49 protein-coding genes and 1 riboswitch (1 of these 50 cut by a window edge) are annotated in these 57,671 nt (G+C 44.2%); of the genes, 10 read left to right on the forward strand and 39 right to left on the reverse strand.

What is annotated here, in order from left to right:
* Positions 1–35 precede the first annotated feature (35 nt).
* Positions 36–860, forward strand: a complete 825-nt coding sequence (nei, locus tag RSX31_RS19380) for an endonuclease VIII (RefSeq protein ID WP_148994468.1) — start codon at positions 36–38, stop codon at positions 858–860.
* A 72-nt stretch (positions 861–932) separates the two neighbouring features.
* Here nei and RSX31_RS19385 read toward each other — a convergent pair whose 3' ends face one another.
* From RSX31_RS19385 to RSX31_RS19420, 8 genes are all read right to left on the reverse strand, one after another.
* Positions 933–3,149 carry an ABC transporter permease gene (locus RSX31_RS19385; RefSeq protein ID WP_148994469.1) on the reverse strand — a complete coding sequence of 739 codons (2,217 nt, stop codon included), beginning with the start codon at positions 3,147–3,149 and terminating at the stop codon, positions 933–935.
* The gene (locus RSX31_RS19390; RefSeq protein ID WP_148994470.1) at positions 3,149–3,850 is read right to left on the reverse strand and encodes an ABC transporter ATP-binding protein; all 702 of its coding nucleotides are present in this window, start codon (positions 3,848–3,850) and stop codon (positions 3,149–3,151) included. The genes RSX31_RS19385 and RSX31_RS19390 overlap by 1 nt, the downstream gene beginning before the upstream one ends.
* 2 nt (positions 3,851–3,852) lie before the next feature.
* Positions 3,853–4,476, reverse strand: coding sequence for a TetR/AcrR family transcriptional regulator (locus tag RSX31_RS19395; protein WP_315635719.1), 624 nt, complete (start codon positions 4,474–4,476; stop codon positions 3,853–3,855).
* A 139-nt stretch (positions 4,477–4,615) separates the two neighbouring features.
* Positions 4,616–5,272, reverse strand: coding sequence for a thiamine phosphate synthase (gene thiE, locus RSX31_RS19400; protein WP_397541177.1), 657 nt, complete (start codon positions 5,270–5,272; stop codon positions 4,616–4,618).
* A complete protein-coding gene (gene thiD / locus RSX31_RS19405) occupies positions 5,269–6,081 on the reverse strand; it encodes a bifunctional hydroxymethylpyrimidine kinase/phosphomethylpyrimidine kinase (protein ID WP_315635720.1) in 813 nt (270 codons plus the stop codon). Before thiD ends, thiE begins: the two co-directional genes overlap by 4 nt.
* 19 nt (positions 6,082–6,100) lie before the next feature.
* Positions 6,101–6,889 carry a hydroxyethylthiazole kinase gene (gene thiM, locus RSX31_RS19410; RefSeq protein WP_397548111.1) on the reverse strand — a complete coding sequence of 263 codons (789 nt, stop codon included), beginning with the start codon at positions 6,887–6,889 and terminating at the stop codon, positions 6,101–6,103.
* A 167-nt stretch (positions 6,890–7,056) separates the two neighbouring features.
* Entirely contained in the window at positions 7,057–7,629 is a 573-nt protein-coding gene (locus RSX31_RS19415; RefSeq protein WP_148994474.1) for a cysteine hydrolase family protein, read from the reverse strand.
* Between the two features lie 128 nt (positions 7,630–7,757).
* The gene (locus tag RSX31_RS19420; RefSeq protein ID WP_148994475.1) at positions 7,758–9,209 is read right to left on the reverse strand and encodes a protein adenylyltransferase SelO; all 1,452 of its coding nucleotides are present in this window, start codon (positions 9,207–9,209) and stop codon (positions 7,758–7,760) included.
* A gap of 264 nt (positions 9,210–9,473) precedes the next feature.
* Between RSX31_RS19420 and RSX31_RS19425 the strand changes: the two genes are divergently transcribed.
* The 3 genes from RSX31_RS19425 to RSX31_RS19435 are packed head-to-tail and all read left to right on the forward strand — an operon-like array spanning position 9,474 to position 11,991.
* Positions 9,474–10,379 (forward strand): ABC transporter permease subunit, encoded by a 906-nt coding sequence (locus RSX31_RS19425; protein ID WP_148994476.1) that lies wholly within the window; start codon positions 9,474–9,476, stop codon positions 10,377–10,379.
* Entirely contained in the window at positions 10,376–11,401 is a 1,026-nt protein-coding gene (locus RSX31_RS19430) for an ABC transporter permease subunit (RefSeq protein ID WP_187443552.1), read from the forward strand. Before RSX31_RS19425 ends, RSX31_RS19430 begins: the two co-directional genes overlap by 4 nt.
* On the forward strand, positions 11,398–11,991 hold the full coding sequence (locus tag RSX31_RS19435; RefSeq protein WP_148994478.1) for a hypothetical protein: 594 nt from the start codon (positions 11,398–11,400) through the stop codon (positions 11,989–11,991). Before RSX31_RS19430 ends, RSX31_RS19435 begins: the two co-directional genes overlap by 4 nt.
* Before the next feature lie 144 nt (positions 11,992–12,135).
* Here RSX31_RS19435 and rlmD read toward each other — a convergent pair whose 3' ends face one another.
* The 3 genes from rlmD to htpX all read right to left on the reverse strand — a co-directional run bounded on the left by rlmD (position 12,136) and on the right by htpX (position 15,999).
* Positions 12,136–13,500: a 23S rRNA (uracil(1939)-C(5))-methyltransferase RlmD gene (rlmD, locus tag RSX31_RS19440; RefSeq protein ID WP_397548115.1), complete on the reverse strand. Its 1,365-nt coding sequence runs from the start codon at positions 13,498–13,500 to the stop codon at positions 12,136–12,138.
* 190 nt (positions 13,501–13,690) lie between these two features.
* Positions 13,691–14,839, reverse strand: coding sequence for an N-acetylmuramoyl-L-alanine amidase family protein (locus RSX31_RS19445; protein ID WP_148994480.1), 1,149 nt, complete (start codon positions 14,837–14,839; stop codon positions 13,691–13,693).
* A 278-nt stretch (positions 14,840–15,117) separates the two neighbouring features.
* A complete protein-coding gene (gene htpX / locus RSX31_RS19450) occupies positions 15,118–15,999 on the reverse strand; it encodes a protease HtpX (RefSeq protein ID WP_148994481.1) in 882 nt (293 codons plus the stop codon).
* Positions 16,000–16,156: 157 nt separating this feature from the next.
* Between htpX and RSX31_RS19455 the strand changes: the two genes are divergently transcribed.
* Positions 16,157–16,864, forward strand: coding sequence for a DUF1836 domain-containing protein (locus RSX31_RS19455; RefSeq protein WP_148995133.1), 708 nt, complete (start codon positions 16,157–16,159; stop codon positions 16,862–16,864).
* A gap of 85 nt (positions 16,865–16,949) precedes the next feature.
* Here RSX31_RS19455 and RSX31_RS19460 read toward each other — a convergent pair whose 3' ends face one another.
* The 3 genes from RSX31_RS19460 to RSX31_RS19470 form a co-directional block, all read right to left on the reverse strand.
* On the reverse strand, positions 16,950–17,201 hold the full coding sequence (locus RSX31_RS19460) for a hypothetical protein (protein ID WP_148994482.1): 252 nt from the start codon (positions 17,199–17,201) through the stop codon (positions 16,950–16,952).
* A complete protein-coding gene (locus RSX31_RS19465; protein WP_187443553.1) occupies positions 17,202–17,360 on the reverse strand; it encodes a hypothetical protein in 159 nt (52 codons plus the stop codon).
* A 220-nt stretch (positions 17,361–17,580) separates the two neighbouring features.
* Positions 17,581–21,306 carry a S8 family peptidase gene (locus RSX31_RS19470; RefSeq protein ID WP_148994483.1) on the reverse strand — a complete coding sequence of 1,242 codons (3,726 nt, stop codon included), beginning with the start codon at positions 21,304–21,306 and terminating at the stop codon, positions 17,581–17,583.
* Positions 21,307–21,767: 461 nt separating this feature from the next.
* On the opposite strand from RSX31_RS19470, the gene RSX31_RS19475 reads away from it, so the two are divergent.
* Positions 21,768–22,427, forward strand: coding sequence for a GTP pyrophosphokinase (locus tag RSX31_RS19475; RefSeq protein WP_262371850.1), 660 nt, complete (start codon positions 21,768–21,770; stop codon positions 22,425–22,427).
* Positions 22,428–22,701: 274 nt separating this feature from the next.
* Here RSX31_RS19475 and lysA read toward each other — a convergent pair whose 3' ends face one another.
* The 4 genes from lysA to RSX31_RS19495 form a co-directional block, all read right to left on the reverse strand.
* On the reverse strand, positions 22,702–23,988 hold the full coding sequence (gene lysA / locus RSX31_RS19480) for a diaminopimelate decarboxylase (RefSeq protein ID WP_315635723.1): 1,287 nt from the start codon (positions 23,986–23,988) through the stop codon (positions 22,702–22,704).
* Between the two features lie 115 nt (positions 23,989–24,103).
* Positions 24,104–24,280, reverse strand: a riboswitch (Lysine riboswitch).
* Between the two features lie 120 nt (positions 24,281–24,400).
* Positions 24,401–25,801: a DUF4179 domain-containing protein gene (locus RSX31_RS19485; RefSeq protein ID WP_315635724.1), complete on the reverse strand. Its 1,401-nt coding sequence runs from the start codon at positions 25,799–25,801 to the stop codon at positions 24,401–24,403.
* Positions 25,782–26,318 carry a sigma-70 family RNA polymerase sigma factor gene (locus RSX31_RS19490; protein WP_148994488.1) on the reverse strand — a complete coding sequence of 179 codons (537 nt, stop codon included), beginning with the start codon at positions 26,316–26,318 and terminating at the stop codon, positions 25,782–25,784. Before RSX31_RS19490 ends, RSX31_RS19485 begins: the two co-directional genes overlap by 20 nt.
* A gap of 353 nt (positions 26,319–26,671) precedes the next feature.
* Positions 26,672–27,262, reverse strand: a complete 591-nt coding sequence (locus RSX31_RS19495) for a helix-turn-helix domain-containing protein (RefSeq protein ID WP_315635725.1) — start codon at positions 27,260–27,262, stop codon at positions 26,672–26,674.
* Between the two features lie 92 nt (positions 27,263–27,354).
* Between RSX31_RS19495 and RSX31_RS19500 the strand changes: the two genes are divergently transcribed.
* On the forward strand, positions 27,355–28,314 hold the full coding sequence (locus RSX31_RS19500) for a DMT family transporter (protein ID WP_315635833.1): 960 nt from the start codon (positions 27,355–27,357) through the stop codon (positions 28,312–28,314).
* A 34-nt stretch (positions 28,315–28,348) separates the two neighbouring features.
* Here RSX31_RS19500 and RSX31_RS19505 read toward each other — a convergent pair whose 3' ends face one another.
* The 14 genes from RSX31_RS19505 to RSX31_RS19570 all read right to left on the reverse strand — a co-directional run bounded on the left by RSX31_RS19505 (position 28,349) and on the right by RSX31_RS19570 (position 44,817).
* On the reverse strand, positions 28,349–28,999 hold the full coding sequence (locus RSX31_RS19505; protein WP_148968201.1) for a 2OG-Fe(II) oxygenase: 651 nt from the start codon (positions 28,997–28,999) through the stop codon (positions 28,349–28,351).
* A gap of 342 nt (positions 29,000–29,341) precedes the next feature.
* Positions 29,342–30,481: a mannitol-1-phosphate 5-dehydrogenase gene (locus RSX31_RS19510; protein ID WP_397548112.1), complete on the reverse strand. Its 1,140-nt coding sequence runs from the start codon at positions 30,479–30,481 to the stop codon at positions 29,342–29,344.
* A gap of 5 nt (positions 30,482–30,486) precedes the next feature.
* Entirely contained in the window at positions 30,487–32,556 is a 2,070-nt protein-coding gene (locus tag RSX31_RS19515; RefSeq protein ID WP_315635727.1) for a BglG family transcription antiterminator, read from the reverse strand.
* Positions 32,557–32,640: 84 nt separating this feature from the next.
* Positions 32,641–34,548 carry a PTS mannitol transporter subunit IICBA gene (locus tag RSX31_RS19520; protein ID WP_315635728.1) on the reverse strand — a complete coding sequence of 636 codons (1,908 nt, stop codon included), beginning with the start codon at positions 34,546–34,548 and terminating at the stop codon, positions 32,641–32,643.
* A gap of 206 nt (positions 34,549–34,754) precedes the next feature.
* Positions 34,755–36,818, reverse strand: coding sequence for a DUF4179 domain-containing protein (locus tag RSX31_RS19525; RefSeq protein WP_315635729.1), 2,064 nt, complete (start codon positions 36,816–36,818; stop codon positions 34,755–34,757).
* A gap of 292 nt (positions 36,819–37,110) precedes the next feature.
* A complete protein-coding gene (locus tag RSX31_RS19530) occupies positions 37,111–37,572 on the reverse strand; it encodes a hypothetical protein (RefSeq protein WP_148994494.1) in 462 nt (153 codons plus the stop codon).
* Positions 37,569–38,366 (reverse strand): hypothetical protein, encoded by a 798-nt coding sequence (locus RSX31_RS19535; RefSeq protein WP_148994495.1) that lies wholly within the window; start codon positions 38,364–38,366, stop codon positions 37,569–37,571. The genes RSX31_RS19530 and RSX31_RS19535 overlap by 4 nt, the downstream gene beginning before the upstream one ends.
* 161 nt (positions 38,367–38,527) lie before the next feature.
* The gene (locus RSX31_RS19540; protein ID WP_315635730.1) at positions 38,528–38,860 is read right to left on the reverse strand and encodes a hypothetical protein; all 333 of its coding nucleotides are present in this window, start codon (positions 38,858–38,860) and stop codon (positions 38,528–38,530) included.
* Between the two features lie 122 nt (positions 38,861–38,982).
* A complete protein-coding gene (locus tag RSX31_RS19545; RefSeq protein WP_315635731.1) occupies positions 38,983–39,537 on the reverse strand; it encodes a hypothetical protein in 555 nt (184 codons plus the stop codon).
* 161 nt (positions 39,538–39,698) lie between these two features.
* Positions 39,699–40,532, reverse strand: a complete 834-nt coding sequence (locus tag RSX31_RS19550; RefSeq protein ID WP_315635732.1) for an STAS domain-containing protein — start codon at positions 40,530–40,532, stop codon at positions 39,699–39,701.
* Between the two features lie 346 nt (positions 40,533–40,878).
* Positions 40,879–41,325 (reverse strand): hypothetical protein, encoded by a 447-nt coding sequence (locus RSX31_RS19555; RefSeq protein WP_148967922.1) that lies wholly within the window; start codon positions 41,323–41,325, stop codon positions 40,879–40,881.
* 73 nt (positions 41,326–41,398) lie between these two features.
* Positions 41,399–42,451 carry a Ger(x)C family spore germination protein gene (locus tag RSX31_RS19560; protein WP_315635733.1) on the reverse strand — a complete coding sequence of 351 codons (1,053 nt, stop codon included), beginning with the start codon at positions 42,449–42,451 and terminating at the stop codon, positions 41,399–41,401.
* Positions 42,452–42,455: 4 nt separating this feature from the next.
* Complete coding sequence (locus tag RSX31_RS19565; protein WP_315635734.1) at positions 42,456–43,535, reverse strand: GerAB/ArcD/ProY family transporter; 1,080 nt, start codon at positions 43,533–43,535, stop codon at positions 42,456–42,458.
* Complete coding sequence (locus RSX31_RS19570; protein WP_315635735.1) at positions 43,528–44,817, reverse strand: spore germination protein; 1,290 nt, start codon at positions 44,815–44,817, stop codon at positions 43,528–43,530. The genes RSX31_RS19565 and RSX31_RS19570 overlap by 8 nt, the downstream gene beginning before the upstream one ends.
* Positions 44,818–45,060: 243 nt before the next feature.
* On the opposite strand from RSX31_RS19570, the gene nagZ reads away from it, so the two are divergent.
* Entirely contained in the window at positions 45,061–46,740 is a 1,680-nt protein-coding gene (nagZ, locus tag RSX31_RS19575) for a beta-N-acetylhexosaminidase (RefSeq protein ID WP_315635736.1), read from the forward strand.
* A gap of 170 nt (positions 46,741–46,910) precedes the next feature.
* Here the strand turns inward: nagZ and RSX31_RS19580 are convergent, their stop codons facing one another.
* The 5 genes from RSX31_RS19580 to RSX31_RS19600 all read right to left on the reverse strand — a co-directional run bounded on the left by RSX31_RS19580 (position 46,911) and on the right by RSX31_RS19600 (position 52,912).
* Positions 46,911–48,380 carry a sodium:solute symporter family protein gene (locus tag RSX31_RS19580; protein ID WP_148994501.1) on the reverse strand — a complete coding sequence of 490 codons (1,470 nt, stop codon included), beginning with the start codon at positions 48,378–48,380 and terminating at the stop codon, positions 46,911–46,913.
* Positions 48,380–48,601, reverse strand: coding sequence for a DUF3311 domain-containing protein (locus tag RSX31_RS19585; protein WP_315635737.1), 222 nt, complete (start codon positions 48,599–48,601; stop codon positions 48,380–48,382). The genes RSX31_RS19580 and RSX31_RS19585 overlap by 1 nt, the downstream gene beginning before the upstream one ends.
* Positions 48,598–50,208 carry an amidohydrolase gene (locus RSX31_RS19590; protein WP_315635738.1) on the reverse strand — a complete coding sequence of 537 codons (1,611 nt, stop codon included), beginning with the start codon at positions 50,206–50,208 and terminating at the stop codon, positions 48,598–48,600. Before RSX31_RS19590 ends, RSX31_RS19585 begins: the two co-directional genes overlap by 4 nt.
* Positions 50,209–50,261: 53 nt before the next feature.
* Positions 50,262–51,551, reverse strand: coding sequence for a Zn-dependent hydrolase (locus RSX31_RS19595; RefSeq protein WP_315635739.1), 1,290 nt, complete (start codon positions 51,549–51,551; stop codon positions 50,262–50,264).
* 512 nt (positions 51,552–52,063) lie between these two features.
* A complete protein-coding gene (locus RSX31_RS19600; RefSeq protein WP_315635740.1) occupies positions 52,064–52,912 on the reverse strand; it encodes a sulfite exporter TauE/SafE family protein in 849 nt (282 codons plus the stop codon).
* Positions 52,913–53,015: 103 nt separating this feature from the next.
* On the opposite strand from RSX31_RS19600, the gene RSX31_RS19605 reads away from it, so the two are divergent.
* Together RSX31_RS19605 and RSX31_RS19610 are read left to right on the forward strand one after the other, a co-directional pair.
* The gene (locus tag RSX31_RS19605) at positions 53,016–53,855 is read left to right on the forward strand and encodes a LysR family transcriptional regulator (RefSeq protein WP_148967915.1); all 840 of its coding nucleotides are present in this window, start codon (positions 53,016–53,018) and stop codon (positions 53,853–53,855) included.
* Positions 53,856–54,034: 179 nt separating this feature from the next.
* On the forward strand, positions 54,035–54,955 hold the full coding sequence (locus RSX31_RS19610) for a helix-turn-helix domain-containing protein (RefSeq protein ID WP_315635834.1): 921 nt from the start codon (positions 54,035–54,037) through the stop codon (positions 54,953–54,955).
* Between the two features lie 61 nt (positions 54,956–55,016).
* Here RSX31_RS19610 and abc-f read toward each other — a convergent pair whose 3' ends face one another.
* Positions 55,017–56,942 carry a ribosomal protection-like ABC-F family protein gene (abc-f, locus tag RSX31_RS19615; protein ID WP_315635741.1) on the reverse strand — a complete coding sequence of 642 codons (1,926 nt, stop codon included), beginning with the start codon at positions 56,940–56,942 and terminating at the stop codon, positions 55,017–55,019.
* Positions 56,943–57,416: 474 nt separating this feature from the next.
* Positions 57,417–57,671, reverse strand: partial view of an SDR family NAD(P)-dependent oxidoreductase gene (locus tag RSX31_RS19620; protein WP_315635742.1) — the 3' end only. 678 nt of this gene lie beyond the right edge of the window; 255 of the gene's 933 nt are visible here — the last part of the coding sequence; its start codon lies beyond the right edge, outside the window; its stop codon occupies positions 57,417–57,419.

Consider the following 57,671-nt stretch of genomic DNA (forward strand, 5'->3'; position numbering starts at 1 on the left):
AAGGGAACAACTATACTAAAAAAGGAGAAACTGCCATGCCAGAAGGTCCGGAAATCAGAAGAGCTGCAGATGAAGTAGAGCGTGCTCTAAAAAATAAAACCGTGGAAGATATTTATTTTGCCTTCCTTCATTTAGAAGACTACGGGGATCTGCTAATGGGGTCGATCGTGACAAGGGTCGATACGAAGGGAAAAGCCATGCTCATCCGCTTTGACAATGGGTACACCATCTACTCCCACAATCAGCTTTACGGGAAATGGTATATCAGAAACACATATAACTACCCGAAAACAAACCGCCAGCTCCGATTGGCCATACATAATGAGAATAAATCGGCACTTCTCTATAGTGCATCTGATATAGAGGTTCTTCGTGACGAAGAAGTGCCCGGGCACCCATTCGTCTCAAAAGTAGGACCTGATCTTTTAAGCGAAGAGGTATCAGTAGATGAGCTGATGGAACGGATGAAGGACAAACGATTCCGAAACCGCAAATGGTCGATTCTATTGCTGGATCAAGGTTTCGTAGCCGGAATCGGAAATTATTTGCGATCTGAAATCATGTTTTTCGCTGGCATACATCCTTCTCTCAGGCCAGTCGACTGCACAGAGAAGCAATTGAAGAAAGCTGCACATAGCATCAAGGATTTAGTGAGACAATCGTATGAGACTGGTGGGATCACCAATGATCTCGACCTAGCACAGAAAATGAAAGGCCAAGGAGTGAAGCGTTCACGTTATCGTCACTGGGTCTTTAACCGGGAAGGTGGATCTTGCTTCAATTGTGGAAGTGAAATCGAGAAGACGGTGGCGGCTTCAAGAAGGCTGTACTATTGTCCGGTTTGTCAGGGAATCGAATGATAACGATAAAAGGGTACGTGGCATTCTTAATGCCTGGTACCCTTTTATCGGTTTAACGTCAAACTACAGTTTCTATTCCGAACTCCGGTTAATCGCTTCGTTCATAGAAATCCCTTTCAACTTCCGATGATTCAGCCATAGGGATACATGATATGATGCGATGATGATGATAAAACTGATGAGGACACTCATCCAATCCAACTTTACGGGAATCGTCACATTCATCTCTGAGGTGATTGAATTCATAAAGGCTGAAATTGATAGGAGCGTTACGGGTATTCCTATTACAAATCCAAGGATGATAAACCAAATATTGTAGCCGATCATCATGTTCATGATTGATTTCTCCCGATAACCGATGACTTTCATGAGTGAAATTTTAAATGAATTTTCCTCAATTAATAATGAAATCAGTATATAGATGATGATGACAGCAATGATGGCAGCAACAAAGGCAATCGCTGCTACCCCATAGTTCAACGGCTTGATCATTTCATTGAATCCGTCAATCGTATCGGATGTTTTGGTTGTCGAAACGATCTTTTCTTTCGGTAGCGTGAGTTCTTTGTTTGAATAAATCTCTGTATAACTTCCTGAAGGATAGTCATTTAATTGGTTGAATTCCTCTAGAGGCATATAGATCATACTTCCGAGATACGATACTGCGATGTGATCAATGGTGAGGGTAAAGGATTTATCCGTCAGTTCATTTGTCACATGAATCGAATCACCTTCTTGAATCCCTAATTTATCTGAGAGGGACTTATTCATGATGACTGAATTGAACTTGAGCTTTTCACCGCTAGAGTCCTCTAATCGAATGGCTGTATTATCCGGTTTCAGGCCTGTAATCGACAAACTCTCCTTATCTGTGGTAAATGGGGCCACAGCTCCGATCTGTCCCGATTCAGGATGGTCAGTCTGTGGAGCTTTGAATAGATAGCTATACTCATAGTCGTACACTTGTTGAAAATTATCGGTCACCAGGTACTCCATCGAATTCTTGGTGACGAAGCCGAACAACAATAATAACGAGGCAAACATTACACCGATGATCAAAAAGAGCGCTCTTGGAAGGTTGCGCATGATTTCCCGAATCACGAACTTCCGGCGGAACGGCAGCTTCTTCAGTTTAAATAACCGCTCCAACCTGCTTACTTTCACCTTTCTTTCTCCACCTTTTATTAAACTTACGGGTGGGATCATCAAGACACGTTGAACCAAATAATAGGTTAACGGGATGAACAGAACAAGTGGTAACAATAAGCTCGTAAGCAAATAACCCACATGTGGTTTCACTTCCAATACAGGCAGATTATAATAAGCCGCAAAAGTTGATAGCAATGGATGCAAGCATACCCAGCCAAGGATCGTACCCACGACACTTCCTGATATGGCAAGAATCCCGGCATAGGAGAGATAATGAAGGATAATTTCCCTTTTCCTGTAGCCAAGGGCATACAATGTACCGATTTGAACATATTCCTTTTTCATTAAACGCCATAATAATATGAGAATGATCACCATACTAATGAACAAAATGCCTATCGGAAGAAATTGTCCCATCTTCTTGACACCGGCAATATCCCCTTTGATGAAGGAAATGCGATTATTATCTTTTTTATCTGTCCATTTAATGATCTGATTCGTTTGATTGACTTGCTTCTTCAGCTCTTCTGGGGAGGCATCTGAAAGGTGGACACTATAGTAAACCTGATGGTCTTCCCATTTTGATAGAACAGATTGTTTCACGACCGCGACACCGAATGCATCAGGATTTTTCAGGAAGCCCGATTCTTCCTTTAATGGATAGATGTAATCAGGGATCGCCATGTATCCTGCAACTCGGAACGTTTCCCCTTCCAGTTCAACCTCGTGCCCAATCGAAATGTCATGTGCGTTGGCAAAACCTTTATCCACTAATATATCCCGCTCCGAGGACAGGTTTTCACCTTCAACGACAGAATGGAGATTAACATCGTCAGTGGCATCCAACATCCTGAGTGTCGTATCTTTACTGTATGGAACATCTGCTACATACCTCTCCTCAATTTCTGCCCCATTCTGTTTTTCAATCCCTTTGATATCTTTCAAAGGCTCTTGTGTAATGAATTGAGCATCTTCAACCTTATTCTCCTTAAAAAACATCTGTAAATTATCAATGAGATTCGCTCCAGCTGCGGTAAACGAGTAAAATACAATGGAGCTGATCACAATCAGAAACCACGCAGAAAAAAACTGCGCCTTTTTTTCCATAATGGTCCGAAAGAGTTTTTTTCGAAGAGGCATCACCACTCAACCCCTTCAGCAGAGGTTGGATGTTCATTGACAAAGTCGGATTCGATTTTACCATCCTTAAGTGTGATGACCCGGTTCGCCATGCTTTTAATCGCCTGATTATGTGTAATGATGAGGACTGTCGTGTTAAACTCTTTATTCACTTTCTCAATCAGATGCAAAATTTCTTTCGATGTACCGGAATCCAAAGCCCCCGTCGGTTCGTCACATAATAATAGTTTCGGAGCTTTAACGACAGCACGTGCAATCGATACACGCTGCTGCTGTCCGCCGCTTAATTCCCGTGGAAAGCGATCCTCCATCCCCGACAATCCAACGGCATCAATCACCTCTGGAATAGACAATGCCTCCCGACTGATATTCGCCGTCAATTCGATATTTTCATAGACCGTTAAATTAGGGATCAGATTATACATTTGAAAGACAAATCCAACGTCTTCCCTTCTATAATCCACGAGATGACGATCATTTAACTTGGTGATATCCTTCTCATTGATCTTGATACTCCCGGAATCAATCCCATCAATGCCGCCAATGGCATTCAACAAGGTGGATTTCCCCGAACCGGAAGGACCGAGAATGACGACAATTTCCCCTTTCTCCACTTGTATGTGAATATCCGTCAGGGCTTGAAAGGTGGTTTGGCCGCTCTGAAAGGTTTTATGGACTCCATTGATTCTCAAGATACTCATCTTCATTCCTTCTTTCCCGATTTTATTTTCCCTTCAAATAAAAATCGTATATGCCTCGATAGTTGTTCCTTGTACTCTTCGTGATTCATGGATTCGTTATACATGTAAAACATCGTATCCGACATGGCTGCACTATAGATGGCATAGGCCGCTTCCTGTGGGTCAACCTTGACGAGAAAACAACCAGAATGGCTTTCGATCATAAACATGATCCATTTCATCATCTCTTCATCGATGCCGAATAACCCCTGCCTCAGTCGAATACTTTCCTCCACTTCCTCCGTCATCACGTGAAAAAGCTCACGCCAAAACGCTTTCGGATAGTGCTGGAAAAACTCCGCAAACCCGTGCATGGCTCCAATCACACTCTGCACTAAATCACCTTCATCCTCGTATGGATCATCGAGTGCCCCCTTCATCTCCTCGGCTTTTTCTGAAAAAATGCGGAGCAGCAATGATCCCTTAGAAGGAAAATAATTATAAATGGTTCCGGTTCCTACCCCTGCATCCTTTGCAATTTCAGCCATCGATGCCTGTTTGTATCCCTTCTCAGAAAAAATATGTTTCGCCGCTTCCATAATGTTCTGCTGTGTTTGCCGTTTTTTATCTTCTCGTAATCCTGCCATATTGTTGTTCCTCCCAAAAAGTGAACGAATTCATTTATGAATCTATTCATATTTTAATTGGTATTTTATTGAATGTCAAATAAGGCCTGCCCCAACACGTTCACTGAGCTAACGCGTTGGGGCAGACCTGGTTTCATATTTATCTGGCGGGACGAACGGCTCTCTTCAATTCTCTCGCCGCTTCTGTGATGTTTTCAGCACCTGATATGGCTGAGATCACCGATATTCCGTCCGCACCAGCATCAATGACTTCTTTGGCATTCATTGAACTGATGCCTCCAATCCCTACAATCGGGATAGGAATATCGTTTATTCGAAAGCTTTTAATGATGTCCAAGCCGTGAATTTTGACTGTATCGTCTTTTGAAAGGGTGGGATAGATGGGACCAAGTCCTAAGTAATCCGCCCCATCGGCAATCGCCTGCTGCGCTTCGGCAAGTGTATGAGTGGAAACCCCAAGCCATTTATGACCGATTTTTTCCCGTACTATACTTGCCCTTTCATCTTCCTGACCGATATGAACCCCATCAGCCTCAATGGCTAAAGCTAATTCCACATCGTCATTGATGATAAAAGGGATCCCGGCGTCCTTACATACCTTCTGCAGTTTTTCAGCAAGTTTCATCTTTCCCTGTCCTTCTAAGGCACCCAAGCCTTTTTCCCGGAATTGAAAGAGGGTTATCCCACCTTCTATTGCCTTTTCTAACACACGGACCGGATCTTTCAGACAGTTTGTACTCCCCATAATAAAATAAAGAGTAAGAAAATCCACTAATTGTTCTCGTTTATACATCATTTACTTTCACCTATTGTCCTCTTATTGTATGCCCAATGATTCGTCGGACCATGACCATTTCCAATACCGAGCGGGTTTTCAATGGCTGCCCGGATAAACGCTTTAGCCGTCTTGACCGCTTCCCGGATGTCCATTCCATTAGCCAATTGAGCAGTGATCGCAGCGGAGAAGGTGCATCCTGTACCATGGGTATGAGATGTCTCGATTCTTGGTGAGACCATTTCCTCTAACGTAGTTCCATCATAAAAGAGGTCTATCACCTGCTCGCCATCGGCATGTCCACCTTTTATGACGACTGATTTGGCACCCATTTCAATCAGCATCTTTGAGGCATCTTTTCGATCGTCCAGTGTTTCAATCTTTATCCCTGTGATGACTTCTGCTTCAGGTAAATTAGGAGTAATGACAGCAGAAAGCGGTATTAATTGTTCCTTTAATGCCCGAATGGCTTCATCTTGTAAAAGTTCAGCTCCACCTTTTGCAATCATGACAGGATCCAGCACAACATTCTCCCAGCCATAATGAATGATTCGTTCACTTACCGCCTCAATGACTTCTCCGGAATGCAGCATGCCCGTTTTTGACGCATGGGGTCCAAGGTCTTGACCAATCGCATCCAATTGCTGAACGATTCCTTCCATGGAAACTGGATACACGCCTTGCACGCCTAATGTGTTTTGGGCGGTTACGGCAGTGATGACCGACATCCCATACGAACCAAGCTCCTGGAATGTTTTTATATCTGCCTGAATGCCGGCTCCTCCGCCGCTATCTGAACCCGCTATCGTCAATGCCTTATATACAGTCATGATACAAACACCCTTCCCCTTAGATTCTCTCTACTTTTGCATGTGCAGCATCTTCTTCACGAATGGAGGAAAGTTGATCGATGAATTCAATTTGAAAACTTCCCGGACCTTTTTCAGAAGTAACACGTGCTGCTTTTTCTGCAGCTATTCCATAAATGGCGACTGCCGTTACAGCAGCTTTTAATGGATCTTTCTCAATGGCTGCAAACGCACCGATGACCGAAGATAATAAACAGCCCGTCCCGGTGACCTTCGTTAAGATCGGATGACCATTCGCTACTGAATAGGTCCCTTGCAGGTTTGAGATGATATCTGTTTTCCCGGTTATGACAACGGTACAATCCAATTGTGCCGCCACCTTCTGGGCTAATTCCACCGTGTCTCCCCCATCCGAACCGGCGTCTACACCTTTGATTGACCATTGTTCTCCTGCAACATGAGCCACTTCGGCTGCATTCCCTCTTAAGATGGAGACGTTTACTTCATGTAGGATTTTCCTTGCCATCTCGGTGCGGAATAAAGTTGCCCCTGCCCCAACCGGGTCCAAAATAACAGGTATCCCTTTTTGATTTGCCGCTTTTCCAGCGATGATCATGCTATCGATGATGTCTGTCGATAAGGTCCCAATGTTAAGGACAAGGGCCCCTGCCAACTTCGCCATATCCCCTACTTCTTCTTTCGCATAGGCCATCACCGGGGATGCCCCGATAGCCAGCAAACCATTGGCCTTAAAATTCGTGACCACTACGTTCGTTATATTATGTACTAATGGATTTTCTTCTCGTACTTTCTGAACTAAATCATACATTCTCATTGTTCCTCCTTTGTCATTATGAAAGAAAGACGGGACCTGCCCTGATATGCTACAACTATAGCATATCAGGGTTGAATCCAAATGAGAAAAACGCTTCAATTCGGGAACAAAAAAAGCCCATTCCATCTGCTTTCTGCCAGACAAAATGGGCTTTTCTTATTCTACATTCCGTATTTCTCCCGATAAAAATCATGCTTAGGCTGAAACACCTCTTCATCAGATTGTCTGACGTCGGAGAAATGATCCACATTATAATGACCATTCAAAGCCTTGTTGTGATGCTTGATAATCTGTTCAGCCTTTAACACGGGTGAATCCTTTGTCGAGTGACCATCTGCTACCAGGGTTACGTCAAATCCATTAACCGTTGCATACCGAACAGCGGTGTCGATACAATATTCCGTTTGACATCCCATGATTACGACATGTTCGACCTTTTTGTCTTTTAAAAAGCTTAGTAATGGCGTACCATAAAACGAATTGGTTGCTAATTTATCATACACAGCGCTATTGTCCGGAACATGGATATCCCTGTGAACCTGAAATCCATCACCTTCCCCGCCACTGACATCCTTATCCCGTATAAAGACGAGATGAGCACCTGCTTCGGTTGCCTTTTGGATGACCCGATTAATGTTTTCAATAAGCCCCTCCTTTTGGAATACAGCTTGTTCACCTTCATTTCCTTCGATTAATTCCTGCTGGGCATCAATTACGAGCAATGCTTGGTTCAATAGAAAAACCCCTTTATCCCCATTTTCTCCTCATCTATCTTTAAATAGGTTCGACTTATCAGTGAGAAACTCCTCTTATACTCAAAAAAAACAGGAAACCGTTTGGCTTCCTGTTACAGGTTCATTCTTCATGTACCGCAATACGTTCGGTAAGGACGAGCAGATGGTTCCGGGAGTTTCGTGTACTCGCACTGTTCTGTCGATAATTGGTAAGGTTTTTCCAGAACCTCAAGTAAACGCTCCATAACCTTGTAATCATTGCTTTCCACTGCAGCTTCCAACGCTTCCTCCACACGGTGATTCCGGGGAATCACCGCTGGATTGTGCTTTCGCATTAACTGATGAGTTGCTTCTTTCGATTCTTCTTGCCTGTTAAGTCTTTCTTCCCAGCGTTCTTTCCATTGAACAAATTCCGGATTTTTAAACAGATCGATCTCTTCTTCATTTGTTAATGAACGGAATGTATTTGTATAGTCCGTACGATTCTTTTTCATTAAACTTAAGAGATCTTGTGCAAGGGATTCGTCCCCATCTTCTTCATTGAAAATACCTAGCTTCCCTCTCATTCCGTCGAGCCAGTGAGCTTCATACAGCTTAGGAAATTCCATTACAGCATCCTGGGCAAGCTTCAGCGACTCTTCTTGTTCATTGTGAAGAATAGGCAAAAGGCTTTCAGCAAATCGGGCAAGGTTCCAACCGGCAATTTGAGGCTGATTTCCGTAGGCGTAACGCCCCCCGGTATCAATGGAGCTGAATACCGTTGCCGGGTCATACGTATCCATAAAAGCACATGGTCCATAATCAATGGTTTCTCCGCTGATCGTCATGTTATCTGTGTTCATCACGCCATGAATGAACCCAACCATTTGCCACTTGGCAATGAGTGCAGCCTGACGCTTGATGACTTCTTCTAACAGGTAAAGATAACGGTTCGGTGCTTTCATACCTTCGGAGTAGTGACGCTCCACTGCATAATCAGCCAGTGAGCGGAGATCTTCAACCGTTCCAAATTTGGAAGCGAACTGAAAAGTACCGACGCGAAGATGACTAGCCGCTACGCGGGTCAGGATCGCACCCTGCTGTTCCGTTTCCCGGTAAATCGGCTCTCCCGTTGTCACCACTGCCAAGCTTCGGGTAGTCGGTATCCTAAGTCCGTGCATAGCTTCACTGATGATATGCTCCCTGAGCATCGGTCCAAGTCCTGCGCGACCGTCCCCACCTCGGGAATAAGGGGTTCTCCCTCCCCCTTTGAGCTGGATATCAAAACGCTCACCTGATGGGGTGATCTGTTCACCGATCAGGACTGCACGACCGTCTCCCAGCATATTAAAATAGCCAAACTGATGCCCGGCATAGCTTTGAGCAAGGGGTTCGGCACCTTCCGGGATTTCGTTGCCCGCTAAGACCTCTTCCCCAAGTTTCTCCGCGTCCAGCCCCAGCGACTCAGCCACTCGTTCATTCATTACGATCAACTTTGGTGCTTGAACAGGAGTCGGATCCTGTCTAGTAAAAAAAGAACTTGGAAGTGTTGTATAGCTGTTCTCGAGATTCCAACCTGCTTGATTTCCCATTTTCGTCATCTCCTCCTTTTCATAAATATAACAAAAAACCATAGACCGTCTATGATTTTTGTGTAGTTCCCTTTTATGTCACCATCATTATAACGTTCTTCTCGGCTAATGTCCTTTATGGCACCTGCGTATGTATCACTACTGATAGGATTTTCATCGGCATGAATTCCTATACTAAGAATAATATCCAGCAAATTAACATTATTGTAAAAATTAAAATTATTTTGAAATTTTTGTAATCTAAAGATATAATGTTTCTAAAAGACTTAGGGGGTGTTTTTACTGAGAAAGTTCAATATCATCGGTCTTCCCATTCAATTCTTGCTCACATGTATCGGATTATTCCTTTTCAGCGGTGCCGGTTCTCTGCTTGCGTATGATACGGAATTGGTCATCATGCTGGGGAAATATCTTCAAACATTGCAGGAGATGGGACGTGAAATGCTTCAACCAGGCTCCATCATCATCAAAATCGGGGATCCAATGGACTACAAAAGCTACCCGATTTATCCGTTGTTTTTTCAGCTGTTCGGCTATTCGTTCTCGCTCTTGCTCCTGGCCTTTTTTCTCGCTGCCGCCACGTCTTCCCTTGTTAGCTACTTATTTATGTTTCTGCCTAAGAAAATATATCAGATCTGCTTCCGCTTGCTGGATTCACTGGATTCCCTTCCGGATGTTCTGATTATCGTATTTATCCAACTTTTCATTGTCTGGTTTTTCAAAAAAACGGATATTTTGCTGTTTGACATCTACACCCTTGGGGATGAAAAAATCTATCTGCTCCCGATCATTTGTCTTGCGATCATGCCGATTGCTTTTTTAACGAAGCATTTCTTGTTCCAGCTTCGGGAAGAAGAGGAAAAACCATATGTCGAATATTCCTATTCGAAGGGTTTCTCAAAAGCCTATACAGTATGGGTTCACCTATTCCGAAATGTGTGGATTCACTTTTACTACCATATCAAACCGATTTTTCTGCTTATGCTTTCAAACCTGTTGATCATTGAGATTCTTTTTAATATCAACGGATTTATGAATGTGCTCCTCGATGTGTCCAGCAATACGCCAAGTGCCTTTTTCATCGGGATGCTGATGATTTACATACCATTCTTCATCGTGTTTACATTAGGTGCTATTTCACTTAAAAAATGGCTGTCCGGAGAGGAGGTCAGTTCATGAGGATTCTGAAATCATTCCGGTTCTGGCTGCCCGTTGGTTTTCTCTTTGTCATGCTTTCAGCGAGCTTCATCATACCGGCCATATATCCAGAGCTGCTTGAACCTGGGCCGCCGTATTTAAAGGATGATTCTGGAAGAGTAATCGCGGATCCTCCATATACAATGGAGGAAATGCCCCCTTTGGGCAGTGATAAACTTGGACGGAATTTATTCTATTTGCTCCTTTCCGGTGCGAAATATACGCTGTTATCGGCTATCGTCATTGCGCTGCTCCGCATGGTCGGCGGGTTCGCGTTCGGTATTGTGTATGCTTTTCTTCCTGATTGGGCGAGACAGATGATCAAGGGGGTCGGGGATACGTTCAACTTCATCCCACTTGCAATCATTGCCTTTGTTCTTCTCACCCCACTCCAGCTTGCCTTCGAGGCAGGGGCGATGTATTCATTTCGATTTCTGATGATCGAAATAGTGGTGATCGCCATCATTGTGATTCCCTCACTTGGGATGTATATCGGGGAAGAGATGAAGGAGTATCTAAAAAATGATTTCGTTACCGTATCCAAACAAATCGGGGCAACCAGATTTTATATCATCAAACGCCATTTACGCCCCCAGTTCAGCCGCCATGCCCTTGTCATGTTTTCTGAGCAAATCTCCCAGACCCTGTACCTTCTCATTCAACTTGGGGTTCTCCATATCTGTTTGGGGGGTCTGAAAACAGAGGAGTTCGGGATCATGGAGCACATACCTGAATATTTTTCCTATACCAATGAATGGGCGGCCACGATGAGCATCAATATTCAAATGGTCTTTCTGCATACGTGGCTGGTACTGACACCACTTGCTTTTTTTGCGATTTCGATCTTTTGCATCAATGAGATAAGCAGGTTTTTAAAAGAGGTTCTTCTTGAGGATACGCTTCCTGTCGGGAAAGACGAGACCCCTTCCAACAAGCCGGTACCCTCGTCACGACTGGAAGATCCCTTTACGTTCAAAAACCGCTCAAAGGAGGAATTCCATTGAGGAATTGGCTGAAGTATATTCTGGCTGTCAGTCTGTTTTTACTGACAGGATGCAGGGTTGAAATGGCAACCGAACTTCCTCAAAAGCAGGCGGCACCGTCCGGAGTCAGAATCGATATAACCGGAACGGTCCTGCTTCAAGGAAAAGAACTCATTGTAGAAGGCCAATCCAACCTTCCTGAGGATAGCATCATGTTTGCCGGGCTCAAGGATTACGGTGAGTTCGAATCCTACGCAAGGGTCATAAACTGGCAGGGAGAAGAAAGTGAGGAATACGTCACGGAAAGTACCGGGGTGGTGGACGAAGACGGGAATTTCCAGATCAAGGTGGAACGGGTCAATCCGGAATCGCGCTACAAGCTGGAGGTCATCTTTAACCCTGCCATCCAAAAACCCAAGGTTCAGGAAATCTATGGGCTCCAGGGGGAGGACATAGCCCCGAACATCGGCTACTTCGATTTCGAGTACAACGAAAACACCATCTCCGGGATGATCAAAGTCGCCCCGATCGTGAGCATCTCTGACCCAAACGGAGATGCCGCTAAATGGAACCTGACGAACATTCCAAAAAAATCCAGGGTAGTGAAATGAGGGACGGACCTCTATTCCTCAATTGAATTTTGCGTAGTGAGGCTGAGGAGAGGTCCGTCCCTCTTAATCATAAACGAAAAAATACCTGACCCTCATCAAGGTCAGGTATTTCCTTTCTTACGGACAAGAATTTCTCCGTCACGATTATGAATTCAATGTCAGTGTCGCGACACATTCCACATGCACCGTTTGAGGGAATAAGTCAACAGGTTGAACACCATCCAGAGTGTATCCGAATGGTTCAAGCTCCTTGATATCCGTAGCGAATGTATCCGGATTGCATGATACGTACACAATACGTTCCGGTTTGGCGCGTCCGATTCGTCTCATGACTTTCCCGCCTGCACCAGAGCGTGGAGGGTCTAACATCAATAGCTGTGGATGACCGAAGCTCTCCAGCATTTGGTCAATTCCTTTTCGAGCATCCTTGGCAAGGAATGTCGTGTTCGAGATGCCATTATCTTCAGCATTACGTTTCGCCGACTCAATCGAACTTTCTACGATTTCAATGCCGGCAAGTTCTCCGACTCTGCTTGCAAATGGAAGAGAAAATGTCCCTACTCCACAGAAAAGGTCTATCATCTTCTCTGTTTTCTTCGGTTGTCCCATTTCAATTGCCAGATCTACTAGCTTTTGAGCTTGTGTCGGATTTGTCTGGAAAAACGTATCGAACCAAAGACGGAAACGGTATCCATCCATTTCATCATAAATAAAGTCACGACCAGCTAATAGATGAATTTCTTCTGCTTGCGTCCGATCCGCCCATGCTGTATTTTCAAGCCATAATAGGCTTTTGACTTTAGGGAATTTTTCACCTACACGGGCAACTAAGTCGTCCACTGCCTCCTGATGATTTTCAGGCGCCTCCGTTGCAAACAGACCAAGCATCAGTTCACCCGTTACAAACGATTGACGGACCATTAAGTGACGAAGTAACCCTTCGTGCTCGTCCTTGTTATATCCTTTTAATCCATGGTCCTTCACCCAATCGGCGACTTCCATCGTCGCTTCCACCATTTCTTCACTTGCGATCAAACAGGTTTCAAGGGAAATGACCTTACGGAAATTCCCTTGCTCATGCAGTCCAAGGGCACCTTCAGGAGAAAACGTAAATTCCATTTTATTGCGGTAACGCCACGGATTATTCATCCCCATCGTATCCCGTACCAGGTCAGGATTAAAGCCTTGCTCTTCCAAAGCATGCTTCACATGATCCGTCTTCTGCTTTAACTGACCGTCATAATCCCAATGCTGCCACACACATCCGCCGCAGCGTTCAAAGTGCGGACAAGGTGCAGGGATTCTCTCAGAGTGGGCTTCGAGGATTTCATCCGGCATTGCTTTTCGTCTACGGCGATCGGGCTGATCCACCGTCACCTCCACCTTTTCCCCAGGCAGGGTCTGAGGAATCGTCAGCCTTAACTTCTTCGGATTGCCGAGCTCATTCTCCCGCCAGACCACAGCCTGTCCTGAACCCTTTTGATCCAAATCTTCTATTGTAACAACCATGGTTTCTGGTTTAATATTCGTCAATTTCTGGTCCTCCTTGAAAACTTGTGTCTAACTTTATACTTTATTAAAAAAAGTGTAGGAATGCAACAGGGATATGGGCTCCTCACCTGACTTCCCATCGTCAAATAAAGGTCCGTCCCCGAACGCGTTAACGCTCTAAAGGACGGACCTCATTATCGCAGACATATTAATATGCTTTATAACGTCCGAATTCTCCGGTTATATAAGCTCTCCTGCCGTTGTAGATAACTTCCCAGTAGCCGGAGCCGCTATTTCTCCCTTTAAGGGATCCTGTGACTGGAATCGTCCTGCCCTTTGCGATGGTACCTAAGTCCTTTGATGTCAACCGGTCAGGGCGGTCCTGGATGATGGCGGCATTCGCCACCCCCACGACTGTGATTTCCCCGATGGCGACAGGTCCTGATGAAGTTGGCGGTGGTGATCCTCCGGTAGATTGAGCGATCCCTTCCACCTTCACAAACTTCGGGGCTGCTGTTACATAATACACGTGTCCCCTTGAGTTTTTGACCTCATACATATAAGCACCTACCACCTTAAGCTTCCGTATAATCTCTGGAAACCCATATCCGTACTTCAGAGTGCCTGCACGGTAGCTATCCCGGAAGGTTGGCTTACTGTAAAAGTCCAGTCCTTCAACACCTCTATATATGCTCTCTACCCGTTTCCCGATAACATCCTTGCTTGTCCCAGCTTCAGGAGGTACAACAACGTTTCCTGCAGCCACGTATGGAACGCCGAAAAAATCACATATCCCACGAGCCTGCTCCCTTGCCGATTCCCTTTGAAATCCTTCATTGATCATGAGCAAGGCTTCTCTCTCATTGTCCATAAATCCGTTCTCCACAAGCACCGCAGGCCCATTGAACTCCCTTGTAATATGAAGATTCTGCTCGATGATCCCGCGATATACCTGCCTGGTACCCTGTTTCAAGTACTTCGCAATGCTTTCAGCGAGCCTTCTATCCTGTACATCATTGAAATATATATGAAGGGAATGTCCTTCAGCATCTTTTCCTGAACCATCGAACTTTCCATCAAAGGCATTAAAGTGGTTGGAAACCAAGGCATTGGCCCTCATAGAATTGGCTAAGTCTGTACGGGACTTTAATGGGGTATCCTCATCAGTCGGAGCTGTCAGTATAGTCCTGAATCCACATCTCTCTAATTCAACTTTCAAAAAGAAAGTCACTTTCTCATTAAACTCATTTTCACGGATCTGTCTGCCAAGCGACTGGATATAAGGCGTACGTTTCCCGGCTGTCCCGATCCCATGACCATCATCTAAAGCTATCAAATAATCACTAGCTTTTACCATTTAATCTATCACCCCTTCTACTAGTAAAATATTCACAGCTTGTACAAATGGGCACGGCCGGATAAAAAAAGCACCAGTACCTGACTCCAGAAGGCAAATTGTCGATATTCACTTGATCGAAAGGGAGATGTTTCTAGCATCATATAGCTGTTTATGCTAGAAACCTGGAATTCCTTCATTCCGGATACAACAAAAAAGGTGCGCTGACTCCAATGATGGAATCAGGCACCTTTTTTCATTTAAAACGAAAAGGGACTTCTAAACTGTCCCAGTCCTACTTACTTCGCTTCCAGTCGACTGATCCGATCATCCAGATCAGGGTGAGTCGAGAAGATTGCTGATTTTCGTCTTCCGTTGATTTTTAATGTGGAGATGGCTGTGTCATCTTCACCCTTCATACGACTTGAGTATGCTTTTAACATTTGAAGGGCGTGGACCATTTTATCCTTACCGGCAAGGTCCGCTCCACCACGGTCAGCGTGATACTCACGGTGACGGGAATAAGCAAAGACAACTAAACTTCCCAAGATAGAGAATACGATCTGGAATACAATCACGGCAATGAAATGCACGATTGGTGCCATCTCTTCCCTTGCAAATCGTGATGCAATCCATGCGGCGATTCGTGCCAAGAAGACAACAAAGGTGTTGACCACACCTTGCAGTAAGGTCATCGTCACCATATCCCCATTCGCAACGTGGGCCACCTCATGGGCAATGACACCTTCAACCGCGTCATCATCCATCTCACGAAGTAATCCTGTCGAAACGGCAACGAGTGAGCGTTTCTTCGAAGGACCCGTCGCGAAGGCATTCACTTCAGGCGAATGGTAGATTCCCACTTCAGGCATGTGAACTAATCCAGCCGCTCTTGATAAACGATGGACTTTCTCTACAACTGCCCGTTCCTCAGAAGATAAGGCTCCATTCGGATTCAATACTTGAACGCCCATCATTCTCTTCGCCATCCAACGTGACATGGCCAATGAAATGAATGATCCCGAAAAACCGATGATCGCACTGAATATCAATAATGCACCGAAATCAATTCCGCCTGAGGCAGTGATGTAGTTCCCTGCTCCCGTAACGGAAAAAATGATACTAATCGTCAGTAATACTAAAACGTTTGTTAAAAGGAAATAAAATATACGTTTCCCCATCTTGTCTCCTCACTCCTATTTCAAGTTCATAAGAACCTGTATCTGAATTGATTATACGTCCTTTTCAGGAAAAATACAAGTAAAAGGTGAAATTGACGAGACCCGACCGAACCAGTAGTATAGAAGAAGATATTGTAAAAGAGACGGGGTAATCATGATGAAAACGTTTATACTGACACGTAAAAATATGGCCGACCTGCTGCTATCTCTGAGCGGCATAAACAGCAGGTCCCCAATTAAGGTGCTTCAGGATTCGTGGACGGGTTTACATAAAGAAAAAAACCTTCCTCCCATCATTCAAAAACTCCTCAAGCCGGCCAAGGGAGAAACCGGTTTCTCACTCAATGAGATCGTCTCCCTGGGAAACCTGATTGAATTTACCAACTTCCCCCAAAGCACTGTCCAGAACTGGGTGAAGCGGGATGTAAAAGGGTTGATCGGTTCCCCGCAGCTCGGAAAAAAATATACCATCGAACAAGCAGCCATGCTATTCATCGTCGAAGACCTCAAAGCTACCCTGGATTTCGAATCCATCCGGAAGATCTTGACCCTGGTGTTCAACAACATAGAAGACCGCACGGATGACATCGTCAACCCCACAGATCTTTACCTTGCCTATGCGACGGTCTTTGACCAGATCCATCATCAAACCCTTCCTTCCATAAAGAAGGCGGATGGTTCAGTCAACGAGCATATCGATGGATTCATCAAGGAAGAATGCAAAACCATGTTATCGACCTTTGACGGGATCAAGGAAGAAAACCTCAACATTGTCCTGAATGTCCTGATCGTATCCGTACTGACAGTTCAGGCAGGGTTTTATCAGGCTGCGACGAAGAAGTATGTGACAGATGCATTATCTTAATATTATAGAGGGACGGACATTCATTTTTGCAAATGAAGGTCCGTCCCTCTTGATGAAAATCGAGATATCTTTTCAGTTAGGACTTCTACTTTGATCTCTTCCAGTAATTAAAAATCACATACAGCATTCCTAACAAAAGATATGTATTGAAAAAGGAAAACATTTGATCAAAGAACCATACTTCTATCCCATTCATGATGATGAATAGGAATGTTGTAACAATGAAGTAAATGACCACGTAACTGATGACCCCTTTTACTCCTTGTCCAACCCTTTTCTGAATCCATGTTCCAATCCAAATGGGCAGGAAGAAAATGCTTTCTAATTCTCTGTTCATTTATTGCTCCTTCTTTTTGTACAGTATCATAACTCCGTAATCAAATATGGTCATTGAAAATTTAACATCTATTATTTCAATGGTCTGATCTTCCAAGAAGTTATTCACTTTTTTATTCAAACCTGATTCTGTCATGCTTCTAAAGGTAGTTATTTTCAAAGAGACACCTCCTGTTACGAATTACATCAAAATCTATCATTATACTATACGTTTATATTCTCAAAAAGTTTCAATGACCGTCCTAAGGGATCCTCTTTTCCACTGCATTTCCGCGCGTTCTTCTAAATCGATGAAGGCTGCTTTTTCATTGACTATTCCTCTCCTATTGCGACATAAAAAAAAGATGCCTCCACTATATCGAGGCATCTCTCCTTCTTAATTATCTCAACCCATAAGCCTTAATAATTTCCTGCGTGATCTTATTCCCCTCATCATCCCAAGCACTCGCCTTCAATGAAACATTCGTTGCGTTCTTAGGGTTCTGGATTGTGGCGTTGAATGTGTCTCCGTCACGGTTAATCTTCACTTTCTTCCATGACTTCCCTTCGTTGAATGACACCTCTAAGGTAGCACCTTCCACGTTTCCGTAGCCGATCGCATTTTCTACTTTACCCACTGATAATTCAAGGTTAGTCGGACGGTTGGCTAAAGCATCTCCGTTGACGTCTGTATCCACTTTGTAGTCAAGTGTCAGGAATGGAAGGTTATATTGCCATTCTTCTGATGCTTCTGTCCAGAAAGTCCATTCTGTATGCGTGCGGGTAGATGTATTCCAGCGTTCTTCATCACGTTTGGCTTCTGTAACGAATCTGAACTGGGTGCGTTCCGCCGGAGCGATTCCGAAAGCGTAAATCGCTTGGCCTTTTCCTTCTTTCACTAATGTATCCCCCTGGTACAATCGGGATGTCTGATTTTGGACAGATACATTATATTCCGTACCGCCGGTGTTCCCTTTACCTGCGTCAGCCCATGCAGGGACATTGATTTGGAGAGAATCCCCTTGTCTTTTAGGACCCCAGTAGCCTTGTCCAAGACTTGGTCGGACGACCGGTGAGAACCAGTTCTCTGTGATTTTTTGTCCTTTTGTATACGTAACGAGTGGTTGACGGATTTCCCACGTTGCATCAAGCACATTTGCCTGGTGATACCAGCCTGTACCTTCTACAGCTGATACATATTCAGTACGGGCACTCGGCATTGAAAGCTTTTGAAGGAAACCTACGGCACCCATTGTATGTGGGCGAAGGTCATATCTGAATTCTCCCCCATCCGTTTCAATATGTGAATTGTAGCGCGTATCTATTTTCGCTAAATCCTTGCCTTTTGGTGCATAAGTCAAGTCCTTCGGGATGGATCCTTCATGGACATCCATCAGGTCATACACGTACGGAGAATCAGTGTTCCCTTCCACCTTCAGCTTTATATTCCCTGAACGGACCGCCTTTACAAGCTTATCCCCTTCTTTTTTGCTGATGGCAGCAACAGCTAGTGGATTGTCTGTATATTCCGGAGTTCCTGCATATACGCTGAATTCTTTATCTTCATTATTCACAACGATAACCAGCTTCGCTCCTGCAGCTGCGGCATTTGTTGCTTGTTGTGAAACGCTCACCTCTGCATTTCGATCCACTACGACAGCCTTTCCTTTTGCCTTCAATCGATCAAAGTCTGCAGCACTTCCTTTTCCGGCATACACGGTGGATAGATTATATTTTCCATCCAATAAGGTGCTTCCGGCTAACGGGATATCATCCAATTCTTTTCCGTTAAAATTGATCGTCAATAGTGGCTTGGTCAGGCGCCAGCGTGTCAGCTGCTCGAAGTATCCACTTTTCACTTCCTTGGTTGGTACGGCATATAGTTTATCGATCCACACCGGCATTAAGTATAAACTTGTCATTGGCATATCACCGATTGTTTGATGGTACTCCATCCGTTGATAATTCGCTTCTGTTTTCTTCGGTACCTCTACTTTGATTTCCTTCGCTTTTCGTGCATCCAACTCGACGGTTTTTGGACCGTTCAGCTTCACTTCCGGATTTCCAACAAGGGCTACACCTGCGTGATCCGTGTCCACATCGACATCCATAAGTGACATGGCGGAATAGGTTCCAGGCGGCAGACGAAGCTCTAATGAACCATCGACAGCGAAAACTTCAGGCTCCATTTTTTCACTGAACAGTACGACATAAGCCTGTCCTTTCGATCCGTCACGATCAGTTGCATTCAATGTAAGAGGATATCTTTCCTCTTCCTTGACCATTGCCATCGTCGTGCGTACGAGTTCTGTTCCATCCTTTTTGGCTGTCAGGAATCCTTGGTAGCGGGACCCTGTTTCACCAAGTGTGGAATCGAGTGTTACATTCACGTCCACCGTTCCTCTTGCCGGTACCGTAACGGTTTGATCAGAGACCGTCAGCATACCTGTTGGTGCCTCTTCTCCCTCTGCATTTGTAAAGGTTGACTCCAGTTCAAGAGTGATTTCTTCCTCACTATCATTTGTATAGGTCACTACCTTTTCTACTGGAGCTGCTTGATCATGTGGCCATTTAAAGAATCCGAATGAGACCGACCCTGTTGCCCTAACCTGTGCATCGAGGGCAGCAGCTACGTCCACCCGTCCTGTTCCGACATGATATGGCTGGTAACCATCAAGCTTCTTTGTCGTATTCATCAGAGCTTGTTTCAATGTCGTTCCATCCCATTCAGGATATTTTTCTGCTAAAATGGCAGCTGCACCCGCAACATGAGGAGTCGCCATTGATGTACCATCTAAACTTTTGTAATATCCTGTCCCACTGGAGTATTGGGAACGAGCCGCAACGATTCCCACACCTGGAGCTGAAAGATCCGGTTTAAGTCCCATATCCCCATAGCGAGGACCTTTGGAAGAGAAATACGCCAGTTCATCCGCTTTATCCACTGCTCCAACAGTCAAGGCTGCATCAGCTGCACCAGGGGATCCGATCGTACCTTCCCCGCCTCTGTTACCGGCAGCGATGACGAATAAAGTTCCATTTTCATCTGTCAATCGATTCACCGCTTCTGCCATTGGGTCTGTCCCATCACTTGGCATATCGCTTCCAAGACTCATATTGACGATTTTGGCATTTTCTGAGGCCCACTCCATTCCGTCGATGATCCAGGAATCCTGCCCGTATCCTTGATCACTCAATACCTTTCCAACTAATAATCGGGCATCGGGAGCGACACCTTTATGTTTTCCATCGCCTGCACCGGTTCCAAGAACGGTAGAGGCAACATGGGTTCCGTGACCATTGACGTCCTTCACTTCTTCACCAGGTACGAAGCTTACAGCATCATCAATCTGACCTGCTATATCAGGATGCTCCGAGTCGATTCCAGTATCAAGTACGGCAACCTTGACTCCCTCTCCTGTATAACCTTGCTCCCATGCGGAATCCGCTTCAATTTGCGGCACACTTTGATCAAGGGCTGCTTCTACGCGGCCATCCAGCCATATTTTATCGACGCCGTATTCAAATTGGGGTACTTTTTCCGTTTCATTCTTTTCACTTTGAACGGTGACGTCTTTCCAGAACGTATCTGCCTGCTTTTTCTCTGCAGAAAGGGCCGCTCCATTAATGCTTTCCAAGTCTCTCACTTTCTTCGATCCTTTTGGGGCCGGAGCTGCTGAGAAAGTCTTAGCCTTGGTTTCTTTGTATTCTACGATGACAGGTACAGACGCTTGATTCTTGTCATCATACCCATACTCGATCAATTTTGTAATATTAAATAAGTCTTCATCCATTTTTCCTGCGGCCATATAAGGCATGGCGGAGTTAGGGAATACGAATGTTTCCTCTTTAATGGTCATGACACGGACACCTTCACCATTCTTATCAGCAGGCTCCACATTAATGATCTGTTTGCCATTTTGGAGGGTCGACACCTTTACCACATCACCAGTGATGAGGGTGATAGTATGTTCCCCTTTAATTGCTTCATTCTTATCAATCTTAGACTCCTCGAGTTCCTTCCCCTTGGAAGAGATACCGAGTGCATCTACCTGGAACATCGAACCTGAAATCATCGTCGCAGCAATCGATCCAACAAGAAGTGGTTTCACGTTAAGCTTTTTCATGAACATTCTCCTATTCTATTCATTTCGTCAGTTGATTGATTCATATGAGTAGACTCTTGCTGAGGGAAAAATAAAGAAGGTATGTAGTCCTAAAAATATTTAAGTAGACTACCAGGATGAATTCGTCAGTGATCACCTCCCAGTTTACATGGTCGTATGCTAATACGGGGATGCAGGCTTGTTTCTCTAGGAGTCATTTTGTATGTCTGTGGTTAATTAAATTGTAAGTCTCAGCACAGGCAATACTCAATTGGGGTTATTTTTCGGGAGTAGAGAACTAGTCTCCATGTGAACACTAGATTCCATTCAACTTTTATATGAAAATAGATACAAAATTGTCACGTTTCCAGACTAGATGTCGAGGGGGCAAATTGGATATACTGATACCATTACAATCTAAGGGAGCAGTCAACGTGAATGAGATTAACCTTAAAGAACTGAGAACGAACCTGAACCGCTTCATGCTTTCATATAAATTCGCCCTTGAAGAAGTCCGGACAAAGATCAATATCTTAAGGGAAGAATTCCAGGTCATCCATGAATACAATCCGATCGAACACATTTCGACCCGTCTAAAGTCCCCCGAAAGTATCCTGAAGAAGATGTCAAAGAAGGACATGAAACCTTCCTTTGATCAGATGAAAGAACAAATCCGGGATATTGCAGGCGTACGCATCACCTGCTCGTTCATCGAGGATATCTATAAGGTGTCGGACTTGATTCAATCCCAACATGACATTACAGTGGTGGAAGTGAAGGACTATATCAAGACTCCGAAGCCAAATGGGTATCAAAGCCTTCACCTCATCGTGCAAATTCCTATTTTTTTGACAGATCGCGTGGAAGTCGTGTATGTGGAGATTCAGATCCGCACAATCGCCATGGATTTCTGGGCAAGTCTCGAGCATAAAATTTACTACAAATATAACAAGCAGATTCCCTCCCATATCCAGGATGGGTTAAAGGAAGCCGCTACACAGGCGGCTTTACTTGATCGCAAGATGGAACAGCTCAATCATGAAATCAATATATTAAAAAAAGAGGATGGAGAGGATTCGAGTTTGATGACACCGAATGAGGTTCATCAATTTCTGGTGCAGCTCTCAAAAGAGGAAGATTGACAAAACAAAGAGGCTTGCATGCTTCAATGCAGCTTCTTTGTGGGTCGAACCTGGATCTTCAGACCGGGACAGAGGACCTATCCCTATGTCTCACCAGGTAGGTTCATCCATTACTTACAATACTTTCGGAAGAGGATTTATGAATAGATAAAAAAAGAAGGCTGCGTCTAATGAGACGCAGTCTTCTTTTTTATACAGATGAGTGTTTGAGTTATGGACTTTCAGGGCAGGAACTAGTACCCATTCCGTTGTAGGTAGGGAAAACCAACCCTATTTATCGGTCATTCCGAACTAAATCTGCATACGATTCACGCTCAATCACGACCCGTGATTCCCCATCATGCACAAACACAACGGCAGGGCGGGGGATCCGGTTATAATTACTCGCCATCGAATACCCGTAAGCCCCTGTACTGAACACCGCCAGTATATCACCGTAATTCGTCGGAGGAAGCATCAGGTCCCAAATCAGCATGTCACCGGATTCGCAACATTTCCCTGCAATACTCACAAGCTCGGTGCATTCCTCTTGTGGACGGTTGGCCAGGACCGCATGGTATTTCGCCTGATATAGGGCGGGGCGGATATTATCCGTCATCCCTCCGTCAATCGCGACATACGTACGCACATCCGGGATGATTTTCTTTGATCCCACTTTGTACAACGTCGTACCCGCTTCTGCCACCATACTTCGGCCCGGCTCCACCCATACTTCAGGAAGAGGATATTCATTCTTTGCAAAATAGTTCTTCACACTATCGGTAATAGATTTCACATAAATTGGAATCGGCAAGGGCTGGTCTTCTTCCGTATACCGGACACCAAATCCTCCGCCGATATTCAGGACCGGCATCGTCACATCATACTCGATCCGGATTTTTTGCAGGAAATCAGCCAGTACTTGAATCGCCTGATCAAAACCTTCCCGTTCGAAAATCTGGGATCCAATATGTGAATGCAGCCCGAGTAATGAGAAGTACGGCTTGCGGAGAGCTAACTGAATCGCCGTATTCGCCTGTCCGTTGGAAATGCTGAATCCGAATTTCGAATCCTCCTGTCCCGTCGTGATGTACTCATGGGTGTGGGCTTCCACACCTGGCGTGACCCTGATCAGGATCTGAACCTTTTGCTCACGCTCCTTTGCCAGGTCGTGCAGCAGTTCAAGTTCAAGGAAACTATCGACGACAAAGCAGCCGATCTCAGCTTCAAGAGCCATGATGAGCTCCTCTTCCGACTTGTTGTTCCCGTGGAAATGAATGCGTTCAGCGGGAAATCCCGCCTCCAATGCCGTATACAATTCCCCTCCGGACACGACATCCAAGGATAGTTCCTCCTGCTCTGCCAGGCGCACCATCTCTTTACATAGAAACGCTTTACTCGCATAAGCCACCTGGTACTGCAAACCACTTTCCAGGAATGCATTTCGGAACAATCGTGCATTTTCACGGATCATCCTTTCATCGTAGACCATTAAAGGCGTCCCATAGGTCTCCACCAACTCACCCGTGCTCATTCCCCCGATTTCAAGATCTCCACGAACATTCACATCAACTGTACTCATATCCTATACTCCTTTTGACTCTCTCTAAAAAAACACAAAAAAACCGTATGAAGCGATGCTCATACGGTTTATCATCAAAAGTTTTGGAAACATGATGAAGACTATGTATTAACATCTCTTCAATAGTTCTCCACAACTTCTTCATTGTGACAGTCCAGCATTTCTTCAATGCTGGCCCAACAAAAAATAGAATTGGCTATTTTCTGCTTCGGCGATCTGCCTTTCCCTTCTTTTCTCAGAATCCATTATTCTCAAAGAAGGTACTCATCATACTCGCGCCTCTATTATCAGAGAGTGACGTATTATTTTGTTTGAATTACTATACCATTCTCTTGAAATAGTTGTCAATTGGTTTTTGAGAGAGAAATAGGCAAAATCCCCGGAATGGAGCCCGGGGATTTCGTGGATCATTTTATTTCAGATTGATTTCGAACGGTTTCATTTTGACGGGCTTATCATTTCTGCTCAATGACTCGAATGGAACAATTAGAGAGTAGTCCTCAAGGTTGGCATCCTGAGGCAATGTAAACGTGGATTGATAACGGAGAGTATCCTTATCCACTGTTTTCGTTGTAGCACTTCTGATCATATGATTCAGCATCTCATTATAATCTAGTTCATCCTTGGCATTTCTTTTAATATCTTTTGATGGGATCACCTGAACGAATTGAGCAAAATTCTCTAAAATATCATAATTGAATTGTTTTTCTTTGATGGCATCGATGGTGAAGTCCAGTGTCACCTTCCCTTTTACGTTTTGGATATCTTGTATCGTGACCTGATAGCCAAAACGAGGGCTCTTCACCTGGAATGGAGGTGAATCCTTCAGTGAGATGATGCCGTCTTCATCTACTCGCTCCATATCAGCTTGGACTTTCAGCGACTGTGCCTTATCACTGAGTTTACTAGTGAACAGCTCCCTGACAGTCTTTTGATAATCACCGTCAACTTCTTTGATATTCAGTGTCTCTGCACTGGACTTTGATAACCGGTTCCCTAAGTCATCAAACACGACCAGATTTAACGTATCCTTCTCCGACTTCACCGAATATGTATACTCCAGTGTAGTCGTAGCTTTTCCTTTAGTGATGGATGTCACTTGCAGCTCAATTTCACCATGGGGCGATTCTGTCCTTACATCTGTGTGGATCGTTTCAGATGGAATCCTCTCAACCGGTACATCAAAGGTCCAAGTCCCGTTCACATCGGCCATATGGGTGAAAGTTAACGGAAGGGTGAAGTTTTCCGGCGGTTCTTTCCCGTCCCGGTAAAATTCGATCGAGCCTATGAACTCATCCCCGTCTTTTTTAAGACCCGAACTTCCCGACCCCCATTGATTCTGATCCTTCCCGTCGAAGAGGTGATAGCTGTAACCGCTCACCGGACGATTCCCTTCGTCCATATGTTCAATGGAAAGGTCATCACCCTTCGCCTTGAAGGTGACCCCGATGATGTTCCCGTCATAATACGTGCTTGTAATCGTTACATCGACACCGTTGGAAGTGGCGGCCTGATTAACTTCCGTCACTTTATCGCTGAAATAGAGTTCTTTCCCGACCTGGGAACCTACTTTTTCGTAAATGCCGCCCAGTACAGGCAGTTTGGCCAGTGCATTGTTCACAGGTGCGAATAGGAAGCCCGAAATGAGTACCATGGAGGCAGCAGCGGTGGTAAAGGCGGCACTTATTTTGGCCGTTTTTTTCCGGACTTTTTGTTTTCTACCTTTTTGTATTCCTGTTGAGATTGCCTCAAAAACCTCTTCTTTTGGTACCTCGATGCTGTTCATTTCTTCCTCAAACCATTTTTTGTCCATACTGATTCACTCCTTCCAATAGCATTCTCAATTCCAGCTTTGCCCGGTGAAGATACGTCTTGACCGTCCCTTCAGGCGTACCCATCGTATCGGCAATCATCTTGATCGACTGACCCTGGAAATAGAATAAGATAATGACCGTTTGATAGTTTTGATTCAAAGACGCCATAGCTGTAATCAAGTCAATCCGCCCTTCTACATCCTGTTCTTCTGAGACGATGGCGGTATCGAGAAACTCATCCCCTGTCAGCACGAGCCGGTTTTGTTTCTTTAGGATGCTGTATGCCGTATGTATCAGGATCTTGATCAGCCAGGTGCTGAAATACTCCGGATTTTTCAACCGGGATATTGAGGTGAATGCTTTACAAACCGTTTCCTGCACAACATCCAGAGCATCCTCTTTATTTCTTACATATAGAAATGCCGTCCGGTATAACTTCTCACTTTCTGAGTGGATCAGCCTTTCGAATGCCTGTTCATTCCCCTTTATTGCTTTTTTTACAAGTTTTACATCCATTGATTAACCTCCTGTCATTCATTAGAGTCCGGTGGGGTGGGAAAAGTTTCAAGGAATTTTTTGTGTGGTGGAAAAGGGAGCATCTACCATATATTTCAAAAATACGCATAAATGATGTAATGAGACGCATTTAATATAAAATTGACGCAATTATCTTTGATAATGACGCAATTCCCCTCGAAAATGACGCAATCATGGCCGATTTCGACGCAATTAAGTAAATCGGATGGGGTCAGCCGCCAAGAAGTTTGAATAAAAATGATCCCAAAGTCAAATAAAGATTGAATCAACCTTTTTTAACCTCCACCGTTAGGCTTTTTGCTAAAAAAAGAAGCTTATCCCATCGATAAGCTTCAATCTGTCCGTCCCGTGTAAATCATCACAAAATGCAGGACTGCTTCCGTTGATTCCATATTGATGTAGCTGTGTACTTTATCACCATGGAACTTGATCGAGTCATACTGACCTAGCTCGAATTCCTCATCCTGCACCTTCACACGCACTCTTCCTTCCATGACCGTGACAAATTCAATCACCCCGGGTTGGTGGGCATCGGCACTGTACTCACTGTCCGGTTTCAGGAAGGCCCTGTGGGTTTCCAATGAGCCATAGCCAGAGGAAGTAAACATCGGTTCCAAGGTCAAGGATTCATTGGCACTGATCACTTTGCTCCCTTCATTTTTCCGGGAGATCTGGACTTCCTGTTTTTCCACGAGGAGGGCGGATATCGGGATAGCTAAACCATTCGCTATTTTCCAGATGATCGTCAAAGACGGATTCGCTTCTCCCCTTTCGATCTTGCTAAGTGTCAAAGTACTGACTTCGGTCATGGCGGCGAGCTCCTGCAGGTTGAGCCCGCGCTCATGTCGTATATGTCTCAGTGTCATCCCGACGTGTTGCGCCAATTTTTCCGGGTCCTGCCAAGTCAAACCGTCATTGTTCATATTCCTACCTCTTTCTATAGACAATGTATGTAAGTATATTATAATATATGTAAAATAAACTATAGTATATAAAACGGAAAGGAGTGTTCATCATCAAAGAGCTTGCTCTCGGTATCATTTCATCTATGTTCTTTGCCGTCACCTTTATTCTGAACCGTTCAATGGAGCTAGCTGGTGGAAGCTGGATGTGGAGTTCATCCCTGCGATTCCTGCTCATGCTCCCCTTCCTATTCCTTATTGTAGGTTTAAGGAAGAATGTAAATCAAGTGTGGATTGAAATAAGGAAGCGACCATTTGAGTGGCTGACATGGAGTTTTGTCGGGTTTGTGCTCTTTTATGGCCCTATCACTTATGCGGCTGCGTACGGACCGGGCTGGCTCGTCGCGGGCACGTGGCAGTTTACCATCGTCGCGGGCATCTTGCTTGCTCCCTTGTTTTATACTTCGGGACCGGTGAAGCGCAGGCACTCCATTCAAATAAGAGCACTGGCCATTTCCTCGATCATTTTAATAGGGGTTCTTTTCATCCAGCAGGAAAATGCCAGTGGATTGTCACCTTCAGAAATGGTCGTAGGTGTCTTACCTGTGATCATCGCAGCCTTTGCTTATCCACTAGGGAACCGTAAGATGATGGAGGTGTGCGGCGGGAAGCTTGATACCTTCCAACGTGTGCTGGGGATGACGATTGCAAGTACTCCCTTCTGGTTGATCCTGGGGTGCTATGCGTTTATCAAGGTGGGGGCACCAAGCACGTCGCAAGTGACACAATCTTTTATCGTCGCCATCTGCTCAGGAGTGATTGCGACATCCCTATTCTTCATTGCGACAAATCAGTCCCGCCATCATCCTGGGAAGCTTGCGGCAGTGGAAGCGACCCAGTCCACCCAGATCCTGTTCGTCATCATGGGTGAAGCGGCGATCCTGTCCGTTCCATTCCCATCAGGATCCGCCCTGATCGGCATCCTTCTGATCATCACAGGCATGATCATCCACACGCTGAACATAAAAAAAATGAACTCAGGAATTATTAAACCAATTAAATCGGCAAGTTAAAAAAGAGGGGCATCTGGGATGCTCCTCTTTTACTTTATTTAAATACCTTTCTTCTCATCCACTGGGTCGCAGCCCATTTATCTCCGATGACAACCGGTGCCCCGCCATGAAGCGTCAAGTCATTCAGCTCCTGGTTATCATAGAAATATTCGAAGTAGACTGCCATCCCCTTTTGCGGAGAGACAGAGAAATTCAATTTAGGGAAGTACGTTTCCCCGCCTTCTTCAACGTCATTCAAGTACATGACAAGGGTGCTGATTCTCGGATTCTTCACCGGCCGCGATGATGCCGAGAAGAAATCGAAGTGGGCCTTGTATTCCTGACCCGGTTTATAGTTAAGGATTTGAAGACCTTCCCCGTGCTCCACAGGTATATTCATAATTTGAGAGACTCTCTTTTCCACTCTAGTCACAACGTCATGTTCGCCTTCTTGAAGGAAAACGCTGCTGCTCGTTCTAAGTTCATCGACAGTACGGGTATTCCCTATCTTCGAACGCTGCACCCGATCCTTTGAAAGCTGGATGAGTTCATCACATTCTTCATGGCTCAGCACATTGCCAAGAACCACGACCAGTGGCTCTTCCATTTTTGCGATAATCTGAATATCCCGGTCTTCCGTCTTGATCTTATTCCCTGTATGGTGAAAAATCGTTTGTTCCTTTACAGCTATTTCAGTAGTATCCATTGTCAACTTTCATCAACCTCTTATCGTATTTTTAACATTCTGAATTTTTATGTTAGTGGAAGCATTCTTGTATTCTTCCAATCTGCAAAAACGACCGCAACAATAGGCATAGCTGTAGATTGTATTTGGCTGTTTCCTCCTGCATGTGTATTTTCATATATTTTACACCCGGTATGAGGGGAAATCTATCTTTTTTTTGATAAAAAATAAGGGAGATGATGGGATTCAGGTTGATTGAAGGATTGGCAGGGGCGCGGGGGCGTCACAGAAAAGACATGGATAGGTTTTATGCGTCAAACTCAGAAAAAAGACTGCCGAATCGAATTCGACAGCCCCTGAATTTTATTTCTTCAACCCTTCATACTGCACCAATACTTCCTTCGTAATCTCACTATCTTCATCCAGTCCGCTCACTTCTTTCAACACATGAGCCGGACCGTGCTCTTTGATCATACCTTGAATTTCGATAGCTTGTTCATCCTCAGGATTGTCAAACAATAGCGCTGCTGCAATCGCCTTGGCTAGATAAGAATAAGAGAGCCCCGCTTTTTGAGCCTCTGTTGTAGGACGGATCAAACGGTCCTCGGGACCAAGCTTGCGGATTGGTGCGCGTCCCACACGGGTCACATCATCATTCAGATAGGCATTTTTGAATCGCTCAATGTTCTTTTCAATATAAGCAAGATGCTCTTTTTCATCAAGTCCGTATTGTTTTACTAGATAAGCACCGGTTTCTTTCAACGTCTCTTTGACCTGATCGGCAATGGCATCATCCGCCAATGTTTGATCGATCGTTGTTTTCCCTTGCAGGTAACCAAGGTAAGCAATGACCGCATGTCCTGTATTAACCGTGAACAGCTTACGCTCGATGAATGGTGCAAGGTCGTCTACAATCGTCATCCCTTCAACAGGTGGGATCGCTTCCTTCGTTTCCACCACCCACTCATAGTATGGTTCAACAAGGACATCCAATGAACTCTGATCCTGCATAGGAACAATGCGATCCACCGCTGAATTAAAGAAGAAAACCTTGCCTTCAAGCTTACTTACCGTTTCTTCATCAAGATTTTCTAAAATATGTTTTTTCAAAATGTCCGTCGCACCGATCTGATTTTCACACGCGATCACATATAACGGCTCATCTGTAGACGCCATACGCTTAGTAATCCCCTTTGCAATCAGGGGTGCGATTCTCGGAAGGATATTCGGTCCGATCGCCGTCGTCAGGTAGGTGGACTGGCCGATCGTGTCGATTACTTCCCCTTCTTGATGAAGGTTGTTCAGGCCGGACACATTCTCGATCGTTTCCGTTTCCTTCGTTTCCGTTGCAAGCTTCACCTGGTAGCGACCTTCTTCATTCAGCTTGTTGATCACCTGCTCGGCGATGTCCACAAAGGTCACGTGGTAACCTGATTGGGAAAATAATGCTCCGATAAACCCTCTGCCTATGTTTCCTGCTCCAAAATGTACGGTTTGTTTCAACATCATCATTCCTTTATCAAATTAGTTTGTAAGTAGTCCAGAAATATATCTTCTAATTTTTTCAGGATGATCGCTTCGTTCGTGGACGAATAAATCATCATGCTTATATGATCTTCGATTAAGCTTGTACTGATCAGGCTGAGGATTTCCTGTTCCCGCCTGCTCAACTCTTCAGGGGCAAGCATGAGGAGGAGACTTTTCATCTCCATATCCACGCCGTCCATTCCCTTGATTCTGCACGGTTCATCCAGATGGGCTACCTGGAAGATCAGCCTCTTCACGTTACGGTCCCGGCAATGGAAGAGACCCATAATCGTTTTCGGAATCCCTAGTCCTCCTTTTTTCTCCCTTTCCATCAGCTGATGCATAACCACATGCGGCTGATGAAGAAGTTCTTCCCGTTCCGCTTGTTCCACCATTTCATTCAAAATACTGAGATGACTCCCCGCCGAATGCTTTCGGTACACCCGGAAATTGGTGAGTATAGCTTCCATGCTGGAATGGACATCCTTGATTTCCTTGAGGAGCATCCTGACTTCGGTTTTCTCACCCGATCGCGGTGCTGCCTTCAAATATTTCTTTCTGGTCAGCTTTTCGACATTATTCTGCAGATAGCTTTGGATGAATCCGATGTCCTTCTCGCTCAATAACGGGCTTACCAGAATATACTCCACTTCCGTAAAGGGGAGCCTTACTGTGGAAATGACGATATCGTATTCATCCAGGTTTGCCGTCTGAAAATCCTTGATTGACAGGATTTCCACCTTATTGATCATCGTCAACTCCCGCTGAATGCGGCTGGCGAGCATCTTGGACGTACCGATCCCCGTGGGACAGACGACCACGGCATGGATACTGACCTTCTCTTCATTCATCAGCATGGCCGATCCGAAATGAAGGACGATGAACGCCACCTCGTCATCGGGGAAAGCAATATCCGTGAATTCCGTTTCAAGGCTCTTTTTCACCGCTAAAAATAACACGGGATACTTCTTCTTGATTTCATCCGTCAATGGATTGAAAAGATCCAGCTCCTGCTGCAGGCGGAAGATGGACGGTCCCATATGGGCAAGCAGGCCCTGGAAAAGGGAAAAGTCATCAGACAGATCCACATGGAGGTCTGCCGATACATCCTTGATGACATTCTTGATGAGATGCCCGAGGAGGATACTGTCATAGTAAACGACGTCGGGATCCTGAACTTTGGATCCTTTTAAAATGACCGTCAAAAATTGGACGTCCCGCTTGGTCATCGGAATTGAAAGCTTATCTTTCAGTTCCCTGTAAATCATGTCCATCAGCTGATATTCAGTAGAATCATGATCCTCTGCTTGCTCATATTTCTGTATTTCGAAGCCCTTTTCGGTTCGTTGTATCGTCAGGCATGTATACACAACGAGACCGATATAATCACTGTCCGTCAAGGTGATCTGACCTTCTGCCAAGTATTGGTTCACCACCCGGTCGACAGCTAGTAAATAGTCTGGTTTGAAATACCCCAGCACCGGCACATCTAGGTGATTCCCCTTTTGCATCCCGTACAAGGTCTCGATGATGTCTTCATAAAAGTAGACGAGGAAGAAGCTTGCCAGGGCATGACGCTTGTCGGCTTCATCTGCGGCAAGCTCCACCCCCACCCCTCGTTTCCTTGTCAGGGTGATGCCGTATTTATGAAGCCAATCGGCGAGCTCATCGAGATACGAAGTGAGGGTCGTGACGCTGATCCCCAGCTGCTGTGCAAGTACCTGTTTTTTAAAGGAAGGCCCTTCTTGGAGAAGGATGATCAGTAAATTCAGCTTTCGCTCTTCTGGTGTTTCATCGGTGGGATTTACTTCCGCAAGATTCTGGATCAAGCGATAGATGTGTTCATTCTTCCCGTCGATGAACAGGCCTTCATTGGCCGTTCGCTTCAGTTCTAAATGATATTGTTTTAAAATGCTTTCGATGGATTTCAGGTTGCGCTGAACGGTTCTCCCGCTCACATTCAGAAATGCAGAAAGAGAGTACACGGTATGTTTCCCCGATGTTTTTACGATCAATTCGATGATGGATTTTTCCCTTGATGTAATAAACATGCTTTCCCCTCTTTCCCTGAATTAGCTTTTATCGATACAAATGAGAACAGAAAGGCAGGGACCCCGCCTTTCTGAATGAATTTTCTAGTTGCTGTTAATGATGTCTTTCAGTTCTTTGGCTGACTTGGCCTGAACCATCTTGTTGACGTTTTCCTGTTCGGAGCAGACAACGGCGATGCCTGATAGGATTTCCAGATGTGTGCCATCCTTACCTGCGATACCGAAGATCATCTTCGCCTTCTCTCCGTTGAAGTCGACGCCTTTCGGAACTTGAACGACCGTGAATCCGGACTTGATGACGGCTTTCTTCGCATCTTCCGTACCGTGTGGAATGGCTACATTATTACCCATATACGTAGATGTGATTCCTTCTCTGTCAATCATAGCATCTACATAGCTTTCTTCCACGTATCCTGCTTTGACGAGGGATTCTCCTGCGAACCGGATCGCCTCTTCTTTTGTGGCAAATTCCTGGTTCATGAAGATGTTCTCTTCCAGGAGAAGATCATCATCATGATCTGCATTCGGTTCAGTGTTTACCGCTTCTTCCTCTGCATCCTCCACAACCTCTGCCTGCTCATCCGTGATCCCGTCCTGAAGACTCGCGATCAGCTTGTCGTACTCTGGACTGGATAGGAAATTATCCACGGAAATGTGATAGGCATTCGGAAGTTTATTTTTAGCCCGCGGCGTCAGTTCTTCCTGTGTGATGACGACTTGAGCGTCAGAAGGAAGGTTACTGATGGACGTGTTCGTCACGCTGACATCCAGACTTGCCGCTTTTACTTTCTTACGGAGTAGTGAAGCCCCCATGGCACTTGAGCCCATGCCTGCATCACAGGCAAAGACGATTTTGTTTACTTCTTCAGGCATTGTTCCTTGGCTCACTTGGCCTGCTACAGAACTCTTCTTGCCTTTCATTTCCTGCATTTTCTTCGTTGCGCCTTCGATGTCTTCATCTGTGGTCTTGCTTGATTTCAAGACGATGGCAGACACGATGAAGGAAACGGCTGCTGCCACAAGGACGGCTGCAAAGTTTGCGAGATACGCCAATCCTTCTGGAGGGGTAACCGCGGTAATCGCAAGGATACTACCAGGTGATGCCGGTGATACCAATCCTCCCCCTAATAGAACAAGGGTAAACACTCCGCTCATTCCACCAAGGATGACGGAAACGAACAGCATCGGTTTCATTAATACGTACGGGAAGTAAATCTCATGAATCCCACCGAAAAAGTGAATGATTCCTGCTCCTGAGGCCGATTGCTTCGCTGTTCCTTTTCCAAAGAACATGAACGCCAGTAGAATTCCAAGACCCGGTCCCGGGTTTGCTTCTAAGAGGAACAGGATCGATTTACCACCCTGTTGAACTTGCTCCAATCCGATCGGTGATAGTACACCGTGGTTGATGGCATTATTTAAGAATAGAATCTTTGCAGGTTCGATCAGGATACTTGTTAATGGAAGCAGTCCTGCTGCCACAAGCCAGTCAACACCTGATACCAGTAGATTCGTAAATGCATCCACGGCAGGTCCTACACCGAGGAATGCCAGAATTGCAAGGATTCCACCAAGAATACCTGCGGAGAAGTTATTGACGAGCATTTCAAATCCTGCTCTGATTTTCCCTTCGATCATCTGGTCAAACTTCTTGATGACGTAAGCACCCAATGGCCCCATGACCATGGCACCCAGGAACATCGGTGTATCCGGTGCACCGACAATGACACCCATTGTCGCGATTGCACCCACGACCCCACCTCGCTGGTCGTGTACGAGCTTACCTCCTGTATACCCGATTAAGAGCGGTAACAGGTACGTAACCATCGGCCCTACCAGTTTGGCAAGGCTTTCATTTGGAAAGAACCCAGTTGGTATGAACAACGCTGTAATTAAACCCCAAGCGATAAATGCGCCAATATTCGGCAGAACCATTGAACTGAGGAAGTTACCAAACTTTTGTACCGCGACTTTCATATTTGATTGAGCCACTTCTCTCATCCTTTCATGATTGAATAATAATTTCTCCTATATTCATCATAGGCTCCGGATGGTGACGGTTTCAACAACGATGAAAACTAACTTTGTCACCCTTGTCACGACAAACCTATTGTTTCTCTGGTGTGGGAAGTTATTCTCACTTAAGAGGGACGGACCTCCTGCTTTTAGAGCAGGAGGTCCGTCCCTCTTCTATATTCTTAATCCAAGTTCACCTTCACCCGGTCATCCACATATTTCGTTGTGCTGTATCCCCCTATTTCAAGCTTGGTCAAGTTTACATCTTCCCTGGACGAATCGTTATAAAATTCAATGGTTTGCTCCGTCTCGAAGTAGCGGGGTTGATCCAATTTATCATACTCATATACATCGATTTCATGGATCTTGCCGTTTTTGTCCATCAATACCCCATCGCCATCACTTACTCCGATTGAAGTATTTTCATTCATCAAATAATCGCTGGAGAACCCGTAGTTCACTCTTTCATAGGCACGATCCTTCGTTACTTCATGCGTAACAAACACCTTCGCCGGATTTCCTTCCTGGACTTCATCAATGGTGATGGTATTCCCTTGATACTCAAATTTCCGGGGCAGGTTCTTGAGATCGTCAAGTGGGATGGTTTTCCTATCGTCTACTGATAAATGGATGGAATCAAACAGTATATCAACTTCTTTTGGATCTTCAAAATATAAGGTGTCAAAGCTTGATGTAAAGGCACTCCATCCTTCCTGGTCAAAGGATTCCACGTACATATTTCCTCCAAAGAGGTCTGCCTTTACATTCTTCTTGTCCGTTCCCAGGGAATCAAAGGTAATGACATCGATCCTTCTATCCCCACCCTGATTCTGAAAGCTGTACTGGAGGAGCGTCGTGGTCGGCGCAATCGTGAGCTTATCCAGGCGGACCTTAATCCCGTCAATGGCGATTTCCTTTTCCAGCTCATGCACCCGGGATGACTGCTTTGTAAACGGAATGTCAAAGCTCCAGTCTCCTTCTGCAAATGTCAGCTCCCTACTGAAATACTCACCTTTTTGAGTGTCCTGATCTACTTGCATGAGTCTTGCCACATTCAATTTAATGGTTCCGCTGTCCATTGAAACCGGCAGGAGACTCATGGTACCTTTATACACATTCTTCTCTTCATTTTGTATTTCGTCCTGATCGACAGGAGGAGAATAGAACATGTTTTGCCGATCACGTCTCATGACGTCATATTCATTTTCAATATGGACGCCTTCATGAGCATTCATCATATATCGATTGTCTTTCTCGGTATCTTCTATTTCATAAAAGACAAGAGTCTGTACATCATCGGCAACGACACTCTTGATGGTGATCTTCACCCCATTGCTTTCCGATTCGAGATTCAGCCGTTCCCCCAGGTTATGCTGGAGGATCGCACGCAATTGTTCATCCTCTTCCGTCCATGCATAGTATAAACTGGAGAATCCACCTGTCACGAATCCGATCGATAGTACCATCGCCAAAACACCTGCGAAGGCAAGCCAGATCGATTTCCGTTTCTTTTTCTTCCTTTGCCTGCGCGCTTCTCTTTCCTCCACCTTGCTCTTGATCCTCTCCATGAATTCAGCAGGGATCTCTATGGAATCTGTCATTCCTGCTAAGGTCAGAACCACTTCCTGAAAAGAAGCCAAATCCTCCTGACAGCCCTGACAATGGTAGATATGCATCTCAAACTTTACCTTTTCAGGCCGATCCATCGTTCTACCTAAGTACTCAAGATAATGCCCATGAAATTCCCGACAGCCCTCGAAAGAACCGTGACCCAACTCTTCCCTAAGTTTTCGTACACCTGAAAATAGCCAGGATTTAACCTTCTCTATTGAATTATCAAGAATACGTCCAACTTCTGCAAAAGAGCATTCGTTGAAATACTTTAAAGCAATCGCCTCTTTTTCATGATCCTCTAATTGATATAAGGCATGAAAGAGCGTTTGAACAGATTTCTTACCCTCTGAATCCAGGAAACTCTTATTTTTAGAAAGATCCCGGCCAATATGTATAAAATGAGAAACAGCCCACGATTCAAAAGAAGTTTCTTTTTTCAAACGATGTAATTCATTATGTACCACGATGATCGATCGATAAAATATCTCTTCCAGATCCTCTTGCTTACTTACATAAATCCGTCCCAGGGCATAGAACGATTGTTTACGCTGCACAAACCAATCCATGACCGATTGCAGGTCCTTTTCCCTCATCCCACTGACCAAAAAGGGAGCTGTTTGCGGTGTGACCATATTTGTATTCCCCTCCTTTAAAACGAAATATTCAAAAAATATAACATGTGATTTAATTTTACCATATTAAGGGTGTATTTGGGATTCTATATGAGGGCATAAAAAAAGGTCTGAACCCTATTCCATACAGGAATTGAGATTCAGACCTTTAACTTGAGTCGATTAAATCCGGTCAATTACACCAAGCAGTTCATGAATATCCAGCACGATCAACTTTTCGCTGAGACACCCAGTGTTTATACAGTTTAGGAAGTGCATTCCACTGATATCTTGTCCCTTTGAATTCCGTATGCTATCCTCTATATCTCGCTACTCCCAGGGCATAATGTTCCCAAAGAATACCTTCTATCATTTCACCCTGATTTTCTTCGCATGCGATAATCAAGATTACTTCTGAGGATTTCCCTTTTAACGATCTCCTTCTCGGTTTCAATACCACTTCTGTCAATATCCGAATCATGAATCCTATCATAAACCCCGCCGCCGCACCAATCAGACCCCAGTAAATGGGACCCCACGCCAGATCAAAACCGATACTCGCACCAATGACAGATAAGGCTGTTGCAAGAGCCATGCCGATATCAATGAGAGACGTTCCATCCGAACGATGAATGGAATCAAATACTTTTCGCTTTTCCGTTCGCTTATCCAACGGCATCGCAAATATATCTTCTTTCTTTATCCCTTGTTCCTCCACCATGGCAATGGCCATTTCTAAATACGCATTATGTTCAAACGTTGAGAATATCTTCATTCGATCACTTCGCTTTTTTTACTTTTCATAGGTTGAAAAGTGGGTGATTGATAATTTTTCTTAAGAAACGCCCGCTGTTCCTTTTCAAACAACTTATTATTCTCCACCGTATTCATATAGGAATCAAAAATGGAAAAACCATATAGTGAAGGGAAAAATAAGAGCCATTCAGGATTGATGACACTGGTTGCCTCCTTTATTTCTCCTAAGAATAATAGAGAAATGGCCTCAAGACCGTGTGAATAGTAGAAAAAGACAACAGTCCAAATGATCACGAAAAATGCTGTTACAATCCTATGGACATATAATTGTCCGAGACCAGGGATAAATAAGGACCACAATACGGACATAACCGGATTTCGTTTATCCAAATAATTGATTTCAAGTGCTCCTATGCTGAATGAATTAAAAGGGTGGGCTTCCCGGTCGGCTAATATGTATACTTTATTCATGTCAACCGTGGTCCTATAACTATCCCATATCCCAAAAATATAAACAGGAATATAAATCAAAAGCCATCTCGTATCTAAAATCTCCTTCGCCATCTCGATCTCACCTTGAAACGAATAAATCATGGCCAGATTGACATTCGCTTGCAGATTCACTATGACTTCCCATATGAAGAGGACAAAACCACGCAAATATTTCGATAATAGTAAATGGCCAAATCCGGGAAAAGCTGCACTCCACCATGCGATGATATACGGATTCCGCACGTGGATCTGGGTGGTGCCAAGAATACTGACATGCGCTGTGTAACGCCTAGCTGTGTTGTCGCTTGTATGATTGTCCATGAGGAGGTCAGGTCACCTTTACAAAAAATGATATATATTGTTAGTGTGCCTATCTGGAATATGTTTATTCTTTACTGATACCCTGCCTAAGTGTGAGTATCACATCTAGCTATTAAAGCAAAAAAGGCCTGGATCCCAATAGATCCAGACCTTTCGCATATCTATAAACGGTCGATTTCACCAAGCTGCTCGTGCATGTCCAGCTCGATCATCTTTTTTGCCTTGGAGAAGGTAAATACTTCGTTAGAGACCCAATGATTATATAACTTAGAAAGTGCGTTCCTGTGATAGACCGTGCCTTTGACCTCTGAGAAGAAATAGATGATCAACAGGTTGACCACGTCTACCGGAAGGGCCTTTTTTCGCTCGATTCCCTTTAACGACAAAGTATCCAATCCTCTTAATCGGTCTCCAATCACAGATTCTGCCATAAGAAATGGATCTGCCGTCCGGCATAATGTCACTAATTCTGGATTAATCTCTTCAAATTTCAAGTGAATTCCCCTTTTACATAGAAAGTGAACGAAATTCGTTACACTTCAACCTTCATTAGATTGTAAGATCAATTACTATGTATTATAACAAAAAAACGGGACATTCATGACTTACAGTATGTTTAATTTTTACTCAACCAAAATTCCAGGATCTTTTCATTAGTAGAAGGATAGATCAGACGTTTCACTTGTTCCTCCATCAGGTAGCATTCCGTGATCCACTCAGGGAGGAAACCATACTCTTTTTTCCACAGATACGTTCGTTCCAGTGCATCCTCTATGCTCATTTTCACCCATGTATCCTTGATCATATTATCATCATCTGTCCCTTCTTCCACCAATGGATGAACGAAGCGATTGAAGTAGGGAATCCCGCCGCCGAGATGGCTCGTATTTCTCACCCAAATCACACTTTCTCTGGGGAGGAAGCCTATATGACGAGTTTCAGTAGCCACCTGAGTGAACTCCTCTAAATAACAGAAACATCCGGACCATTGGCGATCAGTGGATCGCGGCAGGATCATTTCGGACGTATAAATCGATTGACCTGTATGAAAAAGATTGTCGATCTCCCGATTGATAAAAATCGGCTCTCTCCTTTTACAGATAGATTCGGATTGAGGTGGACCACAGCTAAATCCATTTCGGTCGAATCGGATCATTTTGACTAATTGCATGTTGCCCCTCCTTCTATCGTGAATTTCACAAGGGCATACCATACCAAATTCACTCTATAATGGGGGTAATTCCCTATATAGATTGGTGTTAAACAATTAGTTTCCATAGGATAAAAAGAAACGAGCGATTACAGAGTAACCGCTCGTTGAATGACTTCTTTCTACCGTTGCTGACTCAATGCTCGTTCAAGAGTCGAAGTGACAGAAATATTTTCAAATGATATACCAAGTTGAATGGCTGTTTGGGCAATTTCCGGACGAATGCCTGAAATCGAACTCTTCACACCAATCAAGTTCAGGCTTTCGATGATCTGGAATAATTGATGGGCGACCATAGTATCCACCATGATGACACCGGATAAATCAATGAATAAGTGCTCAACATTTTTATCGACGCATTCGGCCAGTGTATTCTCTAAGATATACCTCGCCCTTCCTGTATCGATATCACCGACAAGAGGCAGCACCCCTGTCTTCTTATCAATTAATATGACAGGTGAACTCAATTCCCTGATCATTTCCTGCTGTGCCTTCAAGCGTCTCTGGGCATATTCGTAATTCTCTTCGGCAAACTTGGAAATGACAAGACCAAAGGTTTTAATGATCAATTCCCTGAATGACTCAATTCTTTCCGATGGAAACTCACTTCCATGCAGGCGGTAAAATTCCTGCAAGATCTCCAGGTACTGATCCTGGGTTCTGAAAAATTCCCTCAGTATATAGTGAGTTGGGGTTTTTAAGTGCTCTTCATCTTTTGCAATTTCCTCGATCCATTCGGCGAAATTACATAGTGCATCCTGTCCTACATCCTTAAAAAGGACACAAAACCGTTCATGGAATTCGTGATTTTGACGCTTCAACGTTTGGATGACCTGAGGATCTGTTGACGCATACACACCTGACAGATCATTTTTATCAAGTGACTCATACCAATTGTCTGTCAGTTGCCATGTACGTTCATTCATAAATTCATAAAATTTTTCCGATACGTGCATATTCGACCTACTTTCTATAAGACAAGATATTGTGATCAGTTCATAAGCCATGATCCTGACCGCAGGAGTGTATAAGACTATCCCAATTGGTTTAAACCCTAAATGACTTATTCATATGCTTATAAGAGTAATGTACTATGTCCTTGCACAAAAAGAAAGAAAAAGTTGCACAAATGGTGTACACGGACCATTTTAGTTTCTACATTTTTCCAAAATGATGATTGATTGGTCCTTGAAAGATTGCATATTTTCAAAAAAAAAAGAGAGAAGAATGTATGCTATAGAATAAACATCCCAATCTTTCCTCTTTATTAATAAGTTATTTACTTTATCATTTCTTGAATATTTATGAACTCTTAGAACCATTCCTGACTACATACTGAAAAAACCAATGTAGCGTAAGGAACGCCACTATATAAACGGGGATCGAGTACCATATTTTCCACTCTAAATGTTCCATATAACCGTTAAAACTTAGTAATACTTCTAATAAAAATGAGAAAACGGTCCAGATCATTGTATAGAACAAGGGCTTATCCGGTTTCATAAAATTCAAGAATAAAAGTGCAATGAACGAGGGAGCAAAGGCAACCAGTACAAAATCAGTAAATTCCACACTTTTGGTTGGTCCAAAATCTACTAGATCCACCATGATGCCTACCAGAATATGTGCCACTGCTGCAAAATATCCGACGAACGGAAACATGATAAGATTTTCCTTAACGGTCAACCTCTTTGGCATGACCAACAGAGCAACTACTAAAAAGAGAATGAGTCCCCATACTAACATCAAGCTGAAACAACCCCTTTATCGGTTAAAAAGAATACGTCTCCTTATTTTGCTGAAACACAAGAAAATTATGTGCTTAACCGGGGTTCTTTAAATTCCCGGAATTCCGGATATCGACATCAACTACAAAGTCTGTGGACAAGTTTTGATAATACTTCGATCTCCATTCCTTTAAGTCCATCCTCGGTATTTCTTTTCTGAAAAATTGGCCAAGTCCTAAAATATCCGCCTCGCTTTTCTGGAGCTTCGAGAACATCTTATTCAAACGGTCTGTTAGAAGCTTTTCCAATCCCTTTTCAATCATTTTCTCTGTAGGATCCCCTTTTGTTTCCAGTATCATGACATCTAACTTAATTTTGGTATATAAAAATGGTTCTCTCTGCACCTCACTTGTATGTTCAATCGTATTTCCTAAAATCAGGACACTCCCTTCATTCAGCACCTCTATTTTCCCTTGAGTGCTTTCTCCGTTAAATGCGTTGTAAAGAAGAGTCTCATTAGCATTGATTTCTTCAACCATTCTTCCGTTCTTTATCACTGCTGAACCCACATGGTCCACTAACGTCGTCTCTCCAAGACGGAGCATCGGAATGGCCACGTCCCGGGTATAAGAGTGGATACTTCTATATACCTCCCAGACTCTGGTCAATGCAATCTGAGGGTCCCATCCGGCATTCTTTTCGAAGAAATCCAAGAGAGTCGTCCCACCTGGCGAGGTGTTTTTCTCCATACTTTTGAAAAATTGATTAATATCGTCGTTACAAATGGCAACCAGCGCTTTTGAAGATACATCCCTCGACCTCATAATGCCTGATATTAGGTCTTTCACCCCTTCTTCTGCAAGATGCCGATCGATGACAATTACCTTGACGTGAAGCAAATCGACACTGCTTTCCATGTCGGCGCTGATATCATCTACAATTTCATTAATCGTTTCACCAACACCAATGACCACCTTCGTTTGTATGACATCCTGTTGGGGGTGGGGTATCTGCAGAAAGACTTTATACTGATCACTATCCTTGGAGATGCCTAAAACAACCGGCATGACCCGATGATTAATATCCCTGGTATCCCAACAGCCACTCATCATGAAAACCAATAATAAGAGAAAAAGCCAGGTAACCACTTTTTTACACCTCACTTGCATGCTCCTTCCTTGCTCTGACACCAAGAATCCAAATTGAAATGGGGACTCCAAAGATGACATAGAATCTTAGTAAAGTATTCCATTTAAAGAGCTGTTCAACGTCACTCCAATTCGGAATCCACAAACAAATGATGTAGATGATGAGTGATACAGCCATTATTAAATAGGATGGGTTCATGGTTGGCAGCAAACATTTATTTATGATCCTTACACTCATCCATAATACGAGTGAGATAAACAACAATATAAAAATGACTATACTTAGTAAGAAAAACATGGTCAGTCGATCGAACATAAGCCATGTCAAATTGATGGCATCGACTGTCATGACGAAAGGGAACAAAAATGTAGATGCTGTTGCCTGACCAAATGTAAGGACAGGAATATATACGGATATGATAAAAATGGGAATGAGTGCAACGGCAGCAAGCAAAACTTTTTTCTTCTTATATGGAATGACCGGTCTTACAAACCCTATAAACAGGAATACACCACCAATGGCGAAGAAGCTTCTGAGATAAGAAGAGTCAGTCAAAAAAGAGAAGTCATCATTCCATAATGGGTATACATAATGCCAATCAACATTCTGAAACGCAACCACCAATATAAAGCAAATCAAAGGGAATAAAAATAATAAGAGAAGAATCCCTGTACGAAAAATGGCTTCCACTCCCTTAATTGCTAAATAACTTGATAATATAAGCAGCAATGCCATGATGGCCCATAGGGGGGTGTTTGATAGAAATACAATGGTAACAACTTCTGAATACGCCCGGACCGTTATGATGTTAGCCATAAAAAAATAGAGGAAAGTGGGAAACAGAAAAATGAATGTCACCAACTTGCCTGCACGTAAATAAATGGTAATGATATCTTGGTGCGGGAATCGATCAAGTCCAGTCAAAAGCAAGAATAAAATGATGAAATGTACGATGACCCCGATAATGATCGGAATCCATTGTCCTTGAGATGAACTGTCAATAATATTGCCAGGATACAGAAATAAAATTAGGCCAATGTGGGTTAAAATGTACATGATGACAACATACAAGCTTTTATCCACTTTTACTAACTCCTTTAATCTTGAGATAAGGCACCCCGAAAGTGCTTATCCCAGCTACGTATGCACAAACTGCGAATAATCCTGCCAATATGCCGAATACCCCAAAAATCGAAGAAAGAATCAAGATCAGATATTTAAAGATTCGGATGGAGATGGAATTTTGAAATCCGATTATGGTAGAGTTGGCGATCGTAGTGGCCGCTAGTATGATGATCAGTAGATTACTTACTAATCTCGCCTCGACAACGGCCTGACCCAGAATGATCCCTCCTACCATCGTAATGGTAGGACCGATGCTTTTCGGAAGTCTGATACTCGCCTCCAATATTAATTCAAGAATAAGAAGCATGAAAATGGTCTCAACAAATGCCGGGTAAGGGACACCTTCACGGGTCTGAGCAACGGATAATGCTAATTCAATACGGAGCATCTCAGGATTGACAGCGACTAACGCTACATACAGTCCTGGTAAGACAAGGGCAAGCAATGTACCTAAAATCCTGAGCAGCCTCATTGATACCATGATCGGGAAAGAGAAGTTCCGATCATTCTCAAGGAAGAACATATCCCAGAAATCACTTGGAAGAATAAGAGCAAAAGGTATTCGATCCAGAAATAATACAAGTTTTCCTCTTTGCAGGCTCCTGTATACTTCTTGTGGTGCCTCTGTTGTGTTGAAAGGAGAAATCAGGGTGCGGGTCGACAATCCTAACATCTTCGTCACATCTTGAATATTATGAAGTGGTTGATCCATATTGGACTCAATTTGGTGGATGACCCGGCTAACATATTCCCTATCTGCGCTTTCTTTCCGGTACACTATTGAAAGTGTTCTTTTCTGGCCGCTCCCTCCTGAAAAGGATCTCACATTCAAGTCTTTTGAAACAATCTCTTTGCGTATAATCCCAATGTTTGTATCGATGTCCTCATTGAAAGAACTCAAAGGTCCTTGAAGGGTATTTTCATTGGTAGGAGGTTCAATTGAACGATTCAGCGTCTTTGCCACTGCGTCCATACTGAAGAAAGACCCATTTTCCCCGACACTGGAGATGATCAGCTTCCCTTTCAAAATCGCTTCAATGACTTCCTCCCCATCATGAAGCAGCTCCCCCATCGTCCCTGAAATGACTTGGTCCTCGATCGCTTGGATCGTTTTCTGCACATCTATAAGACTTTTAAGCCCCATCAATAAAAAGGGGAATTCGCCAAAACCTTGATGAACTTGAAAAAAATCATCATTGTCCCCTATCGCTGCATCGATTTCCACTAAAAAAGAATCCATAATAATAGGCTCCTTCTATACATATCTCTTGAATACTATCCCCGAATCAAAGGTGAATATGTAAAGGGAGGTTAGTATTATGTAAGGAATGCCTGTACAACCGATTAATTGACGATGTATATACGTTTATGATTATCAGAAATAGAACAAGATACAGGATGGAGAAGAAAACGGGAAAAAATATCATTCCTTAGTACTGGTACCGTTAAGTTACCTTTCATAAAGAAAGGAAGGAAGAATCTTATGTCCTATAAAAAAATAATATATCTCCTTTTATCTCTAACTTTCATTTTGATTACTCTAAACTATTTTTTTATCGAAAAAAATATGGATCCGAATCATTCATCCCAAGAAGATTCCGCTCACACCGAAGAAGATGAGTCTTCATCTGGGTCTTCAATAAAAGAAGTCCTATCCGCTGCTAAAGAGGGAAAAGTGCCGAATATCCCCATCACAGCAGGGATGACACAGATGGATGAAATAACAGATAAATGGGGGAAACCAGACAATTCCGTTCAAACAGAAGCCGGGATTTACCAAGATTTCTCCAATCATTCTACGACAGTCGGATCGAAAGATAACGTAATTTTTGATGTACGTTCCTTTGACCCTGTCCTGCAGCAGATTCGACTCAATGACATTAAAGAAGTCAGTGGCAATCCCAATGCGACGAAATATTACCAGGATGCTTCACATGATCAGATCATTTTCATCTATGATGTGAATTCCTTTTACCAATTAAAATGGATATTGCCGAAACCATCGATTGAAAATAAGAATCCCAAAGTAGATCACATTTCGGTTATCGCTCAAGAGAAAGTGGATACTGGAGATTCAGATATCCTTTCTACTATGAGCCTGGAGGAAAAGGTCGGCCAAATGATCATAGCCGGTGTGAATGGGACTCAGGATGGTGAAAATACGAAAACCCTAATCCAGCAGCACAAAGTAGGGGGATTTATCTTCTTCTCAGATAATTTGTCAGGACCCCGTCAAACGGTCCAATTCCTTAATAAAATGAAAGCAGACAACGTCAATAATCCATTACCACTCCTCTTAAGTGTCGACCAGGAAGGCGGTAAGGTCACAAGATTGCCAGGAGGGCTTGTGAACCTTCCTACAAATAAAAAGATAGGAGCCTTAAACGATCCGAATATTTCATTTGAAGTGGGGACGATACTCGGAAAGGAATTAAAAGAGTATGGGTTCAACCTGAACTTTGCTCCCGTTCTTGATGTTAACAGTAACCCGGATAACCCGGTGATCGGCAATCGATCCTTTGGTGATAACCCTGATGTCGTCAGCGAATTAGGGATCCAAACAATGAAAGGTATTCAATCCGAGGGAATCCTTTCGACCATCAAGCACTTCCCTGGCCACGGGGATACTTCCGTAGATTCACACCTGGAGCTTCCTGTTGTCAACAAAAGCATTCAAGAACTCGAATCCCTGGAACTGATTCCATTCAGGGAAGCCATCAACAGTGGAGCTGATCTCGTCATGGTTGCTCATATCCTGCTCCCCAAGATCGATGACACCTATCCATCGTCTTTATCCAAGAGCATCATCACAGACCTCTTACGCAAAAAGATGAACTACAACGGTACCGTGATCACTGATGATATGACCATGAAAGCCATTACGAACAACTACGGGATGGGCCAAGCGACCGTTCAAGCCGTAAAAGCGGGCAGCGACCTGATCCTAATCGCCCATGACTTTAATAAAGCACTCTCTGCAATTGAAGCACTTAAAAAGGCAGTCCAAAACGGGGAAATATCCGAAGGTCGAATTGACGCCAGCGTTAACCGAATCATTGAATTGAAAAGAGCATATAAGCTGGAGGATATCCAAACGGGAGAGGTTGACTTAACGAAGCTAAATCATTCGATTAAGTCCATTAAAAATAAAATCGAGCAATAAAAGAAGAGGTTGTCTAATAAGGCATAATTTGAAAAATGATCAAAGTCAAAAAGCCAAGAATGCTGACCCAATAGCATCCTTGGCTTTTCTTTTTCAAGATTTTGTGTTGTATCCCTCTTTGGAAAGAATAGGCACGTCATCTTTCCCAGAAGAACTAGGTGCCTGTACCACTAGGATCCTATATTGCGATACTCCTCAGCAATCCTGATACTCTTTTGCTGAGTGAAAACACTGACCGCGATGACGATGACGATGTTGCAGATCAATCCAAGAATACCTGCATGGATGTCGAACGGTGTAGATTCTGCGACTAATTGATAATAGTAGTTGACGAATGTACCTACGACGAGTCCAGTGATGACAGCCGGTCCGGTTACTCTTTTCGAATAGAGAGCTCCGTATACCCCGGGTGCGAATTGAACGATGGAACCATAGGCTCCGAGCAATAAGGCGATGAGTCCCTGCCCCCCGAATACTGTGATAAAGTAAGCAAGTCCCCCGACCACAAACACACCGATTCTCATCAGTAGCAATGTGGTTTTATCAGAAATGTCCGGTTTTACATTCTTAATGACCCCGTCCGTAAATTCCAGCGAGGCACTATGGGTGATGGCATCTGCCGTAGACATGGCAGCCGCTAACGCTCCTGCGCCTACAAGTCCGTAAACCCAGCCGGGAAGGCTAAGGACGGTGGTTATCAGGTAAGGAAGGATTTCATCCGGTGCTCCAATGTCAGCTGGATTGACTACATTCACTGCAGAAAAGCCAACAAATAATAGCGGGATAAGGAACAGGGCAAAGATCGGATACACCAATACGGTTTTCTTAATCGTTCGTGCATTGGATGCATATGACTTTGAAAATAGGTGTGGCCACATTAAGAACCCTATGAGAGAGACGAGAATCGTGGTCGTATACGCTGTCCCTGACATGGCAGACCCTTCATTCCCGATTTCAAAAAAGGCAGGATTGTCCTGAACGAGGTTGGTAAACATCCCACCCACGCTGTCGTGGAGCTTATTTACAATCGCAAGGCCGACTACCCAGGAGATGACGATCATTAAGATCCCCTGGAACACGTCAGACCATGCCGCTGCCCTCAATCCACCTGTTGCAACATAGATGACTACGATTCCATACGCGAGCAGGGCTCCGAGCCAAAGAGGAATACGTCCTTCAGTCATGATATTGAAGATGTAGGCCATCCCTTTCATCTGCGTGGCAAGGTATTGAATCGAAGCGAGTAACGCAATCACCCCGATTAAGATGGGCAGCGTCTTTCCTCCGTACCGTTTTTTCATAAAGCCGGAAACCGTGTAAATATTGAATTTACGGCCGATTTTCCCGATTTTCGGACCGATGATGTACCATGGGAGGATCGCAAAAGCGGTATAAGTTAAAATATAAAGTGCGGGTGCTCCTTTGGAATAAGCCCACCCCGGTGCGCCAAGAAATGAAAAGGCACTGAACACAGCCCCTCCCATCAGGAACCACATTACAACCAGACCGAGACCCCCGCCAGCAACGGTAAACTCATCTAATGAATGTTTATCATGACCTCTTCCTGCCATCACACCAACTACAAGTGCAATCACAAGGTAGCCGATCATCATGATCATTGCAATCTGCCAATCTGCCATTAATGGACCTCCTCTTCATCTTTGTCTGGATCTATTCGATAGAGTATAAGAACGATTAAAAAGGTAATGATAATCCATAAAATCACCCAGAATACCGAGAACGGCATCCCCATGATGATCGGAGTTGCCCTGTTTCCAATTGAAAACAAAGGGAAAATCAATAGAAGAAACGGTAAAATCAGAGACAGGCAATAGATTTTCGTAAACTTGCTTTTACTCATATGACACCCTCCTTTTTTGCTGCATATACCACTTTTCCATCAAGGATCGTTAACTCTACTTTTAACTCTCGTATTCTTTCAGGTTCACAGTGTAAAATCGATTCATTCAACACAACCAGATCGGCAAGCTTCCCAGCTTCAATGCTGCCTTTAATGGTTTCTTCAAAACTCGCATATGCACCGTTCCAAGTATAGGCCTTAATTGCTTCCTCTATTGTGACTCGTTGCCGGGCACCTATCACTTCACCGGATTTACTCATGCGAGTGACAGCTGAGTATATCCCGTGGAGCGGATCCACGATGGTGATGGGACTGTCAGAGCCGATGGCAAAAGGAATCTGTGCTTCTGAAAAGCTCGTTAAGGGGAACATGACGTCGACCCGTTCTCCATAATCCTTCAAGTATCCGTCCCCGAATTCATAGATGAAGGCTGGATTTGGTATCGGAACAATCTCCAACTCTTTTATCTGTTGAATGAGGTCCGGCGGGGTCATGCCGGAATGTTCAATGCGGTGACGATGATTTTCACGGGAATGTCGTTCAAGAGCATGGCGAATGGCTCCGATCATCATTTCAACCGCTTTGTCCCCGATGGCATGCGCGGTGATTTGCCATCCCGATTCATGCGCTTTTCCGAGGCACTCATTTATTTCTTCCTGGTTCAAATATAAAATGCCTGAGTCAACCGGATTGCTCGTGTAGACCTCCCTCGTCTTGGCTGTCGGACCACTGCTGCTTCCATCGATAAACACTTTGGCAGGCCCGATTTTCATCCACTCATCCCCAAGGCCTGTCCCGATTCCGCTTTCCAGACCTTTCTCCACCATTTCTACAGAATCATGCAGCGAGCCGTATAGTGCATAGACCCTCTGCTTTACTCTCTTTGCTCCTACTGCTTTTTGAAGGAATCGAATATGTTCTGGCCCATATCCCCCGGCATCATGGACACTCGTAATTCCTTTCTCCAAATAGTCCTGGGAAGCGAGGGCCAATCCCTGCTCCACTTCCTCTTCAGAATAATTGGCTGTAAGAAACATGTTCATATGCGCGGCTTCTAACAGCAGTCCGGTTAATTCGCCGTTTTCACGGCCGTATTTCCCTCCATTCGGGTCTTCTGTTTCGGGATAAATACCCGCAAGCTCCAGCGCTTTCGAATTCACGCAGGATATGTGCCCGCATGTCCGAACCACAATGATCGGGTGCTCGGTGGAAACCTGATCTAGATCCCACCGAGTTATGTGCCTTCCCTCTTTAAGAGTGTTTTGGTTATAACCCCAGCCCCGTATCCATTCCCCTTTTGGAGTCAATCGTGCTTTCTCCTTCAACTTCCCGAGGAGTTCTTTTATACTCCCTGCCTCCTTACCGTTCACCCCGAGCTTATTGGTTCCGTAAAGTTCGAGGTGGGCATGGGCGTCAATAAAGCCGGGCAGGAGACTTCTTCCCTCCAAGTTCACAATCGTCGTTCCTTCACCTGCATATCGCAAAATTTCTTCATTCGTGCCGACTGCGAGTATTTTATTATCCTGAATGGCAACCGCTTCTTTCACGGAAAATTCAGAATTCACAGTGACCACTTCTCCGTTTATGAAGAGCATCGTCGCTCTCAAACGATCACCTCCCAAACGGGACAGAGGGACAGGTCCCTCGTCCCGGTATTCTCTTACTTTTCATGAACAGCAGCCGAGCCGTCTTTTGGGGCAAGGTGCCTGTCCCCATCTCCTTGACAAATCCTCAATGCCGTTGCATATAGGAGCTCGACTCCTTTTTCAATATCATCCATTTCCGCAAACTCCAGGGGATTGTGGCTGATACCTTTTTCGCAGCGGACGAAGATCATCCCGTAATCGCTGATATAAGACATGAATAAAGCATCATGGAAAGGCCCGCTCATCAAGGTCGGTGAATCAAGTCCAAGCTTTTCATCTTCCTCTCTCATAATGTTCTTGATCCAGTCTGCACAATATCTTGGCTCGCTCCGGGTATCTTCTTTGATCTCATATTTAAGGTTGTAACCGATTGCCGTCTCTTCAATGATATGATAGAGTTTTCCCTCCAGTTTCGTGCGCGCTTCTACGTCTATATCTCGAAGGTCTACGGTGAACTCCACCTTTTCGGCAATGATATTTCTTGAGTTCGGGAACACCTGCATGCTGCCAACCGTTCCGACCGTTGTTTCGGTACCTTCTTTTTTAACCAGTTCATCAAATTTCCGGATGATTTCCGACGCCCCGACAAGGGCATCCTGCCTCATCGTCATCGGCACCGAACCCGCATGACCTGCGAATCCTTCGAGTGTAACCGTCAGCCAGATCGGTCCGGAGATGCCTGAAACAATTCCGACTGGTTTTCCCTTTTCCTCAAGGACCGGCCCCTGTTCTATATGTAGCTCCAGAAACGCTGCGATATCACCTTTTTGGTATACAGGACTTGCAGTTACATCCGGCTCTACCCCGAATACCTTCAACGCCTCTCTTCTCGTAACGCCCTGCTTGTCTTTGCGGTCCAGTTCACCTTCCTCCAGCATCCCGGCTATAGCCCGGACTCCAAATACTCCTTTGTTAAACCTGCAGCCCTCTTCATCGGAAAAACAAATCACTTCAATGGTCCGGTCCGGGACGTTTCCATTATCCTTCATTGAGTGAACCACTTCGACCGCTCCCAATGCCCCGGCTGTCCCGTCGAATCTCCCTCCATATGGCTGAGAATCAATGTGTGAGCCAAGCATAAGAATCGGCTTATCCTTGTCGGCACCTTCTATCCTTCCAATCAAATTCCCGAAGCCGTCAATCTTTGTCATTAAACCCGCCTCTTCCATCCAGCCTTTCACCACTTCCACCGCCATGCGATCCTCCTTGGAATGGGCCAAACGGCAAACGCCTGTCTCCCCGATCTTACCGATTTCTGCTAACTCCTCTAGATGACGCTTTAATCTTTCTCGATTAATTGACACAGAATCACCCTTTATTTCATTTTTTATTTACTTATTTTAAGTTTATTTTGAAAAGCCTTGTTTATCATTAGACACGATGTCTATAAAAGAACTTGCGATTTGTACAGAATGTCAAATAGAATGAAATTTCAGAAAAATTAACAAAAACCTCTCTTCCCTGTATACCGGACACTCACCCTCCTTTCAACTTCCATCCCCATATTTAGACTAGTTTCTAGTACATTTCCACTTAATCCTGCCTGACTTTTGAAAATGAAGCGATTGACTCAGTGGTTTTCACAAAAACAGCTACCCTTTTGAAGACAAGTTCCCTTTCCTGCTGTCAATTACTTGCGAAGGAGAACATAATCCGGCCAATTTACATAAATGGCAAAACACATCATTAACCGCACAAAAAAATAGAGAGGCCACTCGCTATGCGAATGATCTCTCTACTTCGATATGCATCTCATCGTCAAACCTACGAACATGCTTCAACCACTTGCTCAACCGACTTTCAGCTTTCAACCAGATCACTGATTCACTGCTCTCTTGGTTCGCTGCTGTGAATAAATCAGTATTCCAAAGAAAACGAGCACGGATATCAAGATCAGTCCGAGTGAGACAGAGGAAATGGATAACATCTTGAAAATCACGCTGACCGCGACCACCATGTACAAAACAGCCAGCATCTTTTTTACAGACACACCTGAAAATCGTTTCAGCTGAATTGAGCCGATCGGGGTTCCGATCAAGGCTCCGATGATCAACATGATTCCATGACGAAAATCGAGTGCTTCCCCCGCATACAGGTACGAGCCGATTCCCGATAACACGATGATGGATGCTGCCGATATGCTGGTTCCGATCGCTTTGTTGAGATCAAGCTTCAGCCATTTCGAGAGGAGCGGGGTCATGACAAATCCACCGCTGACTCCCATAAGAGACGAGATGACACCAGTGAAAAGTCCGATCAATGGAGCCGCAGATACTCCTTTCGCTTTCGCTTCCTTTTGTCGTTTGCTTAAAAACTGATAAGAAAACCAGCTTAGTATTCCAATATAGACAATGGAGATGACAGGAGAAGCTCCATTGATTAAATCGAGCCATTTTACAAATGGCACGGTGATGACTGACCCTATCACCCCGAACATCCCGAGGATAACCGCTAATTTCCCATTTACATTTTTTAACCGAATGTGTGACATTGTCCCAGTCACAGTCGATCCCAATGTCAGCATTAAGGATAGAACGATCGCCTGGCTCGGTTCGTAGCCAAGTACAAGTAAGGTTGGCGTCAGGACAATCCCGCCTCCAATACCAAAGAAACCGGAAATGATACCGATGACTGCACCACCTATGATAAATAAAAACCATTCCATTTTGTTGGTCACTTCCTTCGTCTAACATTATACATTTCCTTAAGCTATAATAGAAATGAATTATAATAATGTAGACTATTACGTTTTGTAATGGAGGGACCGTATGCAATTAGACTGGATTCGAACTTTTGTCACTCTCGCCCAGCTTCAGCATTTTACGAAAACAAGTGAATTCCTGAATATGTCCCAACCGACCGTCAGTGTCCATATCAAGAAATTGGAACATTCATTAGGAGTTGAACTCATCTACCGCTCCTCTACCAATCAGTCTTTTCAATTAACACCTGCAGGGCTTGAGGTGTTTGAACAAGGAAAAAAGATGTTGGAACTGTGGAGGGAGATGGAACAGGTCACACAAAAGACTGAGAAAATTCTATTACGTATCGGGGCCACTCACACCGTCAGTGACGTACTTCTTCCCGACTTTGTCAAGAAAATAAAGGTCCTTTATCCACACGTCCGCCTTCAGCTGATGATCCACAATCATGAAACCATTGTAGAGGCACTGAATCACCATGACCTTGATCTCGCCCTTGTGGAGGGAACGCGTGGACTGGAACCCTTTCAATTGGAAGTAATCAGCCGGGACGAACTGCGTTTCTTCGCTAGTATCCGCATGAAACTGCACACTTCTCCCCTCATACTCAGGGAAATCGGATCTGGAACAAGGGAATATGCCGACGATTTTCTGAGATCCGAACGAATCGTGCCCATAGAAATCCTTGAAGCAAGCAGTCATTACTTAATCAAGCAGCTCGCAGTAAGGGGACTGGGGATTGCATTTCTATCAACCTCAATGGTCAAAGATGAAGTTTTTCAAGGAAAGCTTGTTCCAATTGATCCTTATGTGATTTACCGGCCATTTTATGCCGTATATCCCGAAAATACAAAATCCGGCTCAATCGTAAGGGAATTAGTCGGGTTGATTGAGAGTCCTTCTTAACAGAGGGACGGACCTCCGCTAAGCTGAAGGTCCGTCCCTCTTTTTCACCTGTCACATCCCTTTCAACTCACGCTTGAATCCGTTGGTTTTGGGAATTCAAGCAATGCTTGATAGGTTTTCTCCATAATTAAAGCTACACTTAATTTATACTATTAAATGAGGTGATTGTTTTGTTCGATATGAAAAAAGTAGGGAAACAAATCGCGCAGTTAAGGAAGGAAAAAAACATTACACAGATGGCGCTTGCAGATCTGTTAGGGACCAGTTTCCAAGCGATAAGTAACTGGGAGCGGGGGCAGACAATGCCCGATATCTCTAAACTACCTGAACTTGCAAAGATATTTCAAGTCAGCATAGACGATATTTTAACGAATACTAAAGGCACACAATTAGTCAAAGAACTGGTTGAGAACGAGACACTGGCTGATTCCAGGCCCATCCAAAAGGAAGAATTTATAAACGCGGCCCCCATTCTTACATTAGACCAGGCAGACATGGTCTATCAAAACGTGCAGGGTGAATTATCTCCAGAGGAACTCTTTTTAATAGCACCTTATATTAATCAAGATTCGATTGATGCATTGGCTAAAAAGGAATTTGAATCAAGGCGTCTCGAGGGACTATCGTCAATAGCAACGTACATCAGCCAGGATATCATTGACGAATGTGCAAAGAGGGAATGTAAGTCCTATGGGTTGGGAGCCTTGACTCCCTTGGCACCTTTCATCAGTCAGGATATCATAGATTCATGTGCCAAATTGGAACTTGAATCAAATGGCCTGAAAGGTTTAACCTCCATGGCACCCTTTATCAGCAAAGAAGTCATAGATGATTGCGCAGCCAGGGAATTTGAGTCGAGGGGGATGGAAGCTTTGTCCTCCATGGCACCCTTTATCAGTGAGGAAATGCTCATTCATTGTGTGAAAGAAGGGTATAAGCATAACGGACTTAAATCCATTGTCGCAATCGCCCCATTCCTGAAGAAAGAGGACCTGAATGAACTTGCCTTAGACGCCATATCGGAAAAGGGAATAAGTGAAATCATTCCGATCATGCCCTATATTGACCAGAAATTCATTCAAGATAAAATCCCCAAATAATTTCGAAAAGAGGGACGGACCTCAGCTTCCACACGAAGCAAAGGTCCGTCCCTCTAAACTATCACTCACTATAACGAAGCCACAGTTCCATCTCAGCATCCAGTTCTTTCACGACATCAAGCTTCCTGCTATACAGGTTATTCAGTTCATCGTATTCAATATGACCTGTCTCCATGGCTAGATCAATTTCTCTTAACTCGTTTTCTAGACTCCCGATTTTCTTCAACACTTTGGCCAGTATCATTTCCTCATTAATAACTTCAGATTTTCGCAATGGATTCTTGCTCTTTTCATCCACAGACCCTTTCCTCTCCTTCAGGCTCCGTATCCTTTCTATTTCACTCTTATACTCATCGTAATTCCCATGATAGCTTCTCAAAGAATAATCCTCTACAGCAATGATTCTCTCCGCCATCCGGTTGATAAAATAGCGATCGTGGGAAATGAAGAAAATCGTACCCCCAAAGTCTTCTAGGGCTTCCTCAAGGGTTTCGATTGAATCAATATCCAGATGATTCGTCGGCTCATCGAGTATCAGTAAATTGGTATCCTGAAATAACAGCATGGCAAGCTTCAACCTGATTCTTTCCCCACCTGACAGATGCTTCACTTTCTTGAAGACGGTGCCTTTGTAGAACATGAACTTCGCCAGGTATTCCCGAGCTTTTCCTTCATGTATGGAAAGATCCTCCCGGAAACAGTCCAGCACGGTGACTTCCTCATTATTAAAGGCAAAATTTTGTGGCAAATAGGCTGCCTTTACATTGGCACCAAATTCTAACACCCCTTCATCCGGACGCTCTTCTCCCATAAGCATTTTTAAGAAAGTGGTTTTCCCGCTTCCATTCGGACCCAGCAAGCCTACCCTTTCTCCAAAACGAATCATGACGTCTGTGTTGTTAAAAATCTTTTTATTCTCATAGCGTTTAGAAAGCCCCACCGCCTTAATGGTTTCATTACCGGATCTCTCTGCAGCTCGCACATCCAGCCTCATATTCCTTCGATCAAACACTGGCTTATCGATGCGATCCATCTTATCCAGCTTCTTTTGAACGCTTGCGGCTCTTTTAAAGAACTTGGTATTATCAGCCCTCATCGCCCAGTCACGCAGACTCAATACGGTCTTTTCCATGCGGTGGATCTTCTTTTGCTGTTCCCTGAAATGCTCGTATTGAATGCGCATATTTTCTTCTTTCTGGCTGATAAAAGCCGAGTAGTTTCCCTTGTAGCTAATCGAACTCATATCCTCGATTTCCATGATCTTTGTCACGACGTTATCCAGAAAATAGCGGTCATGGGATACAATGATAACCATTCCTTTGTAGCTTTTCAGATACCCCTCCAGCCATTCAATCGATTCCATATCAAGATGATTGGTCGGCTCATCAAGAAGCAGGATATCCGGCTCGTGAATCAGGAGCTTTCCGAGGATGACCGTTGTCTTCTCCCCTCCGCTCAATAAGTCGAATTCCCTTTCCAAGAAGCTCTCCGTCAGCTGCAGCCCTGTGCAAACCCTGCTCATTTTTTCCTCTCGTTCATACCCTCCCTTTACTTCAAACAGCTGAGTGAGATCACTGTATTTAGTAAGTGCCCGCTGGAGCTCATCCTCCTGTAAAAAGGTCAACTGCTCTTCCAGTTCACGCATCTGTTTCTCCACTCTGTCAATCTCTTCAAAGGCCAGATTCAGAACATCACTGACTTTCACACCTTTTGGGTACAAAGGAGACTGTTCCAGATACGCTGTTGTCGCTCCCCTCGATATATGAATGAGACCTTCGTCATATCCATGACTCGATGTCTGGGGATAACCAGGATAGTAATTCATCGGCTCGATTCCTGCAATCAACTTCAAGATTGTGCTCTTACCGCTTCCATTTGCCCCAACGATTCCGACCTTATCCCCTTCATACACTTCCAACGTTACATCCTTCACCACCAGCGTCGCTTCCATATATTTTCTAATCCCATTTAATTTTAGTTCCAACATACACGTTCCTTCTCTCATCCATATTTGACGTTACACTTTTTATGGATGGCGTTAAGAAAGACCTTCACTTCTATTCATTTGTATAATAAAAAAGACCGTAAGAAGAGGGTTTCTTCTTACAGTCCTGTAGCATCCATGTATCATCATGTTCATAAAGCTGCCCAATCAGGCATATGCAAAAAAACGCCTGGCACAGCAAGCCTAAGCTAAATGCTTCACGAAACATGATCATCCTGATATCAGTAAAGTAAGTTTCCTTCTAATTGCCCTGATTCCATAAAGAGCATAACAAATAAGCCTATCTTTCGTAGACCTGTTCACACTCAATACAAAAATCCGTATTAATTTAAAAAATAAATTAATTAGCAATTAGTTGGTTCCATAAACTTACTTTCCCTCCTCCGACATTTTCTTAATTATTGCACTTTTTGGTAAATTTGTAAATAGGCAGGCTGGGGTCCGTCCGGTGCCTGATTACTTTCTCATATATGCTATGGTTTCTGCAATTCCCAGTTCATAAGATGTGTGCTGCCGGTTGCCCAACAATCCATCCACCTTTTCTCCAGATAGAATGGTAGGTTCCGAGTTAATATACTGCATCTCCAACGCCTCACGCATTCCCTTACCTGCGAATAGAGCGTACACAGCAAACATCGATTTCGAGATATAATAAAGCCCCTTATCTCTCCCAAGCTGCCTTTTTAGAATCTGCTCTACCTCGTTTCCTGT

Source organism: Rossellomorea yichunensis (assembly GCF_032337515.1).
Taxonomy (GTDB): domain Bacteria; phylum Bacillota; class Bacilli; order Bacillales; family Bacillaceae_B; genus Rossellomorea; species Rossellomorea yichunensis.

Bases quoted from the DNA above. Each gene is read 5' to 3' on its own strand.
- nei (WP_148994468.1), top strand. From the start codon at position 36: ATGCCAGAAGGTCCGGAAATCAGAAGAGCTGCAGATGAAGTAGAGCGT.
- RSX31_RS19385 (WP_148994469.1), bottom strand. From the start codon at position 3,149: ATGCCTCTTCGAAAAAAACTCTTTCGGACCATTATGGAAAAAAAGGCG.
- RSX31_RS19390 (WP_148994470.1), bottom strand. From the start codon at position 3,850: ATGAGTATCTTGAGAATCAATGGAGTCCATAAAACCTTTCAGAGCGGC.
- RSX31_RS19395 (WP_315635719.1), bottom strand. From the start codon at position 4,476: ATGGCAGGATTACGAGAAGATAAAAAACGGCAAACACAGCAGAACATT.
- thiE (WP_397541177.1), bottom strand. From the start codon at position 5,272: ATGATGTATAAACGAGAACAATTAGTGGATTTTCTTACTCTTTATTTT.
- thiD (WP_315635720.1), bottom strand. From the start codon at position 6,081: ATGACTGTATATAAGGCATTGACGATAGCGGGTTCAGATAGCGGCGGA.
- thiM (WP_397548111.1), bottom strand. From the start codon at position 6,889: ATGTATGATTTAGTTCAGAAAGTACGAGAAGAAAATCCATTAGTACAT.
- RSX31_RS19420 (WP_148994475.1), bottom strand. From the start codon at position 9,209: ATGACGAAAATGGGAAATCAAGCAGGTTGGAATCTCGAGAACAGCTAT.
- RSX31_RS19430 (WP_187443552.1), top strand. From the start codon at position 10,376: ATGAGGATTCTGAAATCATTCCGGTTCTGGCTGCCCGTTGGTTTTCTC.
- rlmD (WP_397548115.1), bottom strand. From the start codon at position 13,500: ATGGTTGTTACAATAGAAGATTTGGATCAAAAGGGTTCAGGACAGGCT.
- RSX31_RS19445 (WP_148994480.1), bottom strand. From the start codon at position 14,839: ATGGTAAAAGCTAGTGATTATTTGATAGCTTTAGATGATGGTCATGGG.
- htpX (WP_148994481.1), bottom strand. From the start codon at position 15,999: ATGGGGAAACGTATATTTTATTTCCTTTTAACAAACGTTTTAGTATTA.
- RSX31_RS19455 (WP_148995133.1), top strand. From the start codon at position 16,157: ATGAAAACGTTTATACTGACACGTAAAAATATGGCCGACCTGCTGCTA.
- RSX31_RS19460 (WP_148994482.1), bottom strand. From the start codon at position 17,201: ATGAACAGAGAATTAGAAAGCATTTTCTTCCTGCCCATTTGGATTGGA.
- RSX31_RS19470 (WP_148994483.1), bottom strand. From the start codon at position 21,306: ATGAAAAAGCTTAACGTGAAACCACTTCTTGTTGGATCGATTGCTGCG.
- RSX31_RS19475 (WP_262371850.1), top strand. From the start codon at position 21,768: ATGCTTTCATATAAATTCGCCCTTGAAGAAGTCCGGACAAAGATCAAT.
- lysA (WP_315635723.1), bottom strand. From the start codon at position 23,988: ATGAGTACAGTTGATGTGAATGTTCGTGGAGATCTTGAAATCGGGGGA.
- RSX31_RS19485 (WP_315635724.1), bottom strand. From the start codon at position 25,801: ATGGACAAAAAATGGTTTGAGGAAGAAATGAACAGCATCGAGGTACCA.
- RSX31_RS19490 (WP_148994488.1), bottom strand. From the start codon at position 26,318: ATGGATGTAAAACTTGTAAAAAAAGCAATAAAGGGGAATGAACAGGCA.
- RSX31_RS19495 (WP_315635725.1), bottom strand. From the start codon at position 27,262: ATGAACAATGACGGTTTGACTTGGCAGGACCCGGAAAAATTGGCGCAA.
- RSX31_RS19505 (WP_148968201.1), bottom strand. From the start codon at position 28,999: ATGGATACTACTGAAATAGCTGTAAAGGAACAAACGATTTTTCACCAT.
- RSX31_RS19515 (WP_315635727.1), bottom strand. From the start codon at position 32,556: ATGTTTATTACATCAAGGGAAAAATCCATCATCGAATTGATCGTAAAA.
- RSX31_RS19525 (WP_315635729.1), bottom strand. From the start codon at position 36,818: ATGGTCACACCGCAAACAGCTCCCTTTTTGGTCAGTGGGATGAGGGAA.
- RSX31_RS19530 (WP_148994494.1), bottom strand. From the start codon at position 37,572: ATGAAGATATTCTCAACGTTTGAACATAATGCGTATTTAGAAATGGCC.
- RSX31_RS19535 (WP_148994495.1), bottom strand. From the start codon at position 38,366: ATGGACAATCATACAAGCGACAACACAGCTAGGCGTTACACAGCGCAT.
- RSX31_RS19545 (WP_315635731.1), bottom strand. From the start codon at position 39,537: ATGCAATTAGTCAAAATGATCCGATTCGACCGAAATGGATTTAGCTGT.
- RSX31_RS19550 (WP_315635732.1), bottom strand. From the start codon at position 40,532: ATGCACGTATCGGAAAAATTTTATGAATTTATGAATGAACGTACATGG.
- RSX31_RS19570 (WP_315635735.1), bottom strand. From the start codon at position 44,817: ATGGATTCTTTTTTAGTGGAAATCGATGCAGCGATAGGGGACAATGAT.
- nagZ (WP_315635736.1), top strand. From the start codon at position 45,061: ATGTCCTATAAAAAAATAATATATCTCCTTTTATCTCTAACTTTCATT.
- RSX31_RS19580 (WP_148994501.1), bottom strand. From the start codon at position 48,380: ATGGCAGATTGGCAGATTGCAATGATCATGATGATCGGCTACCTTGTG.
- RSX31_RS19585 (WP_315635737.1), bottom strand. From the start codon at position 48,601: ATGAGTAAAAGCAAGTTTACGAAAATCTATTGCCTGTCTCTGATTTTA.
- RSX31_RS19600 (WP_315635740.1), bottom strand. From the start codon at position 52,912: ATGGAATGGTTTTTATTTATCATAGGTGGTGCAGTCATCGGTATCATT.
- RSX31_RS19605 (WP_148967915.1), top strand. From the start codon at position 53,016: ATGCAATTAGACTGGATTCGAACTTTTGTCACTCTCGCCCAGCTTCAG.
- RSX31_RS19610 (WP_315635834.1), top strand. From the start codon at position 54,035: ATGAAAAAAGTAGGGAAACAAATCGCGCAGTTAAGGAAGGAAAAAAAC.
- abc-f (WP_315635741.1), bottom strand. From the start codon at position 56,942: ATGTTGGAACTAAAATTAAATGGGATTAGAAAATATATGGAAGCGACG.